This window comes from Amycolatopsis sp. NPDC047767 (assembly GCF_040704195.1).
In the GTDB taxonomy this organism is placed as follows: Bacteria; Actinomycetota; Actinomycetes; order Mycobacteriales; family Pseudonocardiaceae; genus Amycolatopsis.
In genome coordinates, this window is sequence record NZ_JBEYSJ010000014.1 from 55,205 (window position 1) to 110,615 (window position 55,411).

Genomic DNA, 55,411 nt, shown 5'->3' on the forward strand with positions numbered 1-55,411 from the left:
TGAAGCAGCTGACGAGCGAGCTCGTGGGCCGCTTCGCCTCCGCCGCGGTCACCGGTACCCGCAGCGTCTACGGCGAGGGCCCCCTCCTGCGCTACGGCGCCCGCCTCGCCGTCCCGGACCAGGTCGCGGCGGAGGTCGCGCTGCTCAAGGCCCTGGCCCTGCGCTACGTCATGAGCGACCGGCGCCGCCTCGCCATGCAGGACGGCCAGCGCGAGCTGATCGCGCAGCTGGTCGCCGCCCTCCTGCGCCGCGCCCCGGAATCCCTGGACCCCCTCTTCGTCCCCCCGTGGCACGCCGCCACCGACGACGCCGCACGCCTGCGCGTGGTGGTCGACCAGGTCGCCTCACTCACCGACGCGCAGGCCCACGAATGGCACCGCTGGCACGTGGGCCGGCACGCCTGACCTGGTGTTGTCGTGCTTGCTGCTGTTGGGGGTGGCGGTGGGTCGGGTCGCGTCGATGACGGATGCGCAGGTTCGCGAATGGCGCTGTTGGTACGTGGGGCGGCAGATCTGACCTGGTGTTGTCGTGCTGCTGCGCGCCCTGTGTGTGGCGGTGGGCGGGGTCGCGTCGATGACGGACGCGCGGGTTCACCAAGGGCACCGTGGGCACGTTGGCTGGCACGGTTGAGCTGTCGCCGGCTCGACCGCGCCCTTCTCGACCGCGCCCTTCTCGACCGCGCCCGTCTCGACGACGCCCTTCTCGGCCGCGCGGTCTTGACCACCGCGCTGCCCTCCGCTCCGCCTGCCCACAGCCCTCGCGGGCCGGCCAACCCCGCCCCAAATGTGGCGTTCGGTGCGCTCAACGCACCGAACGCCGCATTGGGTGCGCTCGGCGCAACCAACGCCACATTGGGGTGCTCGGGGCCGGCCGGAGAGATGGCGAGCCGAGGGGGTGAGCCGACCGGAGGGGTCAGGGGTGAGCGAGAGGGGACGGCAAGCCGGAGGGGACGGGCGAGCCTGAGCGGAGGGCCAGCCGGAGTGGCAGGGCGGGGCGAGGCAGGGGCGGGGCGAGGCTTCAGCTGATCGGTTCCGTGCCGCCGGAACCACCCGGTCGGGTACGGTCGCCGCATGGCCGTGGACAGCCACTTGGACTTCACGCTCGCCCTGGGACGCACCGCTGCGGCGGGTGGGGGTGACGCGTGTTTTTCGCCGTACTCCGCGGCCAGTGCGCTGGGCCTCGCGGCCCGGGCGGCGCGCGGGCGGACCGCCGAGGAGCTGCGCGGGCTCCTGGCCACCAGCGAAGCGGACCTCGACGCGCACGCCACAGCGCTGCGCGACGCCGCGGCGCTCGGCGATGAGGCCCGGCTGGCCGTCGCCAACACGCTCTGGGCGTCCGATGAGATCACGGTCGAGAGCGCCTTCCTCGACGAGCTCATCACCTGGCCCGGTGGCAAAGCCGAGACCGCGCCCTTCACCACGGACCCCGAAGCCGCGCGCGGACTGATCAACACCGACGTCGACCGGATCACCCACGGCCTGATCCCGGAGCTGCTGCCCTCGGGCACGATCAGCGCCGACACGCGCGCCAGCCTCGTCAACGCGCTCTACCTCAAGACCGCCTGGCGCCACCCGTTCCCCGACGGTGCCACCGCGCCCGCGGACTTCCACAGTCCCGGGGCCACCCGCCGGGTGCCGACGATGCACCTCGAGGAGACCGTCGGCCACCACCACGCCGATGGCTGGCAGGTCGTGAGCCTCCCCGCGCAGGGCGGCGTCGAAGCCGTCGTCCTGCTCCCGGACGGCGATCTCGCGCCCGCCGAGGCCACGCTCGACACCGCCAACCTCAAGCAGCTCCTCGACAGCCCGAAGCGCCGCAAGGTGCGCCTGTCGCTGCCCAAGATCAAGCTCGACGTCCGCACCGACCTCGACGGTGCCCTGCGTGCCCTGGGCGTGCGCGAGGTGTTCACGCAGGGCGCCGACCTCACCGGGCTCACCGCCACGCGTCCGCTGTGGGTCGACAGCGTGGTGCACCAGGCCGTGCTGCGCCTCGACGAGCAGGGTCTCGAAGGCGCGGCCGCCACGGCGATCCAGATGCGCACGCTGTCCCTGTCCACGGCCGAGCCGCTCGAAGTCGTGGTGGACCGGCCGTTCCTCCTGCTCGTCCGGCACGCCGGCACCGGCGCGGTGTACTTCTTCGCGCGGGTGGTGCGCCCGTAGTGAGCCTTTTCCAACCGGAAGCGAGGACCGAGCTGATCCCCGCCGTTCCCGGGCCGTCCGCGCCCGCCGCCACACCGAAGCTGCGCCCGTCGTGGGCCGACGCCGGCATCATGGCGGCCTTCCTCGCGTTCGCCTTCATCCTGTACGGCGGGCTCTGGAGCGACCTGGGCACGGGCTACCTGTGGAACAGCGCGTCGGACCAGAACCTGTGGGAGTGGTTCTTCGACGTCACCGCGAAGTCCGTGCTGCACCTGCAGAACCCGCTCAACTCGGACCTGCAGAACTACCCGCTCGGCGTGAACATGATGGCCAACACGGCCATGCTCGGCGTCGGCATCCCGCTCACGCCGATCACGCTCGCCTTCGGCCCCACGGTCACGTGGGCGATCGCGCTCACCGGCAGCCTCGCCGGCACCGCGGCCGCCTGGTACTGGGTGTTCTCGCGCCACCTCGTCCGGTACCGCGCGGCCGCGGCGATCGGCGGCGCGGTGGCCGGGTTCGCGCCGTCGATGATCTCGCACGGCAACGCGCACCCGAACTTCGTCGCGTGGTTCGTGCTGCCGTTCCTGGCGCTGAAGGTGATCCACCTGGCGCAGGGCCGCAAGCTCGTGCGCAACGGGATCTGGCTCGGCGTGCTCACGGCGTACCAGATCTTCCTCGGCGAAGAGCCGCTGCTGATCTTCGCGCTGGGCTTCGTGATCTTCGCCGTCGCGTACCTCGCGTCGCGCCCGCGGGAGATCAAGGCGATGGTGCGCCCGCTGCTGCTCGGCGGCGGGCTGGCCGTGGTGATCACCGCCGTGCTGGTGGCTTTCCCGCTGTGGTGGCAGTTCTTCGGCCCGCAGAGCTACTCCGGCCTGGAGCACGGCCCGGTCGGCAACGACCTCGCCGCGTTCACGCGGTTCGCCACGCAGTCTGTCGCCGGCCAGCCCGACGCCGCGGCCGACGTGTCGATCAACCGCACCGAGGAGAACGCGTTCTTCGGCTGGCCGCTCATCGCGCTCATGGTCGTGGTGACGATCTGGCTGTGGCGCGAGGTCGTGGCGCGCTCGCTCGCGATCTCGATGTTCCTCATGGCGTGGCTGTCGATGGGCGTCGAGCTCATGGCGGTGCACGTGGACATCGGTGTGGCGGGGCCGTGGAAGCTGCTGGCCGACCTGCCGCTGTTCGAGTCGCTGCTGGAGTCGCGCCTGGCGATGGCGTGCGTGCCCGCGATCGGCGCGCTGCTCGCGATCGCCACCGAGCGCGTGTTCGCCACGGCCGAGACACTGCCGGACCCGGAAGAGGGCCGGCGCCGGTTGCCCCTTCGCCTGCTCTGGGTGGGTGCGGTGATCGCCGTGCTCCTCCCGATCGCGCCGACGCAGCTGCTGGTCAAGGACCGCCCGCCGACGCCGGCGTTCTTCGCCGACGGCACCTGGCGCACCTACGTCGCCCCGGGTGGCACGGTGGTGCCCGTGCCGTTGCCTGGCTCGGGCGAGTCCGAGCCGCTGCACTGGCAGATGGACGCGGGCCTGGGCTACGCGATGCCCGAGGGCTACTTCGTGGGCCCGAGCGGGCCCGACGACAAACGCGGCCGCTACGGCTCCTACCAGATGCCGACGTCCACCCTGCTCGACCGCGTCCGCGACTCGGGCGAGGCCCAGCCCGTCACCGACGCCGACCGCGACCAGACCATCAAGGACCTGCGCTACTGGAACGCCAGCGTGCTCGTCCTCATCCCGCGCGAACACGCCGACGCGTACCGCGCCACCGTCGAGCTGCTGCTGCGCAAACCCGCGCAGTTCGTGGACGGCGTATGGCTCTGGGACGTGCGCGCGATCTCGGCCGGCCGCTGAGGCGCGTTTGTCCGTGCTGCGGGCGTCTGGTGTTCGAAGTGGTGGCGCCCGGCCTACTGGCGCCGCCGGTAGCTGTCACACCTCCGGCGCCCGTCTCGTTCCTCCGTCAGCACCGACGAAGAGGAGACGACCATGCCCCGCATTCCGGCGAAGCGCACCACCGAGGCCGGCCCGCTGCAGAAGCTGTTCTACCGGTTCGCCGGAAAGCGCTTCGGCGCCGTGCCCGAGCCGATGGCCGTGGTGGCGCACCATCCCGGGCTGCTGCGCGCGACCGTGGTCCACGAGCTGATGGCCGAGAAGGCGTCGAAGCGGCTGCCCGCCAACGTGCGCGAGCTGGCGGTGTACCGCGTCGCCACGCGGATCGGGTGTTCGTGGTGCGTGGATTTCGGCACGATGCTGCAGCGCCACGACGGCCTGGACATCGAGCGGCTGCGCCACATCGACGACTATGCGACCTCGCCCGCGTTCTCGCGTGCCGAGCGGCTGGCCGTGGCCTACGCCGACGCGATCTCGGGCGCGCAGGTGAGCGTGACCGACGAGCAGGTGGCCGAGCTCGAAGCCGAGTTCGGGCGCGCCGGCGTGCTGGAGCTGACCTACCAGATCGCGCTCGAGAACTCCCGCGCGCGCATGAACAGCGCGCTCGGCATCGTCGACCAGGGCTTCACCTCGGGCGACGCGTGCCGGGTGCCGCTGCCATGAGCGGCTGGAACGCGGCCCGCAGCTCGGCGGCGAACAGGTCGGGTTCCTCCCACGCGGCGAAGTGACCGCCGCGCTCCGCCTCGTGGAAGTAGTCAAGAGTGGGGTAGGCCTGTTCGGCCCAGCTGCGCGGTGTCCGCCAGATCTCGCCGGGGAACGTCGTGAAGCCGACCGGGACGCGGACCGGGGGTGGCGGCGGGTTCTGGGCGGCGGGCGCGTCCGGCCCGTACGCCTCCCAGTACGACCGGGCGGCCGATGCGCCGGTGCCGGTCAGCCAGTACGCGGTGATGTTGTCCAGGACGTGGTCGGGGGTCAGGTTGCCGGAGGGCTGCCCGTCGAGGAAGGCGCGGGCGATCTTGGCGTAGGCGTCGGTGTCGTGGTCGAGCATCCAGGCGGCCAGCGCCGCGGGGGAGTCCAGCAGCGCGTAACCGATCGTCTGCGGCCGGGTGGCCTGCTCGACGAAGTAGCCGTTGCCGCTGGTCTGGAACGTCTTGATCGCCGCCTGCGCCGCCCGTTCCTGCTCGGTGCCCGACGGCAGGGCCGCCGGGTCGTTCAGCGCGGGCACGAGCAGGTTGGTGTGGATGCCCACCAGCCCCTCGGGTGCCTGGCGGCCCATCACGTCGGTGACCCCGGCCCCGACGTCGCCGCCCTGCGCCACGAAGCGCGAGTAGCCGAGGCGGCGCATCAGCTCCGCCCAAGCGTGGGCGGTGCGGCCGAGGTCCCAGCCGACCTCGGCCGGCTCGGCGGAGAAGCCGTAGCCGGGCAGCGAGGGCAAGACGACGTGGAACGCGTCCTGGGCGAGCCCGCCGTACGTGGTCGGGTCGGTGAGCGGGCCGATCGAGTCGAGCAGCTCCATGACCGAGCCCGGCCAGCCGTGGGTCATGATCAGCGGCAGCGCGTCTTCGTGCCGCGACGGCACGTGCAGGAAATGGATCTCCACGCCGTCGATCTCAGTGGTGAACTGCGGGAGCGCGTTCAGCCGCGCCTCGACCCGCCCGGTGTCGTACCCGCTTGCCCAATACCGGCAGACCGCTTGCAGCACGGCCAGCTGGACGCCCTGCGAACGGTCGTCGACGAGTTCCGCGCTCGGCCAGCGGGTCGCGGCGAGGCGCCGCTCGAGATCGTCGAATGCCTCGGGCGGCACGGCCACCGAGAACGGGCGGACGGCACCGGTTCGCTCACCTGTCGCTGCCACGACGGACCTCCGGATCGTTGGGGGCGGACGACCCCGGACAGTGGCACGCGCTCGCGGGCCACGGGTCATCTGCCGGAGGTGATGCCGTCCGCGAGGGGGCCCAGAACCATGCATGCATCAGGGCCGAACCCAGCGAGGCGACGATGAACACGAGCGAAGGCCGCGCCGGCGGCGCGAGCGGGAAACCCGACCGGCAGGCGGCGTGGCTGGGCGGCGACCTCCGTGAGGGCTACGCGGAAGTCGGCGACGTACGGCTGCACTACGTCGAAGCCGGCGAAGGCCCGCTGATCGTGCTGCTGCACGGCTTCCCCGAGTTCTGGTACGGCTGGCGCAAGCAGATCGCACCGCTGGCGGCAGCGGGGTTCCGCGTTGTCGCGCCGGACCTGCGTGGCTACAACCTGTCCTCGCGGCCGAAGGAGGTCGACGCCTACGACACCGACCGGCTGACCGCCGATCTCGGCGGCCTCATTCGCGAACGCGGTGCCGAGCAGGCGCTGCTGGCCGGGCACGACTGGGGCGGAACCGTCGCCTGGGCAACCGCGATGAGCCACCCCGAGGTCGTGGACCGGGTGGCCGTCCTCAACGCGGCCCACCCGCGCAAGCTGTCGCAGGGACTGCACCACCCCGGCCAGCTGCGGAAGTCCTGGTACTTCTTCATGTTCGCCCTCCCGGACCTGCCCGAGACGATCGTGCACGCGAACAACTGGCACTTCTTCCGCCACTTCCTGCAGGACGCGAACCCGGCGTACACAGCGGAGGAGATCGACCGGTACGTGCAGGCGTGGTCCCAGCCGGGGGCGGCGACCGGAATGATCAACTACTACCGGTCCTCGGTGCGGACCCCGCCGAAGAAGGCGGAAGCGGCGATCCGCCCGATCAAGGCGCCCACCCTGGTCATCTGGGGCGACAAGGACCGCTACCTCGGCCAGGAGCTGGCCGAGCCCGAGGCCGAGGACGTCCCCGGCCTCGACCGCGTGGAACGGCTGCCCGACGCGTCGCACTGGGTGCACCACGACGAGGCCGAGCAGGTCACGCGACTGCTCGCCGACTTCTTCGCGCCCGCCCGCCGAACCTAGGCGGGGCGCGTGATGTGCGTGAGCTTGTCGGGGTTCACGATGTCGTAGATGGCCACGATGCGCCCGTCGCGCAGGCTCATGGACTGCACGTGCTCGTCGACGGACAGGAACCCGTCGCGGCCGGGCATCGGCGGCAGCCACAGGCCGAGGTCGCCGTTGACCAGGATCGGGGCACCGCGGCTGAACACGCCCGGCTCGTACTTCTCCATCAGGCCCAGGAAGAAGCGCATGAGCTTGTCGGCGCCGACCATGATCTGGCGCGTGGTGCGGCCCTTGCCGTCGGAATCGCCGATGAGCACGACGTCCGGGTGCAGCACCTCGGTCATGCCCCGGATGTCTCCGGCCAGCAGCGCGGTCACGAACCGCTCCAGCACCTGCTGCTGCTCCGTGAGCTCGGCGCGCGGCGGCGGGTCGGCGCTCTCGAGCGCGCGCCGCGCCCGGGAGCCGTGCTGGCGGGCGGCGTCGGGTGAGCAGCCGAGGATCTCGGCGATCTCCCCGAACGGCACTGAGAACGCGTCATGCAGCACGAACGCCACGCGCTGCTCGGGCGTGAGCTTGTCCAGCACCACGAGCGCGGCCATGCGGATGCCGTCGTCGCGCACCGCGGCCTCGAGCGGGTCCTCGCTCACCGGCGCGCCGAACGGCGTCACGATCGGCTCGGGCAGCCACTGGCCCACGTACTGCTCGCGCCGCGCCGGCGCCGACCGCAGCCGGTCCAGACAGATCCGGCCGACGACCGTGGTCAGCCAGGCCCGCAGGTCGCGGATGCCGGCGCGCCCGGCGTCGTCGAGCGCGGCCAGGCGCAGCCACGCTTCCTGCACGGCGTCCTCGGCGTCCGAGCGGGTGCTAGTGAGCCGGTAGGCCACCCCGATCAGGTGGCCGCGGTGGGTGGCGAACTCCCGGGCGAGGTCGTCGAGCGCCGTCGGTGTGGGCATGAGGCCGAGTGTGCCGCAAAGCCACCGGGGAGGGAGAACTATTGTGGATACCGTGGCAGGACGGATTCGGGAGAGCGACATCGCGGAGGTGCGTGAGCGCAACCGGATCGACGAGGTCGTGGGGGAGTACGTCGCGCTGCGGCGCGCCGGGGGCGGCAGCCTGAAGGGGCTGTGCCCGTTCCACAACGAGAAGACCCCGTCGTTCAACGTGCGCCCCACGCACGGCACGTTCCACTGCTTCGGCTGTGGCGAGGGCGGCGACGTCATCAAGTTCATCCAGAAGATCGACCTCGTCTCGTTCGTCGAGGCGGTCGAGCGGCTGGCGGACCGCGTCGGCATCCGGTTGAACTACGAGGGCGGCGGCGGGAGCGTGCAGCGCGACCGCGGCACGCGTTCCCGGCTGATCGAGGCGCACCGCGCGGCGAGCGAGTTCTACATCGAGCAGCTGGTGACCGACGAGGCCCGTGCCGCGCGCGACTTCCTCTCCGAGCGCGGGTTCGACGCGGCCGCGGCCAAGCAGTTCGGCTGCGGCTTCGCGCCGGGCGGCTGGGACAAGCTCACGAAGCATCTGCTCAACCGCGGGTTCGAGGTCAAGGAGCTGCTCGCGGCGGGCTTGTCCAAGGAGGGCCAGCGCGGCCCGATGGACCGCTTCCACCGGCGGCTGGTGTGGCCGATCCGCGACGTCGGCAACGACGTGGTGGGCTTCGGCGCGCGGCGGCTGTTCGACGACGACCGCATCGAGGCGAAGTACCTCAACACCTCCGAGACGCAGATCTACAAGAAGTCGCAGGTCATGTTCGGCCTCGACCAGGCCAAGCGCGAGATCGCGAAGCGCCACCAGGTCGTGGTGGTCGAGGGCTACACGGACGTGATGGCGATGCACGCGGCCGGCGTGCCGACGGCCGTCGCGTCGTCGGGCACGGCGTTCGGCGAGGACCACATGAAGGTGCTGCGCCGGCTGATGATGGACGACGACGCCTTCCGCGGCGAGATCATCTTCACCTTCGACGGCGACGCGGCGGGCCAGAAAGCCGCGCTGAAGGCGTTCGAGGGCGACCAGACCTTCGCCGGCCAGACCTACATCGCGGTGGCGCCCGACGGTATGGACCCGTGCGAGCTGCGCATCGCGAAGGGCGACGCGGCGGTGAAGGACCTCGTGGCGCGCCGGACGCCGCTGTTCGAGTTCGTGATCAAGAGCACGCTCAAGCAGTTCGACCTCGACGCGGTCGACGGCCAGGTCTCGGCGCTGCAGAAGACCGTGCCGATGGTCGCGGCCATCAAGGACCGCGCGAGCCGCGACGGGTACGCGTCGAAGCTCGCGTGGTGGGTCGGCTGGCAGGACGTGGCGCAGGTCGTGAACCGCGTGCGCGGCGCGGCCGGGGCCACGGCCAAGCGCGGCGGCCAGCCGCAGCTGCGGCAGCCCGCGTCCCGGCAGGCGCCCGCGCCCGAGCCGGAGAAGCAGGACCTGCCGCGGCCCGCCCCCGGCGACCCGCGGTTCATGGGCCAGCGCGAGGCGCTCAAGGCCGCGCTGCAGCAGCCCGCGATCGCCGGGCCGGAGTACGACTCGCTGCCGGAGGAGGCGTTCACGCACCCCGTGTACGTCGCCGTGCACCTGGCGTTGCTCAAGGCCGGCGGCGCCGCGTCGGGGCTCACCGGCTCGGCCCTGCTCGACGCCGCGCGGCAGCACTGTCCGGAAGGGACGGTGCGGCGCGTGCTGAGCGAGCTGGCCGTGGAACCGTTGCGCGCCTTGGGAGAAGTGGACTCGCGCTACATCTCCGGCGTGCTCGCGGGGGTGCAGGAAAGTCTCGTCGGCCGGCAGATCGGCGAGATCAAGTCGAAGCTGCAACGACTTTCGCCGGTCGAAGCGCCCGACGACTACCGTGCGTTGTTCGGCGACCTCGTGGCGCTGGAGCAGTACCGCAAGTCGCTGCGCGAGCAGGCCGCGTCCGGATGGGACTGACATGGGCTGGCTGAACCGGCTGATGGGCGGGGGACTCCCCGCGGACTTCCCGGGGGAGCTCGCTCCGGGCGAGAACGTGATCGCGGTCGCGGGCGTCGAGGGCGGTGGCGAGCTCGTGGTGACCAGCCTCGGCCTGTGGGTGCCGTCCGAGGGCGGCCCCCGGCGCGTCTACTGGCACCTCGTGGCCAAGGCCGCGTGGGGCGACGGTGTCTTCGAGCTCACGGAGTCCGAGGAGTCCGAGGAGACCGGGGAGGCCGGCGCCGTGATGGTGGTCGTCGACCGCCCGCCCGTGCGGTTCCGGCTGCCCGCGCCGGGCAAGGTGCCGCCGCAGGTGCGCCTGCGCGTCGACGGCTCCGTGCGCGCGCGCCACCGCCACGACTTCGGGGCCGGCGGCGGCGCGTGGTTCGTGCAGCGGAAGGTCCCCGGCCGCGACGGCACGGTGCTCCAGGTGCGCCCCGACCCGGGCACGGATCCGGCGCTGGTGGAGGCGATCGCGGGGGAAGTAGCCGCGAAGCTGGCCAACCCGGGGGAGTAAGCAGTACGCTCGTACTCAGTACGGGCGTACGGTTTAGCTCTCGGGAGGCTCGCATGTGGGATCCGGCCAAGTACCTCGACTACGCGGACCTGCGGGCCCGCCCCTTCTACGACCTGATCGGGCGAATCTCGTCCGACGCGCCGCGCCGCGTCGTCGACCTGGGCTGCGGCCCGGGCAACCTCACGCTCGACCTGGGCCGCCGCTGGCCCGGCGCCACGCTGGAGGCGCTCGACAGCTCGCCGGAGATGGTCGACGCCGCCCGCGCTCGCGGCGTGGACGCGCACGTCGCCGACGTCCGCGAGTGGGCGCCGCACCCGGACACCGACGTGGTCGTCTCCAACGCGGTGCTGCAGTGGGTGCCGGGCCACGACGAGCTGCTGCGCCGCTGGGTCTCGCAGCTGCCTTTGGGTGCCGTGCTGGCCGTGCAGGTGCCGGGCAACTTCGGCGCGCCGTCGCACCGCATCACGCGCGAGCTGGCGGCGTCCCCGGCGTGGGCCTCGCGCCTGGCCACCCTGGTCTTGCGCGAGGACGAGGCCGTGTCGTCGCCTCTGGAGTACGCCTCCCTGCTGGCCGACGCGGGCTGCCTCGTCGACGCCTGGGAGACCACCTACATGCAGCGCCTGGCCGGCGAGAACGCCGTGCTGGAGTGGATCACCGGCACCGCCCTGCGCCCCATCCGCGCCGCCCTCCCGGACGACGACTGGGCCGCCTTCCGCACGGAGCTGGCCCCGCTCCTCGACGAGGCCTACCCGCCCCGCGCGGACGGCACGACGTGGTTCGAGTTCCGCCGCATCTTCTTCGTGGCGCGCATCCCCTGACGTTTCCGGGCGCGCTCGCAGGCCCCCTCGGCGGCAGTGTGCGCGGGGCTCAGCGCCCCCGGCCGAACTTCTCCCCGACCTTGGCCCGCGCCACTCCCGCGGCGCCCTGGACCATCGGGTGGTCGATCACCTTGCGGTAGGTGCGCACGAGCTGCTCGTACCGTCCCCGGCCGGCCCTGGTCCCCAGCACGTATCCCAGACCCACGCCCAGCAGGAACTTCTTCATCAGTGGCCACGCCTCTCGTTCGTCGGACTCCCGACTCTCCATTGTCCAGCAATCCGGCGCCCCCTGGGCGTGATCCGCAAAGAGGGGCCCCTGTTCGGGTGGCGCGGGGGGTGCGCTAAACTTCTTTCCATCGCACCGGAGATCCGGTGCACAACCGAATACGATCCCCTGTAGCTCAACTGGCAGAGCATTCGGCTGTTAACCGGAGGGTTCTTGGTTCGAGTCCAAGCGGGGGAGCAAAGCCCAGGCCACAGGCCTGGGCTTTTTTGCTACCCGTTGGTAGGGGCGACTTGAGGGCGGTAGAAGCCCAGTTTGTGACCGCCGGCGGGGCTGCCGCTGTCGACCAAGTGGCCCATCGGCGGATGTTCGCGTAGCTGATCGGTGACGCTTCGCCGAGCGTGGCGAAGGTGGTCTCGGTCGGCAAGTTTCGGGTGGTGCCGGCGTCGGCCCGGCGGCAGCTGCCGTGACAGCCGACACACGACCAGAAGGGCACCGCCCGACCGAGTCCGGCCTGGGCGGCCACGGCCCGCTGTCGCCGTCCGACCGGTCCCGCTGGCTCCGTCCGGAGCCGCCGGGCCTGCGCGCTCGCCCGCGACCGGCCGCAGGACTCATTACGTGCCAGGTAATCGACCAGCGTCTCATCCTCGGCGACCATTGGGTCACAACACAATGGTGAGGAGCGGAAAATGTCTTTCTTCGAGGTTGGTGACGGGACCCGCCTGTCGTACGAGGATTACGGTTCGGGCGCGCCGATGGTGTTCGTTTCCAGTTGGGTGCTGAACGCCGAAATGTGGGAATATCAGGTTCCGTTCTTCGTCGAGCGGGGATTCCGGTGTGTCCTGCTGGACCGGCGGGGGCACGGCCGCTCGGACCGCCCCTCCTCCGGCTACGACGCGGACACCGGCGCCGACGATCTGGCCGCGTTGATCGAGCATCTGGACCTGCGCGGCATCACGCTCGTCGCCCACTCGGCCGGCGGTGGCGAGGCCGCACGCTATCTGTCCCGGCACGGCGAGGAGCGGGTCTCCCGTGTCGCGTTCCTGGCGGCGACGTTGCCGTACCTCGAATTGACCGAGGACAATCCCGAGGGAATTCCCGAGGCGGTCAACGAGGCGACGCTGGCACAGCTGCGCAAGGACCGGCCGAAGTGGTTCGCCGATCGAGCGCAGGGCTATTTCGCCACGCACTTGGGCAACGACGTTTCACCGGCACTGATCGAGCACGAGATCCGGCGCTGCCTGTCGGCATCGCCGTTCGCGACGGCCGCGATGTTCCACTCGAACTTCGGCACCGATTTCCGCCCTGATCTGCGTCAGATCACCATTCCGACGCTCGTTGTGCACGGAGTGGCCGACCAGTCCGCCCCCATCGACGTCACCGGCCGTCGCACCCGGAAGCTGGTGCCCCACGCCGTCTACCGGGAATATCCCACTGCCGGGCACGGCCTGTACGTCACCCACGCTGAGCAACTCAACGCCGATGTCTTGGAGTTCATCAAGAGCTGAGGTGGTTCCGGGTCGCGCGCGAGGGGCCGGAGATCGTACTTCCCCGGAACGGCCGATCGAGAGGAACGCCGTGTCCACAATGGATCGATTGCGGTGCCCGGCGGGGCTGTCGGTCCACGTTTCCGCCGCGAGCTGCGACAAACTGATCCTGCTGCACGGATTCCCTGGCGGATCGCGCGGCCGCCACTACCTCGCGAGCTGGCGGCGCCGAGGAGCCTCCGCCGGGTGCCGAGGTGTCGAGTCGGCGTCCGCGGGCTGGTAGGTGTCGCGGAAACCGAAGGCGTTGGGCGTGGGGCCCTGTGCGCGTAACAGTTCCAGGCGCTCGACGGCCTCCTCGACGGTGGGAGTGTGCCCGGCGGGGATCCACCACATGACCTGGAACGGCGCCTTCGGAGGCTCGAACCATTCCGCCCGGCGGCGCAGCACGTCCAGGTGGCCGCTGCGGTAGACGTAGTCCCACAGGGCGTCCCGGCTTTCCCAGACGGACATGTTCACCAGGACGTCATTGCCCAGGGACGTGCGGATCGCGGTGGCGTCGGTGCCGCTGTCGTCGACCAGGCGCCAGATGAAGCCGGGTGCGTTGTCGGCGACCTCGTTCAGCGTGTCGAGCATGGACGTGAAGCCGTCCATGCGGCTGTCGGCGAGGGGGAATTTCATCGTGCCCACGTTGAGCTGGGCGAGGTGGTGTCCCGTCATGCCCTCACCTCACCATCGTGGTGTTTCTATGTCAACTCGCGTTATTTTTAGAAAGCTCGACGACGACGCAGCACATGCCCGGTCGCGGGTCCATGCGGGCCTGCAGGCCGACGGCGTCCTCCAGCAGCCCTTCCAGTAGCGCCAGGTTCATCCCGCACACCAGCACCGGATGCCGCTCGGAAAGGGCGTGGAAGGGGCAGTTGGCCAGGCGCAAGGCGTCCCGGTCTTCGTCCAGGCGGGGCTCGTAGCCGCGAGCGGCCAGCAGGGCCTTCGCCGCGTCGAGACCGTCGACCGGCGCGGGCGCGGTGGCGCGGGCGGCCCGCCCCTCCCGTCGGGCGGCGGCCTGCAGTTCGGTGTCCAGGCGGGCGGTGTCGGCGACCTCGGCCAGCAGATCGGCGGGGGTGCGGTAATCGCGCGGGGGAACCGAGAACTGGCGCTCGGCGCCGGACCTGCGATAGAGCTTGGCCGGCCGCCCGGCGCCGGGGCCCGTCCGCCCGCTCAGCCTCCTGCTGTCGGTCTCCAGCAGCCCCGCGTCCACGAGCTTGTCCAGGTGGAACGCGGCCAGCGTGCGCTGGATCCCGGCGCTCTCCGCCGCCTCGTTCCGGCTCACCTCGTGGTCCTGGGCTGCCACGTAGTCGTACAACCGCCGCCGGACGGGGTCCTGCAGCAGGGCGATCGCTTCGATGTCCTCCACGCGGCCAGTCTAAGAACAACCGGGATACTTGTTAGAGACCGCCCGGGGCGATCCTTGGCGAAGCCCTCGCCGCGCTGATGCGGACGAAGGCCGACCGGTTCGTCGCAACGCTACGGTCGGAGCCGCTCGAGCTGAGGGTCATAGCAGACCAATCCGTGTTCCGCGGCGAGCTGCGCGGCCCAGGCGGAGACCTCCTCGCACCGGCTCCACACCATCGGGAAGTACATCAACGGTCCGACCGCCTCGCTGAGCATCGGCGCGGTCGACCAAGGGCTGTCTTCGCCGTCTTCCTCACTGATGTCCGGGTAGCGATCGAGCAGAGCCAAGGCGAAGGTACGGATGCGGTCCGAGGGTGGTTCCTGACTGTCGGACTCGATGTGGCGCTCGTACAGCGAATGGAACACGTCGCCGGCCGCTTGGTCGCCGGACGGACGGTCGCCCTCCCATACCGCCAAGTCGTAGCTCACGCGTGGATCATGCCAGCGATGCTGTCGCCGCCTCCAGGCGCGAGCCCATCGCCCGTGCGAAGGCCGGCGAGGCCTGAGCCGCAGCTCGTTGACGACTGCCTACTGGGCGGGCTGCGGTGTGTCCGTGTCGAGGCGGCCGTCGGGGCGTAGCAGCCAGCCGGCGCGTTTGCGCGTGCGCAGGGTTACGGAGCTGTCGATGAGGGCGCCGGGCGGTAGCAGGTCCTCGAGTACGCCCTGGAGCTGCATCAGGTCGGCGAGGCCCGCCGTCCAGGCGAAGACGACGAAGTTCGCGGGGCCGGTCATCGACATGCACATCCGCACGCGGGGTTCGGCCCGCATTCTGGCGACCACGGACAGCAGGAGCGGTTTCGGCACGCGGCACCACCAGATGACGCTCACCGGCCACCGGGTGTGCAGCTGGGACAGTTCGCACCGCATCGCCAGCGCACCCGCTTTGAGCAGCCGGCCCAGCTGCCGCCGCACGGTCGAGGCCGGGCGGCCGACCTGGTCGGCGATGTCGATCGCCGTCGCTCTGCCGTTTTTGCTCAGGGCTGACATCAGCGGGGCGTAGGTGGGCGCGGTGATGTCGACCGGCGCTCCACGCGGGCTGGGGGTGGCGGCCTTCGCGGCCTTCTCGATCGCGGCCTGTTCACGGGCGTCGACCGCGTCGAGCCGCCACTGCCTGCCTTCGATGTGCATCTCGGTGCCGAGGTGCGTCCTCGTCGACTGCACGCCCGGGATCCGGGACAGCTCGTCCAGGATCAACGAGGACAGCTTCTCGAATGTCGGTGCCGCGACGATCGTCATCAGGTCGCGGCCGCGGGCCGCGTACTCGATGGCGCGGACGTGGACCAGCCCCTCGAGTGTGCCGACCACGTCGTCGAGCCGGCCCGGCGCGCAGTCGAACTCGACGATCGCCAGCTGACGGTTGCGCGCGGCCACGCCGCCGAGCGGGTAGGCGTAAACCCACGCGACCTCGTTCTCGCGCAGCCGGATCCACCGGCTCGCGAGCGCCGGGGCCGACGTGCCCAGCACGGGCGCGAGGGAACTCCAGCTGGCTCGTGGCCACAGTTGCAGCGCATGGATGAGCGCGAGGTCGTCCTCGGACAATTGCTCTTGCATGACAGGGCTCCAGGAGCGCATGGTGCGCGGGAAGCACCCATGGTGGCCGAACGCTACCTGTTTCTGCGTACGAAGGTCACTCGCGTGATCGCACAAGGGCCTGAATCCGGCCGGCGCGCGCGTTCACCGAATCAAGATGTCCGGCGCCGCGTTTGCGCAGTTGGGCGGGTTTCGGTCGCATCAGAAGTCAGAGAGGACGCCGGTCGAAGTGATCGCAGAACGCCCGATCAGAGGTTGGAATGGGTGTTTCTGCGCTACAAGACGGAAGGAATGATCACTTTGTCGACTTGGCGCCCTCAGTCAGGCTGTCGTGGATACGCTCCGGACATGCCGGAACCGTTGTCACCTACCGATCTGTCCGCGCACTTCGCGGGACTCGATCTCTCGAAGCCCGTGGCTCGCTCGACCTCGTCGACGGATCCGTTCTTCACGTATGCGAGACCGGAAACGCACGGCGTTCACGTGAGCAAGGTCCAGGTCGAGATGCGGGACGGGGTGCTGCTGGCCGGGGAGCTCCACCGCCCCGCGAACCCGGACGGTTCCCCTGCGCCCGGGCGGTTTCCCGGCATCGTGTACGAGTTCAACGGGTACAACGCGGTGTCGTTCATGGCCGCCGGTGCCCGCGCGTTCGTGACCCGGGGGTACGTGGTCCTGGTGTGCAGCGTGCGCGGCAGCGGTGACTCGCCGGGGGAGATCGACCCGTTCGGCCCGCAGGAGCAGCGTGACAACGTAGACCTGATCGAGTGGCTCGGGACGCAGCCGTTCTCGACGGGCAAGGTCGGCCAGATGGGCGTGAGCTACGGCGGGCACACCGCCCTCCTCGCCGCCGTGCACCAGCCGGAACACCTCACCGCGGTGATCGCGGCCCAGGCGCTGAGCGACTGGTACGAGGACACGATCTACCTCGGCGGCGGCATCTACAACAACCGGATCCGCGGCTGGCAGTCCGACACCGCCCCGGCGACCCTCGAGACCTACCCCAGGCACCCGCTCTACGACGACTACTGGCGCGACCGCAGCGTGCGGGCGCGCTGGGACAGGCTCGACGTTCCGGTGCTCGACGTCGGCGGCTGGCTGGACCAGTACCGCAACGCCATGGTGAAGAACTTCCAGGCCCGCCCCGAAAACGTCTGGATGGTCGCGGGCCCGTGGAGCCACGGCACGCTCCCGGGCCAGTTCGAGGACATCGCGACCGCGGCGTACCTGGCGTGGTGGGACCACTGGCTCTCCGACGACGTCCCCGGCCTCCTGCCCGAAACCCGGGTGACCTCCTACGAGATGCCCGACGCGGGGTGGAGGCAGTACTCGACCTGGCCGCCGGCCCAGGCGCGGGAAGACCACCTGACTTTCGCGCCCGGCGGCAAGCTCGTGGCCGGTCCGGCGGAGAAAGCCACCGAAGTGTTCGACGTGGAGACCGGTGCGCTGCTCGCCGAGACGGAGTCCCTTCCGGCGGATCTGGTGCTGGCCGGTACGCCGTTCGTCGATCTGCGCGTCGCCTTCACCGCGGACGAAGGCTACGTCGCCGTGATCCTGGAAGACCTCGGCCCCGACGACGAGGTCTCCAGGGTCACCCACGGTTTCCTGCGCGCCAGCCACCGGGCCGGCAACGAGGTGCGGGTGCCGGTGGAGCCAGGAACTCCCTACGACCTGCGGGTGCCGCTGTGGGCGACGCACCACCGGTTCAAGGCAGGGCACCGGCTGCGGATCCGCGTCGCCAGCCGTGACGAAGGCGTGATCGACTCGGACTCGCCCGCCGGAACCGTGACCGTCCACTATGGTCCGTCCACTTTCACCTACCAGGCGATCGGATGACCCGGCCGATCCCCGCCGGCGAGACGGCCGTCGTCACCGGCGCGGGCCAGGGCACCGGTGCCGGAATCGCCCGGGCGTTGGCCCACGAAGGCGCTTCCGTGTCGGTGGTCGTCGACGGAGCCAGGGCGGCATCGCGGGCCTGACCCGGGTCGCCGCCTGCGAATGGGCCCGCTACGACATCACTGTCAACGCCGTGGCCCCTTCGTGCTCAGCGAGCGGGCCGGTCGGCGGTTGCGGCACCTTCTTCAGCTGACCGACTCCTACGAACCGGAAGGTTTTCCATGCAGGACAAAGTCGCGCTCATCACCGGGGCCGGCGGCGGGATCGGCGCGGCCTGCGCCGCGGAGTTCGCCCGGCGCGGGGCGGCCGTAGTGCTCGCCGGCATCAACGGCGAGGCCGCCGAAACCCGGGCGGGCGAAATCGTCCGCGGCGGCGGTCGTGCGGTCGGCATCGAAACCGACGTCGCCGACGAGAAAGCGGTGCAGGCGATGATCGCCGAAGCGATCGATCGGTTCGGCCGCCTCGACATCCTGCACAACAACGCGGCGGCGACCTTCGCGTCGCAGCAGGACGACGATCTGACCACAATGGACGCGGACCTGTGAGACCGGTCGCTGGCGGTCAACCTGCGGGGACCCATGCTGGGCTGCAAATACGCGATCCCCGTCATGATCGAGGCCGGCGGCGGGGTCATCGTCAACACCTCGTCGGGATCCGGCGTGATCGGTGAACCGACGCGATTCGCCTACGGAGCCTCGAAAGCGGGGCTCAACTCCCTCACCCGCTCGGTCGCCGCCCGCTACGGCAAGCAGAACATCCGGTGCGTGGCGGTCATGCCGGGAATCACGTTGGGCGAGCAGGGACTGGAAGCGCTGAGCGGTACTCACTGGCTCAGGATGATGACCCGCCACCACACCCCCCGGCTCGGGCACTTCGACGACATCGCCAAGTTCGTCGCCTTCGTCGCTTCCGACGACGCTCGCTTCATCAGCGGCAGCGTGCACGCCGTCGACGGCGGCGTCCTCAGCGTCGCGCCGTATGCCGCCGACATGCGCGAGTTCGGCACACAACCCTTCTGAGCACAGTCAACCCGAGGAGACCTGGGGCCATGACGAGGCAGAACTGCGCCGCCGTCGGCAACCGCGGGATCTTCGAGGAAATCACCAGTTCATGGCGAAGCGGGCCGGATCGAGGGTGACCGGTTCCGGGACGACCATTTCCAGCAACGACGAGGACAGGCTCTTGCCGTGCGCGTCGAGATCGGGTGCGCGGGTGACCCCGGTCAGCGCGTCGCGCAGCACGAACTTCAGTGCGAAGAGCTGCGGCACCTCGTATCGCTCCACCTCGCCGAGGTCGAGGTCCGCGAAGTGCTCGCGGACGCGCTCACCGGTCACGTACCGGCGCAGATGCGCGTAATGGTGCGGCCGGTAGGCGACGAGTGTGATGTCCGAGGTCGTCCCCTTGTCGCCGGCGCGAGCGTGGGCCAGCAGGTGCAACAGCATTCATGCCTCCACAATGGACACTTCGGTACGGACGGCGTGCCTGGGCAAGAGTGCCGACGCGATCGCCACGACCGGTTCGGCTCGCCGGGTCGCGCCGCCTCCGCCGGCCGGGCCGTTGAGCCACAAGGCGCTCACCTCGCGGCCGAGGTACTTGGCCGCGTCGAGTGAGCTGGTCCGGCCGGCGACGCGAACGCGCACCTCGCGCGGATCGGCGACGTCCACCCGCGGCCCGCGCAGCACGGCGTCGACCCCGATCAACTCGTACGGCAGGTCCGCGCCGGAAAGACCGGCGGTCGTGAGCCGCTCCCGGACGATGTCGAGAGCCAGCCGGCCGCGGGCGACCGCGTTCGGTCCGGCGTAGGAGATTTGGCCTTCACCGAGGAAACCGTCGAAGTAGCCGACCGAGACCTTCAACCGGTCCGGGCGCGCACGACCCGTGGCGCCGGTGACCTGGACCCGGTCCGTGCCCAGCTCACACAGGCGGACACCGGAGAAATCCGCGACGGCGTCGGGACAGACGTAGGCGGCCGGATCGTGCACCTCGTACAGGAGTTGCTCGGTGCAGGTGCGCACGTCGACGAGGCCACCCGAGCCGGCGACCTTGGTGACGACGAAGGTGCCGTCGGCCTCGGCGACCGCGAGGGGGAAGCCCAGCCGCGCGAGGGCCGGGACGTCCTTGAATCCGGGGTCGGCGAAATAGCCGCCCGTGACCTGAGCCGCGCACTCGAGCAGGTGGCCGAGGCAGAGCCCCTTGCCGATCCGGTCCCAGTCGTCCAGGGCCCAGCCGAACTCGTGGACCAGCGGCGCGAGGTACAGGGACGGATCCGCCGTACGGCCGGTGACGACCACGTCGGCGCCTTCGGCGAGCGCGCGGACGATGCCCTCGCAGCCCAGGTAGGCGTTGGCGGAGACCACATTTCCCAGGGAGGAGACCGACCCGGGCCGGTCCAGCAGCGGAAGGTCCTCGGCGGTGACGAGGGAAAGGACGTCGTCACCGGTCACCGCGCCGACCCGCAGGCCCGCGAGGCCCTCGCGCCGCGCGATCTCGACCACGACGCGAGCGGCCTCGAGCGGATTGGCCGCACCCATGTTCGTGATGATCTTGGTGCCGATGGCCGCACAGGTCGCCAGCACCGCCCGCATCCGGTCGGGGAGCCATTCGTGGTAACCGGCCAGCGGGTCGCGTGACCGCTCCAGCTGGGCCAGGGCGATCGTGCGCTCCGCGAGGCATTCGAAGACCAGGTAGTCGAGTTCACCCCGCTCGGCGAGCTCGACCGCCGGCTCGATCCGGTCGTCGGCGAAGCCGGCACCCGAGCCGATCCTGACCGTTCGCCTGGACGCCATCCTGCACACCTCCTGTGCGGTTCGCTAGCGGGGGATGATCGGCAGCACGACGCGGCTCGGACAGGCCGCCGTCCGGTGGACCGTCTGGCGGGCCGTGCGCAGGTCTTCGTTCGTGTCGGTTCCGAGCGGGTTTCCCGTGTTGGGGTTGGGTTCCCATTCGGGGTAGCTGCTGGAAGAGACGTAGACGCCGACGCGGTGGCCCGGCGCGAGCACGATGCTCGTCGCGGCGAGGTCGAGGGTGAAGTGGTAGACCGCGCCGGGTTCCAGCGGCGTCGCCGGGAGCTGGTGCCTCGCCCGGACCGCACCCTCGCAGAGGTTGAGGGCGCGACCGTCGGGGTGCACGTCGAGGAGGACCGCGGTGAAATCGGTGTCCGGGGCGTCGGTGGAGGCCCACAGGTCCATGGTGACCGGGCCGGTGAGCTCGAGTTCCTCCCTGAGCTCGGCCGACAGGTAGGTCAGCACGTCGCCGCGGGCGAGGTTGGGCCGTTGGTCGGCCGGGCCCGCGACTTCGCCGCCACTGCCGAGCAGGCGTCCTCCGATGGTGGGGACGGGATCGCGCGGGTCGTAGGTGAAGGCGTCCGCGCCGGTGTCCGCGGTGGGGCGCCGCGGGTCGAGCACGGCGCCGTCGTGGAGGTAGAACGGGGTGAACTCGGTTCGGGCCAGGGGCCATTCGGCTTCGTCCCGCCACTCGTTGCGCCCCATCACGAACAGTCGGATCGGCGCCGTGTCGTCGGGTGCGCCGTCGAAGTGCCGGCGGAACCACCGGGCGCGGACAGCCGTGATGTCGATGGCGGCTTCGGGACCGAAGTCGACCTCACCGACGAGGTGCACCGTCGAGTGCCAGTGGTCCCAGGGGCCGATGATCAGCCGCTGCGCAGCACGCGCCGCGGCGGTGGGCGCCTGCCGGCGCATGCCGGTGTAGTGGCGGAGCGTCGCGCCGAGGTGGATGTCGTACCAGCTGCCGATGTGGAGCGCGGGCAGGTCGATCCCGCTGTAGTGCGTGGTGGGATTGTGCCGGAGCCACGTGGAGTCGTCGCGGGATTCGTGGTCGAACGCTTCCTCGAGCCACCCGGCCCGGCCGTGCCACAGCGGGTTGTCGCGGAACGGCCGGGTGCGGAAGATCTCGTCCAGCGCGGTGGCGGCCGCCGCTCGGGCCTGCCGCCGCTGTTCGGGATCGCCGGTGGCGACGGCACTGTGCAGGCCGAGGGTGACGCTGCGCAGATGCGCCAGCCGCGCGTCGTCGATTCCCCATTCCTCGGCCATTTTCGGAGATGACGTGCGCCGTCCAGCCGACTCGCAACGCGAGCCGGAAGGTGCCGCCCGCGTCGAAGGTGCCTTCCCAGTAGTCCGCGGCGCAGGCTTCAGGGGCGATCACCTCGAGGTGCGGCGGACGCGTCTGGGCGGCCAGCCATTGGGTCGACCCGCCGTAGGACTGGCCGAACATGCCGACCCGCCCGTCGGACCACGGGCGGCCGGCGGCCCATTCCACGGTGTCGTAACCGTCTTCGACGTCGGAATGGACATAGGACCACGTGCCACCGGAGCCGAAGCGGCCGCGGCAATGCTGGACGAGCACCGCGAAACCCGCCGCGGCCAGCCGGTGCGGGTTCAGTGCCGCCGTCACCATCGAGGGGCTGTAGGGCGTCCGGGAAATCAGCACCGGATGGCGATCGGGTCCCGCCGGGCGCCACAGGTCGGCGCGGAGCAGTACGCCATCGCGCATGGGTATCCGGATGTCGTGTTCGGTGATCACCAGCGGCGTCGGCGGTGCGGTGGCGGTCATGGGCCGGCTGCTCCTTCGGGTCTGACGTCGGTGTCCGTGGTGGCCGAGGGCGTCGGCCGAGGCTGCTCCTCGACGTCGTCGAGCGTGCGGACGAGCGTAGATCCGGAGTGCGTGGCCATCGGCCGATTCCGCCGAAGCGCTCATCGAGGGCCGAGCTCGCTTCGCAAACGACCAAGACCGGGTGCCAACGGGGATGAACGATCACCGGCCGTTCGCAGCGGCCGCCGAGCGGTCGTGAACGCGGTCCGGCGGCCACCTCGGCGAGCGTTTCCGAAGAACGATCAGCGAACCGGCTCCCTCGACCTACCTTCTGTGGACGCCGCGGCACGCGTGGGTCCCGTTCGCAGGACGACGCAGCAGCCGCGGCGCTCTCCCTCCACGCGGACCACGATCGGAGCTCCCGTGAACGAAATGACGACGGCAGCGTCGCCGTCGACGACCGCTTCCCCGCACCGCGGCTCAGTCCGGCGCGCGGTGGGAATGCTGGTGGTCGTCGAGATGGTGAGCGGCCTCATCCAGGGCATGACCCCGTCACTGATCCCGCAGATCGGCAAGCAGTTCGGCATCGTGGCGGCGGACCTCAACTGGATCGCGTCGATCCAGCTGCTCGCCGCGTCGATCTCGGTGCCGATCGTGAGCCGCCTCGGTGATCTCTACGGACATCGCCGGCTGATGAGGTTGTCCTTGGCCTCGGCCCTGATCGGGGCGGCACTGTTCGCCTACGGTCCCTCGTTCCCGGTGATGCTGCTGGGGCAGGTGTTCCTCGGCCCGGTCGCCGCCCTGCTGCCGCTGCAGCTCGGGATCGTGCGCAGCCGGTTGGACAGCACCAGGGCGCGCAGCGCCATCGGCTTCCTCGCCGCCGCGGCCATGATCGGCGGCACCGCCGGGTTCGAAGTGGGCGGGATCGTGCAGGCGACCACGAACGACGTGCGCGCCACGCTCACCGTTCCGGTTCTGCTCGCCGTTCTCGGCCTCGTGATCGTGTTCTTCTTCGTGCCGGAGAGCGCCGTCCGGGCCCGCGGCAACGTGGACTGGGCCGGTGCGCTGGCCATCAGCGTCGGACTGGGCTCACTGCTGTGGGTTCTCGGCGGAGCGAGTGGCCGTCCGCTCGCGATGACCGTCGGGCTGCTCGCCGGATCCCTTGCGGTGCTGGCCCTGTGGGTGGTGATCGAGCTGAGGAGCGATCATCCGCTCGTCGACGTGCGCGCGCTCGTGCGGCCGCAGCTTCTCCGCTGGTACCTCGCGGCGATCACCCTCGGCCTCGCGCTGATCGGCTCGCAGACGGTCGGCTTGACGTTCCTCTCCGCGGATCCCGCGAAGGTCGGATACGGGCTGAAACTCCCGCCCATCGTCCTCGCCCAGGTACTGGTGGTCGCCGGTTTGGCCGGGGGAGCGGGCGCGTTGCTGATGTCCCGGTTGAGCCGCGCCATCGGGGGCACCCGCACCGCGGTCGCGGGCATCGTCGTCGACGTGGTCGTGCAGATCGTCTTCATCGTGCAGCACGAGTCCACTGTGCTGTTCGTGGTGCTGACTCCGCTCTCGACGCTGGGCACGTCGCTGGCGTTCGCCGCGCTCCCGGCGATGATCGCCGAGCACAGCCCCGCCGACGAGATCGCGGTGGCCACGGGGATGTACAACACGACGCGAGCCATCGGCGGCAGCCTGGGCGGGGCGGTGTTCACCTTCGTCCTGTCCAGCATCACCTTGCCCGGCACGAGAATCGCCGGCGAAGGGGCCTACGTTCTCGCCTGGACGATCTGCGCGGCAGCGGGCGTCCTCACGATCGGTTTCCTCGCTCTCGTCGGCCGCAGGAGCCGCCGGGAACAGCGCGACTCGTTCGTCGGAGTGGTCACCAGCGGCGCGTCGCAGCTGAGCAGAGCGGTCGCGGCCGCCGCTCGTGAAGGTTCGACGTCGCCGTAGAAGGCTTCCCGGATGGCCGACTGGGCCTCGGGATCCGGGCTGCGGTGGTCGATCCGCAGCGCGCCGATGGCCGCCGGGTCGCCGACCAGCAACTGCATGAACCGGTTGTCCCGGCCCTCGGGCAGCGCCGGGTAGCCGAGGCACGGCGTGTTCGAGGCCGGCATGTACGCGGCCAGGTACACCATGTGCGCGACGAGCCCGGGCTGCCGTTCGGCTGCCCGGGTCAGCACCGCACCCCCCATGCTGTGCGCGACCACGCAGACCGGCTTTCCCTTGCCGACGCTGTCCAGCTGCGTCACCAGAAGGTCGGCGGCGGCGTCCAGCCCGACCCCCGAGACCGGCGACGGCTCCGTGGCGTAGGCGACGGGGTCGAACGGACGCCGGGCGGCCGACGCCGGAGACGCCGCGTGCAGGCCGTGCGCCGCCATGTCGACGGCGACCGCGGTGCGGCCCCGCCCGGCCAGCTCGGCGATCACGTCCGTCCAGGCCCACGCTCCGTGGTAGAAGCCGTGCAGCAGAACGACCGGCTCGTTCGACATGAATCCTCGCTCTCGACGCGGGGGCGCGGGTGTTCCGCCGCAAGGTAACGGATTCGGGACCGTCGCGGGCACTGTCATCCGACTGTCGCCGCCTTCGCGGTGGGCGGACGTGCTGCCCTGCCCGGTTTAAGCCAAGTGACTGTGCACAGGCCCGCGGCTCGTCTTGACCGCAGCCGGGGGATGCGGAAGGGCACCCGGGAGAGCTGGAACGGCCGCGCGCCTCGAAGCCCGACCGGCCGGCGCGACACCGACAGCTGTTGAACGACTGTCCGAGGCGGCGTGCCGGCGTCGATTCCCGGTGGCCATCCGACAGAAGCGGACGAGTGGAGCGGCACCGGATCCTGAGAACCGCCGCGGGCGCGTGCTCGGCCCGCATCGAGGCGGCTTTCGAGGAGCGCCGGCCGGGCCTGCTCCGGTGAGGACGGTGTCCGGTTCAAGTCCTGTTCAAGTCCTGCTCAAAGGAAAGATTCGCATGACTGATCTCTCTGCCCACGAGGCCGACACGATCGTGCTCGTTCACGGCCTCTGGGTGAACCCGCGCAGCTGGGAGGGGTGGAAACACCATTACGAGGCTCGGGGATACCGGGTGTTCACCCCGGCCTGGCCGGGGCTCGACCGCGAGGTGGAGGAGCTCCGGCGTGATCCCGCGGGCATCGCGGGCGTCGGCCTTCGCGAGGTGGTCGACCACTACCAGAGCGTCATCCGCTCGCTGGCCCGGCCGCCGATCATCATGGGCCACTCGTTCGGCGGCACCATCGTGCAGCTGCTGCTCGACCGCGGGCTGGGCCGCGTCGGCGTCGCCATCGACTCGGCAGCCGTCAAGGGCGTCCTTCCGCTGCCGCTGTCGACGCTGAAGTCGACCTGGCCGGTCCTGGGAAACCCGGCCAACAAGAACAAAGCGGTTTCGCTGACGCCCGAGCAGTTCCACTACGCCGTCACCAACACGCTCACCGAGAGCCAGTCCGCCGCCCGCTACGAGCGGTACGCCGTGCCCGGCTCGGCCCGTGTGCTCTTCCAGGGGGCGTTCGCCAACTTCAACCCCCGCGCCGTGACCCGGGTCGATTTCCGCAAGCGCCAGGCCCCGCTGCTGTTCATCGCCGGGGAGGCCGACCACCTCGTTCCGCCCAAGGTCAACAAGGCCAACTGGCGTCTGTCGCGCAAGTCCGCGGCCGTCACCGAGTACCAGGAATTCCCCGGGCGCTCGCACTTCATCATCGGCCAGGACGGCTGGCAGGAAGTCGCCGACTACGCGCTGAACTGGGCCGAGGAGCACGCCCCCGCCCGCGTGTGACCCACCACGAACCCCCGCGGACAGACCTGTCCGCGGACCGCAGTGACAACCTTTTCGAACAAGGAGAAACCGTGCGTAAACGTCGTGTTTTCCGCTCCGCCGTCCTCGGCGTGACCGGGATCGCCCTCGCCGCCGGCGTAACCACGCTGGCGTCGGCCGCACCATCCCCGCAGACCGCGCCTGCCGCGCTTTCGCACCCGGCGACCGCGGCTCCGAAGCCGACGATCGTCCTCGTCGACGGAGCCTGGTCGAACTCCCAGAGCTGGGGCGACGTGACCAGGTCCCTGCAGGCGGACGGCTACCCGGTCGTCGCCCCGCCGACGGCCCTGCGCAGCCTCTCCGGCGATTCCGCCTTGCTGGCTTCCTACCTCAAGACCATCCAGGGCCCGGTCGTCCTGGTCGGGCAGTCCTACGGTGGAGCCGTCATCACCAGTGCCGCCACGGGCAACCCCAACGTCAAGGCCCTGGTCTACATCTCGGCCTTCGAGCCGGACACGAATGAAAACGTCACGACCCTGACCGGGCAATTCCCGGGCAGCCACATCAGCACCGATCCGACCGCGGTCCCTCCCACCGCACTCAGCCCCGTCCCCGTTCCCTACCCCAACCCCAACGGCGATCCCGAGATCGAGCTGTACGCCAAGGCGGCCCAGTACCGGGACCTGTTCTTCAGCAACCGCGTCTCCGCGGCCACCGCCGCGGAACTCGCCGCCACGCAGAACCCCGTCGCCTCGACGGCCCTGGGCGAGAACCTCGCCGGCGAGCCGGGCTGGAGGACGATCCCCTCGTGGACCCTCGTCTCCACCGCCGACCACTTGATCCCCCCGGCCGCCGAGCGCTTCATGGCCACTCGCGCCCACTCCCACATCGTCGAGGCCAACACTCCCCACGCGGCACAAGTGACCAACCCGGGGATCGTCGTCAACCTCATCGAACGGGCCGTCGCGGGCACCCGGTGACGTGAACCGGACGACACCGCCGGCCAATTCGGCGGTGTCGTCCGGTGTCGTCCGGTATCGGCCGATCTATTCCGGCGTTCGTTCGGCGGAATCAGAACCGGCCCCGCCGCGCCACGCCCGTGGCGAACTGCCGTAGGCACGGGAAAAGGCGCGGCTGAAGGCGGCTTCGGAGGTGTAGCCCACGCGGGCCGCGATCCGGCCGACCGGGTCGGCCGTGCCGCGCAGCAGGTGCGCCGCTTGGCCCAGCCGGCACCGCAACACGTACGAACCGGGCGTTTCCCCGACCGACTCGGCGAACCGCGTCGCGAACGCCGAACGCGACAGCGACGTGAGCCGCGCCAGCTCGTCGACGGGCCAGTCACGGCCGGGGTTTCGGTGGATTGCCGTGAGGACCGGTGCGAGCACCGGGTCCAACGCCGCCGTCAGCCAGCCGGCGTGGCGCACATCGCCGGACGCGGCCCAGGTCCGCAGCGACCAGATGAAGAGCAGATCGAGCGCTCGCGACACCATCACGCGGGCACCGGGTGCCGAGCGAATCACCTCGGACACGAGCAACTCCCGGATGGGCAGCAGCCACCCCGCCGATCGCTCGTCGCCGCGGATCACGATCGCCGCGGGCAGAACATCGAGCAGCGGCGCGGCGACGACCGTCTCGACGAGGAACTCCCCGGTCACCCAGCTCGCGTCCGGCGACGCTCGGACGACGTGGGCGTCACCCCGCGCGAGCAGCACCAGGTCCCCGGTGCCCAGTTCCGCCGCGTTTTCGCCCGCGACCTCGACGCTGATCCCGCCCTCCTCGACGATGTGCAGCACCCTGGCCCCGGCCGGGTGGCGCTCACGCGGGCTCGACCGGCGTCGCACATCGCCACCCTGCAGGTGAATCGCCTGCAACACGTCCGAGAGCGCATCGTGCTCGCCGTAAGCCGGCGGCTCTGGAGAATCGGCAAAGTCTTCCGGATCTTGAGTCATGTTTTTACTTCGACCTCCTTCTAGGCTGCGACGCTGAACGCGCGAGTGGTTCCGCACGACCGGATCCCGGCGCTCCCGGCCAAGGAGGCAACCGCCATGATGTCTGCCGAGTGGACCATATGACATCGGATCATCTGATCGCATCTGATCCACGCTTGGACGATCCGGATGCGGATGATACGTTCGCGCGGTGTCTCCGAAGAGCGAGCGCCGCGACCCGTTGCCGCCACCCGACGCCGCCTCGGCGATCGGTGACCTGACCTGGCTGGCCCACCGCGCGGCGGCGGCGCTCGGCGACGCGTTCAACGAGGTCTCGCGGGATGCGGGGCTGGCCGATCTGCGCGACTGGCTCGTTCTCGAACTGATCAGCACCGGTCCGGTGCGGACGCAGCTGGAGATCGCGACGGAGCTCGGTGTCGACAAGACCACGCTGGTGTCGATCCTCGACCGGATGGAGCGCGACGGGCTCGTCGTCCGCGAACTCTCCGCTCGGGATCGGCGGGTGCGCATTCCGAGGGCAACCTCGAAAGGCGTCGAGGTGAAAGACCAGGTCGCCATCGCTCGCGACACGGCGATCATGCGTCGCCTGTCCTCGATCCCCACCCGTGACCACGCCAAGTTTCACGCGATGCTCTGGAGCATCGTCCAAAATTACTGAGCACCCGAACGCGGAACCACTGCTTCAGCGCCACGTCTGCACAACGGCTGACGTCGGCACTCCGCGCGGCCGGAGTGAAGGATCGCCTACGTTGACAGCCAGAAGTGAGCACCGGCGAATCGCTTGTGGACAGTCCGGCCCGCGAGGTCGCGCACCAGGCCGGGAATTCCGGACGGCCCGCGTGGGCGGGGGAGCGTGATCCGGTGGGCGACAACGGACTTTTCGAACACGGTGGTGTCGATTCCCTGGTGGGACGCGGCGTGGCGCTCGAGAGGATCCGCGGGTTCCTCGCCGCCACGGATCGCGGTGGGGCGCTGCTGTTGTCGGGCGCGGCGGGGGTGGGCAAGACCGTTCTGCTCGATGCCGTGGCCGAAGCCGCGGTCGCGAGTGGCTCGCGGGTCCTGCGGGCCGCCGGCGTCGAGTTCGAGGCAGACGTCAGCTATTCCGGGCTGAACCAGGTGCTTTTCCCCCTCTACGAGGCGTTCGGCGAGCTCGACCCGCCGCACGCCGATGCGCTGCAAGTCGCCCTGGGCTTCGGGAGCGGAGCACCGCCGGAACGGCTCGTCGTGTCGAACGCGAGCCTCATGCTCCTGCGTCACGTGGCCAAAGCCGGCCCGCTGCTCCTGATCGTCGACGACCTGCCGTGGCTCGATCGGGCCAGCGCCGCCGTGCTGGGCTTCGTCGCCCGCCGGCTCAACGGCACCCGCGTCACCTTCCTCGGCGCCATGCGCTCGGGAAGCGAGACCTTCTTCAACCACGGCGGCCTGCCCGAGTACGAGGTGCCGCCGTTGGACGGAGAATCCTCGCAGCTCCTGCTCAACACCCGGTTCCCGACCCTGGCGGCTCGCGTGCGTCAGCGCCTGCTGTCGGTGGCCGAAGGGAACCCGCTGGCTCTGCTCGAGCTGCCCACGGTGCTGAGCGGGGAGCAGCGCGTGGCGCTGGAGAGCCTTCCCGCGATCCTCCCGCTCAGCCAGCGGCTCCAGGCGCTGTTCCTGTCCCGGGTGTCCGCCCTCTCCCTCGCCGCGCGGCGGCTGCTGCTGCTCGCGACGCTGGAGGGAACCGGCAACCTCGCGGTCCTGCAGGCGTCGGCACGCCAGGCCGGCTACGAGTCCGACCTCGAAGACCTCGCTTCGGCCGAGCAGGACCGGCTGGTGGCTTTCGACGAAGGCACGCGCCGGCTCGTGTTCCGGCACCCCTTGATCCGGTCGGCGGTGGTGGATGCCTGCACGAGTGCCGAGCGCCGGGCGGCCCATCGAGCGTTGGCCCAGGTGCTGGTGAGCCAGCCCGAGCGGCGCGCCTGGCACCTCGGCGAGGCTTCCGTCGAGCCGGACGAGCAGGTGGCCGGCCTGCTGGAACAGGCGGCCAGAAGCATCGCGGCCCGCGGAGACGCCGTCGGAGCGGTCGCGGCGCTGGTCAGGGCTGCCGATCTGAGCCCGCACAGCTCGAACCGCGCTCGCCGCCTCGCCGAGGCCGCCTACATCGGCGCCGATGCGACCGGGCAACTCCGCAACGCCTCGGAACTGCTCGAAGGTGCCCGCCTGGCCGACCCGGAGCTGATCGGCTCCCTCCACTTCGCGGCCGCCGCGGTCTTCTTGATCATCAACGGCGACGGGGACATCGACACCGCCCACCGGCTGCTGACCGGTGCCATCGAAGCCGGTGTGCACCGCTACGACGCCAAGGACGGCGCACTCATCGAGGCGCTCCACCTGCTGGTGCTCCTCTGTTTCTTCAGCGGCCGCGCGGAGCTGTGGGTGCCTCTGTACGCGACGCTGCGACGCCTGCGACCGGAGCCGCCCGCCCTGCTGTCCGTGGCCGCCAAGACCTTCTCCGACCCGGTCCGTTCCGGTGCGGGGGCGCTGGCTCAGCTGGACTCCGTTCTCAGTGACCTGCAGAAGGAAACCGACCCCGGCCGGATCGTCCGCGCCGGCACCGGCTCGCTCTACCTCGATCGCCTGGCCGATGTCCGCGAGCCGTCGTGGCGAGTCGTCTTCCAAGGGCGAGACGGTGGTCCGCCGCGCCGGCACGTCGGCGCGCTGATGCACCTGTGCCTGGACGACTACCTCACCGGCCGGTGGGACGAATGCCTGGACCTGGCCGACGAGGGAACCCAGTTGTGCCAGGACTCCGGGTACCACTTCTTCACCTGGTACTTCTGGTACTGCCGAGCCGTCGTCTCCGCGGCCCGCGGCGACGACGAAGCGGTCGACCGGCTGACCGACCAGATCATCCGCTGGGCCACGCCCCGGGGAGTGGGGGCGGCACTGCACTACGCCCGGCACGTCCGCACCGTCGCCGAATCCGGCCGCGGTGACTTCGAAAACGCTTACCAGAACGCGACGGCGATCAGCCCGGCCGGCACGTTCGCCTCCCACGTGCCGCATGCGTTGTGGGTGGCCTTGGACGTCGTCGAAGCCGCGGTGCGGACCGACCGGCCGAGCGCCGCCGCCGCTCACGTACGCGCCATGCGGGAGGCCGGCATCTCCGCGCTGTCCCCGCGGCTCAGCCTGCTCGCCGCCGGTTCGGCGGCGTTGTGCGCCATCGACGACGACGAGGCGGTGCGCTTGTTCGAGGAGGCGCTGGAGATCCCGGGCGTCGACCGGTGGCCTTTCGACCTGGCCCGCGTCCACCTGGCGTACGGGGAGCGACTGCGCCGCGCGCGGGCGAACGCCGACTCCCGGGAGCCGCTGCGCCTGGCCCACGACGCCTTCACGCTGCTCGGCGCCGGCCCCTGGGCGGATCGTGCCGCGAAGGAACTGCGGGCCACCGGATGGGGCGCACCGAGAACCACCGCGAGCGGAGACGTGCTCACGCCCCAGGAACGGGAAATCGCGGATCTCGCGGCGTCCGGCTTGAGCAACAAGCAGATCGCCGAGCGCCTGTACCTGTCGCACCGGACCATCGGCGCGCACCTCTACCAGATCTTTCCCAAGCTCGGGATCACTTCCCGAGCGGCACTTCGCGACGCCCTCGCGGCCCTGGAGGAATGACGCCGCTACGGTGCGCAACGCCGAGTAGCCGGATCGCTCGTCCACCGGGCTTACCACATGGCGCCCTCGCCGGATCCGGCGTCGGGCCGACCGGGAACGATCCTCAGTGGACGGGTGCCCTTGGGGCTGCCGACGACGGCCGCGATGGCCTGCGCCGCGAGGGCGACCCCCGCGCCCGTGAGCGCCCGCGCGGCCAGCTTCGAGTCCACCTGGTGGACCAGGCCGGGGTATCGGCCTTCGTACGCCTGAACGGTCTCGGTGTCGTCCGGGTGGACGGTGCGAACGTGCGGGCCGTTCTCGGGGACCAGGAAACCCGGGACGACGATCGTGGTCTCGACCCCGAACTCGGTCAGTTCCCGGGCGTAACTGCCCGCGAGGTGGTCGATCATCGTGACGACTTCGGAGTGCAGCGCGAGGTAGGGCGCGTCCTCGGTGTCGTGGTTCGCGGGCACCACCCAGACCAGGAGGCCGTCCTGCCGCTCCCGCATCCGCGGCAGCACGGAACGGTTGACGCGCTGGGTGGACAGCACATGCGCGTCGTAGATCTGCGCCAGCTGGTAAGGGGTGAAGGACTCGAGCGGTCCCCGGGGCACCGGGCCGACGGCGTGGACCACCGCGTCGATCCTCCCGGCTTCGGTCAGGATGTCACCGACCGCGGTCGAGACCGAGCGCTGGTCGGCCACGTCCAGCGAAATGGGGCGCACGCCGGTCCCGTGCTCGCTCGGCTCGGCAAGGCGGGCGGCCGGGCCGATCCCCGCGTATGCGGTGTGGCCTGAACCGGCCAGCGCACGGGCGGTGGCGGCTCCGAGGTCACCGGAAGCCCCGGTAACAAGGACGATCTTCGACATGCTGCTCCTCGTCACCCTTCGGCAGATCACGGACGCGGCGCGGCGACCGAGAACGGTCGGCACCGGCCGGCTCACCCTCGCCGGCCCACACCCGGCTGTCCCCTCAGTGTCGGCACGACGGAATCCCTTCGCATAGGTCGAATGACTGCCGGCGAGACTGCGGCTCGGTGATCCGGCCCTGAGCACGTGAAATGCGCGGGCGGTGCCGTCGTCCCGCCTGCGCCGACCCGCGCGCAAAGCGGTGGCACGGAGGAATGACTGCCTGGCGCGGAATGCCGCACGGCCCGGCGGTGGTCTTCCGACGGAAGCGGCTGCCTTCCGATCCCGGCGAGGCTGTCGAACAGCGCCTGGAGGCGAATTCCTCTCGAAGAGCGCGGGGCCACCGCGCGGGAAAGGCAAGACATGGCAGCGAGTTTTGTGCAAGCACCGGCCCAGACGGTGGACGTCGGCGGAACGCCGTTCGCGTACCGCGAGCTGGGCCCGGCCGCCGGCGTGCCGCTGGTGTTGCTGAACCACATCACCGCGGTGCTCGACGACTGGGACCCCGCCGTGGTCGACGGCTTCGCGGCCGAGCGACGCGTCATCGTGGTGGACCTGCGGGGTGTCGGCGCCTCCGGTGGCACCACCCCCGACAGCATCGAGGCGATGGCCGCCGACACGGTGGCCTTCCTGGCGGCGCTCGGGCTGGACACGGCCGATCTGCTGGGCTTCTCCCTGGGTGGCATGGTGGCCCAGGCGGTCGCCCAGCAGCGACCCGATCTGGTCCGGCGGATCGTCCTGGCCGGCACCTCGCCCGCCGGTGCCGAAGGGCCGGCCGGCTGGGGCCCCGGGCTGCAGAGCGCTTTCGGGAGGTCGGCGGCTGAAGGCAAGCACCCCAAGCACTTTCTCTTCTTCACGCCGACGGCCCGCAGCCAGGCGGCCGCGGACGCCTTCATCGCCCGCCTGGACGAGCGTACCGAGGACCGCGACACGCCCGTGACGGACGAGACGATCGGCGCCCAGCTGACCGCGGCCGCGAAATGGGAGCAGGGCACCTCACCGGCCGGTCTGGCCACTGTGGACAAGCCCGTCCTGGTCGTCAACGGCGACAACGACATCCTGGTGCCGACGATCAGCTCGTTCCACCTCGCGCGGCTGCTGCCCGACGCCAAGTTGAGCATCTACCCTGACGCGGGTCACGGCGGGATCTTCCAGTACCACGAGCTGTTCGTGCGGCAGGTCCTGGACTTCCTCGGCGACTGACCGGCCGCCACGGTGCCGTCGGCGATCGGCACCGTGGCCGCCATCCTCGCTCGTCCCACCGGTCCCCCCGGCCCCCGTCAAGCAAACCCATGACCATCGAAGGACGGCAACGCCATGCCCGCCAGCGATTCCCCTTCCATCCAGACCTTCGCGCACGAGGTGCTCCGCCTGAGCATCCCCGTTCCGACGACCTTTTCGGAATTCCGAGACGCCTACGAACGCGCGGTGCCCGTGCTCGACGCTGCTCGAATCGAGCAGTTCAAGAGGGAACGGGCCAGTTGGGACGTCGTCCGGGAGGCTGCCGAGGAAAACGCCCCGCACAGCTTCATCCGGTACTGGGGCACCGATGTCGCCTCTCTCATGGAGCTGGCAGCCGAATCGCGTCCGTGCGCGGAATACCTGATGGGCAATCACGTCTACGCCCAGCGCATGTTCCGGCACGACCCGTCGGTGATGCTCTACGCGCCGTTGCGCACCGCGATCTACGTGGACGGCGACGACCGCACCTGGTTCACGATCGACCAGCCCAGCACCCGATTCGACAGCTTCCACGATCCGCGCATCGCGCAGGTCGGGCGAGAGCTCGACGCCGAGCTGGCCGACCTCCTCGACCACCTCGGCCTGCCGGTGCCGGCCGAATTGATCCCCGAGGCCCACCACGACTGACGATCGGCGCGCGGCAGCCACCGCGTCCGATCAGCGGTGGCTGCCTCGGGGTGCGGGGGTGGCGGAGAACTGGCCCTGCCAGCTGGCCTGCGCGCCGGAGTCGCCGATGCGGTAGATGTCGTAGGCGGCGCCGGCGGCGACGAGGATCGCCGCGGCCGCGATGGCCGCGGTCACGGGTGTCGAGCGGGGTGCGAGGAGGGTCCGGCGAGGAGCCGGCAGCCGCAGCACGCGCCGGGGGAGGCCGTCGGCGGGGAAGGTGCTTTCGCGGTGGCGCCACCAGATCACGAGGGCGAGCGCGGCGACGGCGACGGCCGCCCAGACGGCGGTGTCGCCGAGTTCGGTGTGGGCGCGCACGAGTGGCGTGGCGGCCACCCGTCGCTCGAGCCATTCGCCGGCGTCCGTGGTGATCGGGACGAGGACCAGCACGAGGACGGCGAGCACGGCGTTGGGCCCGGCCAGCTTGCGCCGCGCCGCGGGCCACAGCGCGCAGAGGACGAGGAGCAGCGCGGCGAGGGGGAGCAGCACGACGATGGCGTGCACGAGCAGGATGTGGGCGGGCAGGCCGTTGAGCGTGGTCATCGGTTCCTTCGGGCGGGTTCAGGGACAGCGGACGACGAAGCAGGCTTCGTAGTCCGGAGCTCGGGCGCGCACCCAGCGTTCGACGTTGCCGCCGCGCGCGATCGCGGCGGTGGCGTACACGTCGGCCCACAGCAGGCTCGGGCCGGTGACCGTCGCGGACATCAGGGCTCGCGCCGGGGCACCGGTGCGGGGATCGACGATGTGGTGTCCGCGGGCCGCCGTGCCGGACGTGGCCACGCCGCCCGCGCGCACGGTTCGCACGGCCAGCAGGCGGCCGCGGTCGCGGGGGTCTTCGACGCCGACCCGCCACGCCGCCGAATCCGGGCCGCGCACGGCCACCACGACGTCGCCGCCCGCGTTCAGGCAGTAGTCGTGGTCCGGCAGCCGGTCGAGCAGGGCGGCGGCGGTCTGGGCGGCCCAGCCCTTGACGAGTCCGGACGGGTCGTATCCACCGGGGAGGTCGGCGTCGAACCACCCGTCGGTGCGCTCGCGGGCTTCGGCGCACAGCCGGGCGACTTCGCGGACCCACGGATGCCGGCCGCCGGGCGGGAGCTCGCCGCGGCGGACGCGGTTCACCTCGCTCCCGGGCCGGTGCAGGCTGAACAGCCGGTCGATCGCGCGCAGGTGTGAGAACACTTCCGCGACAACGGCTTCCGCCGCGGCATCGGTGCGGACACCCGGGCCTCGCAGGTGCAGGCTGATCGGCATCCCCATGATCACGCGCGTCCACGCGCGCCGGTCCGGCCCGGTCACCGGTGGGCCGCGTCGATCGCGGACTGCAAGGACTGGACGTAGCCCTGCGAGGTGTAGGTCGCGCCGCTGACGGTGTCGATCTGCGCGCTCTGCGCCTGCAGCACCTCCTGGTTGAGGATCGGCACCGCGGCGGAGTTGATGCGCACGTCGCGGCCGGACTCCTGGGGCACCTGCAGCACGCGCGCGGCCGTGATCTTCCCGCCTGCCACGGTGATCTCGACCTGGACCGGGCCGTACGGCGTGTCGGCGGCCTCGCCGGTGAACGTGCCGGCACCCGAGCCGGTTGCGGACGGAGCCGACGGCGCCGAGGTCGACGGCGACCGGACGACCCCGGGTACCTGTGCGGTGACCGACGTCTGGTTCGTGCTCGTGCGGTAGCTGAACAGCAGGACGACGATCGACACGGTGGCCGCGATCGCGATGGCGATTCTTCGCATGTCGGAGCTCCTACCAGGCGAACTGTTCGAAGTGGATCCGCTGCCGCGGGACCCCGCACCGCGAGGCGCACCCGATCGCGGCGCCGGCCCACGCCGCGGGGCCGCAGACGTACACGTCGTGCTCGGCGATGTCGGGCACGAGGTGGCGCAGCACCGTGTGGTCCGGCACGGGCGCGTAGCCCGCGGGCAGCCACGAGACGCGGTCGAGGGCGCGATGGCCTGGCAGGTAATGGATCCGCACGCCGCGCGTTCTCGCGAGGTGCTCGAGCTCGTGGCGGAACAGGGCCTGCGCGGGAGCGGCGAACCGGTAGAACAGGACGGCGTCGCCGGGGGCGTAGGGCAGTTCTTCCAGCAACGCCCGCAACGGCGTGATGCCGATCCCGGACGCGAGCATGGTGATCTTGCGGCCGGTCCGGACCGCGCCGGTGAGGGTGCCGTAGGGGCCTTCGAACCACACCGGCGTCCCGGCCGGGAGGGTCGCGAGCCGCGCGCTGCCGGGGCCGAGGTCGCGAGCGGTGATCCGGAGGCGGCGGCCGTCCGGAGCGGCGGACAGGGAGAACGGCTTGCCGCGCGTCCAGCCGGTGCCGTGCCGGAACCGCCACACGAAGAACTGCCCGGCCACCACGGGCAACGCCTCGAGCCGGCGGCCGCGCAGGTGGACGGAGACGACCCCGTCCCCTTCCCGCACCACGCGATCGACCACGAGCCGGTGGCGCAGGCTGCGCGTGAGCGGCAGCGCCACCCGGAACACCAGCATCGCGGCGGCCGCCGCGGCGTACGCGGTCCACCAGAACGCGGTCGCCGCGGCCGAGCCGGTGAAGTCCGTGCCCGTCCACAGCTGGTGCGGCAGGGCGAGGCCGGCACCGAGGTAGGCGTAGAGGTGCAGCAGGTGCCACGACTCGTAGCGCAACCTGCGCCGTGCGGCCCGCACCGAGGTGACGACGACCAGCACGAGCGCGGCCGTGCCGGCGGTCGCCAGCAGCATGCCCGGATACGTCGTCACGAGGTCCCACACTTCGGCGATCAAGCCGGTGCGGTCGGTCGCGGCGTAGCCGAGCGAGATCAGGACGATGTGCAGGCACAGCAGCACGAACGACGTGAACCCGGTCAGCCGGTGCCGGCGCGCGAGCGCGTCCTGGCCGTAGATGCGCTCGACCCACGGGATCCGCGCCATGAGCAGGACCTGCAGCAGCAGGAGCGCGGCCGACACCAGGCCGGTCAGCCGGCCCGCGGAGGTGAGCCCGGACGCGGCCGAGTCCAGCTGCTGCACGCCACCGTCCGAAACCCACAGCGCCGTGACGAACAGGACCGTCGCCCACGCCACCAGCCCGGCGGCGTCCCGCCACCAGCGGGGTGCCGGACGGGCGAGGCGCCGGGCGGGAGCCTCGCCGGGCCGGATCGACAGGGGAACGGTGGACATCGGGTGCTCCTGGTGGTGTTCGCGGTGTGCCACCACCCTTGCGGAGCCCGGTTAGTCCCCGGCGTGATCCGGGTGAGAAGACGGTAAGAGTCGATCACCGCCGACGGTGAACCCCACGACGGCCCCGCCACCGGGGCGCGGGCGGGCGAGGACCTCGCCCTGGTGGGCCAGGGCCGTCTCTCGCACGATCGCCAGGCCGAGCCCGGAACCCGGCAACGCCCGGGCGGCGTCCGCCCGGTGGAAGCGGTCGAACACGTGCGGCAGGTCCCGCTCGGGGATCCCCGGGCCGCGGTCGAGGACCTCGATCCGTCCTTCTCGGACGGTCAGCTCGATCGGCCGGGTTCCGCCGGCGTCGAACTTGACCGCGTTCTCCAGCAGGTTCGTCACCGCGCGTTCCAGCCGCCGCGTCTGACCCGACGCGACGGTGCCGTCGGCGTCGACCAGGATCGTCCGGCCGGACCGGCGCCGCACGCGTTCGGCGGCGCGTTCGGCGACCCCGGCCAGCTCGACCGGTCCGGCGTCTTCGCTGTCGTAGCGGCGGGTCGCGAGGTCGACGATCTCGGTGATGAGGTGCGTCAGCTCGCGGGTTTCGCCGTCGACGTCGTCGAGCAGCCGGGCGCGGGAATCGGGGGACAGCTCGTCGAAGCGCCGCATCACCTGCGCGTTGGTCCGCAGGCTCGTCAACGGTGTCCGCAGCTCGTGCGCGGCGTCCTGAACGAGCCGCTCCTGGTCGGCGCGGGCGTCGGCGAGCCGGCCGAGCATGCGGTCGAAGGACGTCGCCAGGCGGCCGACCTCGTCACGTCCGCCCGCGGGGACTCCGGCCTGCCCGAGGCCGCCGTCGCTCACCTGCTCGGTGACGGCCGTGAGCCGCACGAGCCGGCGGGTGATCTGGCGGGCCAGCAGCCAGCCGACCAGCGCGGCGGCGACCAGGACGGCGGCGCTGACCAGCGTGATCCGCGTGGCGAGGGCGGCCAGGACGTGCCGGGACTCGTCGACGTCGACGCCGAGCTGGACCGCCCCGCGGTCCCGGCCGAGCGCCAGGGTGATCACGCGGTAGTCGTCCGGGCCGACGGTCAGATCACGATAGGAGTCCTGGCCCGGCCTGCCGTTCGCCGCCAGCGCCCGGTCGGTGTCGTCGACGGGGAAGGAGACCGCCGGGCGGCCGCCGATCCGCCGCACTTCGCCGTCCGGTGCGATGGCCTGCGCGACCATGGGCTGCGCCTCGTCGTGGTCGTTGTCGTGCGGGCCGGCGGTGAACGGGCTGGGCGCGAGCACCTGCGTCGCGCCGGCCTGGATCTCGGCCGACGTCGTGAGCAGCGAGCGATCGAGCTCGGCACTGATCCGCTGCGACGCCGTCTGGTAGCTGAACACGCCGACGAGCACGCTCGCGGCCGCGCCGACCCCCGCGAACGCGATGGCCAGCTTGCTGCGCAGGTTCACGACGCCCGCACCGAGTAGCCGACACCGCGCACGGTCCGGATGAGCTCGGTTGCCCCCGCCTTGTCGAGCTTGCGGCGCAGGTATCCGATGTAGACGGCCAGGTTCTTCGAGTCCGAACCGAACTCGTAGCCCCAGATGCGCTGGTAGATCGTGGCGCGGTCGAGCACGATGCCGGCGTTGCGGACCAGCAGTTCGAGCAGGTCGAACTCGGTCTTCGACAGGTCGACCTCGACGTCCTGCCACCGCACCCGCCGTGCGGCCGGGTCCACGGTCAGCGCGCCGAGCCGCAGCACCCGCGGAGCGGCGGCGTCGGGTGAGGTCCGCCGCAGCAGCGCCCGCAGACGGGCGAGCAGCTCGTCGAGATCGAACGGTTTGACCAGGTAGTCGTCCGCACCCGCGTCGAGCCCGGCGACGCGGTCCGGCGGCTCGACGCGCGCGGTGAGCATCAGGATCGGCGTCGGGTCCCCGTCGGCGCGCAGCACACGGCACACCCCGAGCCCGTCGACGCCGGGCATCATCACGTCGAGGATCAGCACGTCGAAGCGGTCCCGCCGTGCTGCGGCGAGTGCGGCGACCCCGTCGGTCACCTCCGTGACCTCGTAGCTCTCCAGCTCCAGCGCGCGGAGCAGCGACTCTCGGATGGCGCGGTCGTCGTCGGCGAGCAGGACGCGGGGCGGCATGCCGCCATCATGCACCGGCGTTTCGCGGGATGCCGGGCGCGAAAGGCAAGCGGGCGGCAAATTCCAGTCCGTTGTGGACACCCGAAAAGCGGCGCCGCTTCGGTGACGTTGGTCCTTCACCGCGGTGGCTTGTGGCCGGCGCGCCGGGCCCGCTGCCGGCGGTTGGCTGAGTGGGTCCGGCCAGTCGACACGCACAGGAGAAGCCTTGACCAGCGAAGCCGATTCGGCACCCGGCCCGCGGGGTGGTGCCTGGACGAGCGCCGAAGTGGAGGTGCTGGGCCGCGCGGTCCTGCGGGCGCCGTCAGTGCACAACACCCAGCCCTGGACGGTCGAGCCGATCGCGGGAGCGGTCGTGCTGCGCGAGCGGACGGATGTCGCGTTGCCGCGGCACGATCCCGATCGGCGCGACCTGGTGATGTCGTGCGGGGCGGCGCTGGCGAACCTCGAGCTGGCGGTGCGGGTGCTCGGCCGGCGGGCGGACGTCACGATCCTGCCCGACCCGGCCCACCCGGAAGTGGTGGCGCGCATCGATGCGACGGTCCCGGAGCCACCGTCGGACACGGACCTGAAGCGGTTCTCCGCGATCGCGACCCGGCGCAGCCAGCGGACGCGGTTCACGGGAATCCCCGTGGCGCGGCGGTTGGTCGCGGAGGTGGCGCGAGCCGCGGTGACGACCGGGGCCCAGGCGGTGCCGCTGCCCGACGCCGGTGAACTGGCGGCGTTGTTCGGCCACGCGGCGCGCGTGATCCGTGACGACGGGGCGTACCAGCGGGAGATCGCCCTGTGGACGATTCGCGACGAAGCGAGCCACCGCCACGGCGCGGGGCTGGGGCGCACCGCGGTTCCGGGGGGCGAGTTCCCGTGGGCGGGGCTGGTCCGGCGCACCACCGAGGTGCCGGAGCTGCCCGTCTTGCGCTCCCGGCTGGCGGGTGAGACCTTCCTGCTCTTCCTGACCACCGACGACGGCCGGGCCGATCACGTCCACGCGGGCCGCGCGCTGGAGCAGTGCTGGCTCGAGGCGATCACGCGCGGGCTGTCGGTGGCGGTGCTGACCCAGCCCCTGCACGTGCCGGAGGTGCGCTCGGCGCTGTGCGAGGACCGCGGTTTGCCCGGTTTCCCCCAGGCGTTGATGCGGCTGGGTCGCACGGCCCGCATCGCACCGCGGAGCCTCCGCCGGGGCCTCGGGGAAGTCCTGATCGGGCAGCGGGGGAACGGGTCGTGACCGATCACGTGGTCGTGGGCGTCGACGGCAGCGAGGCGGCCGCGGTGGCTGCTCGCTGGGCCGCCCGCGAAGCCGCGTGGTGGCGGACGTCGCTGACTGTGCTGACCGTGAGCGGGGTGGAGGGTCCGTCCGTCGGCGGGCCCGAGTGGCGCGCGGCCAAGGAGGCACTCGCGCTGGAGGTGGCGCGGACGACGCGCGACGAGCTGGCGGCCGCCGAGCCGGGCGTGCCGATCACCACCGAGACGAGCGACGCCGGCGTCGAGGCCGCCCTGCGGCAGGCGTCCCGGCACGCGCTGCTGCTGGTGGTGGGGCCGCCCACCGGCACGCTGTCCGGTCTGCTGGCGGGTTCACCGGACGCCGACCTCATCGCCCGCGCCGGCTGTCCGGTGGCGATCGTCCGCGGCAGTGGCTCCACGCGGGTGACCGGGCCGGTGGTCGTCGGCGTGGACGGCAGCCCGACGAGCGATGCCGCGATCGGATGGGCGTTCGAGGAGGCGTCGCGGCGACGCGTCCCGCTCGTGGCCCTGCACGCGTGGCAGGACAGCTACAGCGGCCGGCCGTTCGGGGAGAACCGCGCGACTCCGTTGATCGACGTCGGAGAAGCGGAGAAGCGCGCGCTCGCCCGGCGCCTGGCCGGTCGGCGCGAACAGTTCCCGGACGTCGGCGTCGAGCTCGTCGTCGAGCGGGACCGGCCGCGCGACCGGCTGATCGACCACGGCAAGGCGGCGTCCGTCGTGGTCGTGGGCAGCCGCGGGCGAGGCGGCTTCACGGGCATGGTGCTCGGTTCCACGACCCACGCGTTGCTGCACCACGCCGACTGTCCCGTGCTGGTGGTCAGCCGGGAACGGAACGGACGGACCTGACACTGGAGGAGCGATGAACACGAGCACGACACCTGTGGCCGCGGTGATGACGCCGAGCCCCGTGTGCGCGCGGCTGGACACGCCGGTCAAGGAGATCGCGGAAACCCTGGTCCGCCGGAGGATCAGCGCGGTGGCCGTGGTCGACCGCTACGGCGCGATCGCCGGTGTGGTGTCCGAACGGGACCTGCTGCCGCTGCTGCGCTCGGATCGCCCTCGCGGCTGGTGGCGCCGCAACGCGCTGCCGCTGCGCACGGCGCGGGACGTGATGACGAGCCCGGCGTTGACCGTGGCCGCCGGCGCACCGATCGCCGACGTCGCCGCGCGGCTGGCCGAATCGGGGCTGCGGCGGCTTTTCGTCGTCGCGGCCGGGCGGCCGGTGGGTGTCGTGGCGCGGCGCGACCTCGTCGGGTTGATGTCGCGCCCCGACTCCGAGATCGGCCGCGACGTGACGGAGGTGCTGAGGAAGTCCCTGAAGATCGGGCCGGATCGCGCGCGGGTGATGGTCCACGCCGGGGTGGTGACGGTGGCGGGCCGGGTCGAGCGGTGCAGCGACATCGCGGCCGTGACCAGTAGCGTCGAAGCGGTGCCCGGGGTGGTCGAGGTGTGCAACGGCCTCGACTTCGTGTGGGACGACGTGACCCGATGAGCGGCAAGCATCCCGCGGCGCGGCTGTCGCGCGCGGTTTACGAGAAGGAGCTCGCCCGGCTGCAGATCGAGCTGGTGAAGATGCAGGAATGGGTGCGCGCGGAAGGGGCGCGCGTGGTCGTGGTGTTCGAGGGCCGGGACGCGGCGGGGAAGGGCAGCACGATCAAGCGGCTGACCGAGCACCTCAACCCCCGGGTGGTGCGGGTCGAGGCGTTGCCGAAGCCGACCGAGCGGCAGCGCACGCAGTGGTATTTCCAGCGCTACGTGGAACGGTTGCCCGCCGCCGGTGAGATCGTGCTGTTCGACCGCAGCTGGTACAACCGTGCCGGCGTGGAGCGGGTCCTCGGGTTCTGCACCCCCGACGAGTACCACCGGTTCCTGCAGCAGTGCCCGATTTTCGAGCGCCTGCTCGTGGGCGACGGCATCCTGCTGCACAAGTACTGGTTCTCGGTGAGCCGCGACGAGCAGGAACGCCGGTTCCGGGCGCGGATCGACGACCCGCTCCGGCGCTGGAAGCTGTCCACGACGGATCTGGAATCGGTGTCGCGGTGGGAGGACTACTCCCGGGCGAAGGACGACATGTTCGTGCACACCGACATCCCCGAGGCACCGTGGAACGTGGTCGACAGCGACCAGAAACGCAACGGGCGGATCAACATGATCGCGCACCTGCTCGCGGGCATCCCTTACCGCGAGATCCCGCGCGAAGCCGTGGCCATCCCGCCGCGGCCGCGCGAAAGCGGGTACGAGCGGACGGACCGGCGGTTGCAGCGCGAGGTCCCCGACTACGCGGCGACGCTGACGAAGCACTCGGCGCTTTCGTCCCACCCGGAAGGGACTTCCTCCCCTGACCGCGCTCATCGTGGCTGAGCGACGGTGGAGCGAGTCATCGGCCGAGGTGGCGGGAACGGAGGCACGTCGTGAGGGGAACGACAGTCCGCGCCGCGGTGGTGGTCGGGGTCGACGAATCCGAGGCGGCGCTGGCCGCCGCCCGGTGGGCGGCGGAAGAGGCGGTGCGCCGGGAGTGCGTGCTCCGGCTGTTCCACGCCGGCCTGGTCGACCCGGCCGGCCGTGAACGGCCGGGCGAAGAACCGTTGCCGCTGGAGCGCGCCCGCCGCTGGATCGAACGAGCCGTGCAGGTCGCCCAGGAGGCCGCGCCGGGCGTGCGCATCGAGTACGTGGTCCGGCTCGGAACCGCCGCCGACTTGCTCGTCGGGCTGTCGGACGAGGCGGCGCTGATCGTGCTGGGTTCGCACGGACTCGGCGGGCTGCGGGGTGCCGCGATCGGGTCGGTGGCGTTGCGGGTCGCCGCGAGCGCGCGCTGTCCCGCGGTGATCGTGCGGGGCCGGGCGAAGCCGGGCGGGCCGGTGGTCGCGGGTGTCGTCGGCGACGGTGACGATCGCACGCTGCGGTTCGCGGCCGAGGCCGCCCGCGGCCGCCAGGTGCCGCTGATCCTGGTGCACGCGTGGCACGAGGGACTGCTCGACGATCCGGACCTGGTCGAAGCGGCCGCGGAGGGTGAAGAACGAGCGCTCCGGCGCCGGGCCGACGACCTCGCCCGGACCGGCCCCGGCGGCACGATCCTCGCCCGGGCCGTCCACGAGCGCTCGGCCGCGCGGGCGTTGCTGGGTTTCGAGGACGCCCAGTTGCTCGTGATCGGCAGCCGTGGCCGGGGCGCGGTGACCGGCGGTCTGTTCGGCTCGACGGGGAACCGGTTGCTCGCCCACGCGATCTGCCCGGTCGCCGTCGTTCGTTGACACATCAGGAGGACAGCCGTGCGCGCACGGGACATCATGACCCGGCCGGTGGTCGGGGTCGGGCCGGCGACGCCGGTGCGGGAGGCGATCGTGCTGCTCATGGAGCACCGCATCGCCGCGCTGCCCGTGGTCGACGAAGAAAACCGCGTCGTCGGTTCGTTCACGGAGGCCGACGCGCTCAGCGGGGTGCTGACCGGAGAACCGGTCGCGCCGGGCCGGCTCGTGGAATCCGTGATGACCAACGCAGTCGACGTCGTCGAGCTCGACACCGATGTCAGCGACATCGCCGCCCGCATGCTCGTCGACCGGCTGCGCAGCATCCCGGTCGTGGACGACGGTGGTCTGGCGGGGATGGTCAGCCGGTGCGATCTGCTGCGCGCGCTCGTGCGGCACGACGACGCCATCACCGCGCAGGTCCGCGGCTTGTTCAAGGACTACACGGGCCACCGCGACCGGTGGTCCGTCTCCGTCACCGAAGGTCTGGTGACTGTCCACGGCACGTTCGCCGACGAGGCCGAACGCCGGCTCGTCACCGCTCTCGCGAAAACGGTCGAGGGCGTCACGGCGGTGGAACTGGCCGGCGCGAGCTGACTCGCGAGGCCGCGGTCCGGGCCGCCGAACCTGATCTCGAGGAGGAGTGATGCACGCACGACGCGGCGACTGGCTCGTGGTGAGGGGAGCCCGGGTCGAAGCGGAGACGACCGCGCGTGGCGAAACGGACCTTGCGCGGTTCGAGCGGCCGCGGCAGCCGGACGGAGGTGCGCGCGGTGTCCCGGCCTGACGACCGGGTGGTGCTGGCCGGCGTGGACGGTTCGGCTTCGGCCCGGCATGCCGCGGTCTGGGCCGCCGAGGTGGCTGCGCGGCGGGGCGCGGTGCTGAGGCTCGTGCAGGCGTACGTGGTCCCGTCGCCGGGAGTCTCGGGAATGGCTGTGACCGCCGTCCGCGAAGGGTTCCGGTCGCGCGCCGAGTCGGGGGTGGCCGAGGCCGAGGGTGCTGTGCTGGCCGAGTGGCCGTCGCTGCGGATCGAGCGGGCGGTCGTGGAGGGCGGCCGGGTGGGCGTCCTGCTGCGAGAGTGCGCGAACGCGGAAGTGGCGGTGCTGGGCTCGCGCAGGCTGGGCGGGTTCACCGGGCTGCTGATCGGCTCGACCGCGGTCTCCCTCGCCGCCCACGCACCGTGCCCGGTCGTCGTGGTGCGCGGGCGCCGGCCGGACGACCCGCCGCCGAGCGCCGGCCCGGTGCTCGCCGGGCTCGACGGGTCTCCCGAAAGCAACGACGCCCTGGGTTACGCGTGCGAAGAAGCGGCGGCCCGCGGCACCACGCTCGTGGCGGTGCACACCTGGAACGAGATCACGCCGGAGGGACGGTTGCGGGCGGCGGCCACGCGTCCGGAGGACGTCGCCGCGGCCGAGCGACGGCGGGTTGCCGATCAGCTCGCGCCCTGGCGTGAAAAGTTCCCCGACCTCCCGATCGACGTCGTGGTGGTCCGGGGACGGCCGGTGCGGACCCTGCTGGAGCTCGGTGCGGACGCGCGGCTCGTCGTGGTGGGCAGCCGGGGCCGCGGCGGGTTCACCGGGATGATGCTGGGCTCCACCAGCCGAGCGCTGCTCGTGCACTCCGCGTGCCCGGTCGCGGTCGTCCGCCCGGGCGGCCAATCGTCGTGAACCTCCGCGGCCGGCGGCGGCCGGGTCACTCGCCGTGTCCTCGGGCCGCTGGGTTCGCGGTGATCGGGAGCCGCGCACCCGCGCGGCGGAAGCGTCCCTTGTGGACAGTCGTGCCGGCAACCGGCACGGCGCCCGGGCGACCGCGCCGGCGCGCAGCCGGTGACGTTGGTCCTTCGCGGTGGTGACTCCGGACCGGCGTGGCCGGCCCCGCCCGGTGGCTACTTTCGGTGTGACGAATGAAGAGGTGAACTCCATGCGCGCACGAGACCTGATGTCCGCGCCGGTGGTGACGGTGTCCCCGGCGGCGCCGGCCAAGGAAGCGGCCGAGGTGCTTTCCGAACATCGGTTCACCGCACTGCCGGTGGTCGACGACGACGAACGCCTCGTCGGCATCGTCACCGAAGCCGACCTGATCCGTGGGCGCCTCCCGGCCGACGCGCGGTCGGCCCATCTGCACCCGGAAACCCCGTCGGTGGCGGAGACTTCGGTCGAGCAGGTGATGACCACGCCGGTCACCGCGATGTCGTCGGGGACCGACATCGCCGAACTCTGCCAGGCCCTCGTCGACGCCAGGATCCGTGCGATGCCGATCGTCGACGGCAGCCGCCTGGTCGGGATCGTCACCCGGGGCGACGTGGTCCGCGTGCTCGCCCGGGCGGACAGCGCGATTTCCGCCGACGTGCGCCACCGGCTCGAGATCTACGGCGGCACCGACCGCTGGAAGGTCGAAGTCCACGACGGAATCGTGCGGATCGTCGACCGCTACGACGACCGGACCGACCGCCACGTCGCGACGCTGCTCGCCCTGGCCGTGCCGGGTGTCGTCGGAGCCGAGACGGTCGCGTCGGGAGAGGACCCGTGGTCATGACCACGCACAACAGCACCACCGTGGTGGTCGGCGTCGACGGTTCGGCCGGCGCGGACGAGGCGGTCCGCTGGGCCGCGCGGCTCGCGTCCGGGCGGGGGCTCGCGCTGGAACTCGTGAACTGCTTGCAGGGCGCCGCGCTCTACTACGGTGGCGGCCTGGCCGGGAGTGACGAGCTGTTCGAGCAGTTCCGGCAGGAAGGTGAGCGGCTGGTCTCGGCGGCTCGCGAGCTGGCCCTGTCCGTCGACGCGGCCCTCGCCGTGCGAACCGGCGTGCTCTTCGACGATTCCGCCCCCGCGTTGCTCGACCGGTCGAGGCGGGTTCGGCTGATCGTGGTCGGCCGCAGCGGCACCGGTGGCTTCGCCGGGATGCTCGTCGGCTCCACGGCCGCCACGGTGGCCGCGCACGCCGAGTGCCCGGTCGCGGTGGTCCGCGGGCGGCACGGCGACGGCCCGGTTCCGCTGGAGGGCCCGGTCGTGGCCGGCGTCGACTGCACCCCGAACAGCGAGGCCGCCGTCGCGGCGGCCTTCGAGGAAGCGGCGTTCCGCGGTGTGCCGCTCGTGGCCGTGCACGCGTGGAACGACGTCACGTACGACTCCGCGGACAGCACGGCCCGCCTGATGCCCCAGCCGGAATCGCTCGAGCCGACGGAGGAGCGGCTGCTGGCCCAGCGGCTGGCCGGCTGGCAGGAGAAGTTCCCCGACGTGGAGGTCCGCCGGGCGCTGGTCCGGGACCGGCCGCGGCACGCGCTGCTCGACGAGTCCGACCGGGCACAGCTGGTGGTGGTCGGCAGCCACGGCCGCGGCGGCTTCACGGGAATGCTGCTGGGCTCGACCGCCCAGGCACTGATCCACCACTCGTCCTGCCCCGTGCTCGTGGTCCGGCCGGAGCCGCGACGGTAACGGCTCTCCGCGGGCCGGTACGGGTGCACGTCAGCGGAAAACCCGTGGTCAACTCCCCGGCGGCCGTGCCGCCGGTGGCTTGACGGGTTCGCCCGGCTGCGGCGAAACTGAGGCGCTTCGCGGGTTTCGTCTGAAGTGCGCGCTGCCGACGTGCGGGAGTTGCGGTGAGCGAGGACGACGTAGCCGAGCCTGGCCGGTTGACGTTTCCCGACCAGCCGCGGCTGGAGCTGGACCAGCTGCTGGGCCAGCTGGTGGATCGCGCCCAAGAGGTGATCGGCACCCAGGGCCGGTTGCGGGGCCTGCTGCGAGCGACCCAGACGATCACGAGCGACCTCGCGCTTCCCACGCTCCTGCGGCGGATCGTCGACGCCGCGCGCGAGCTGATCGGCGCGCGGTACGCCGCACTCGGGGTGATCGGTGCCGACGGCCGGCTGCTGGAGTTCGTGCACGTCGGCATGGACGCGGGCACCGTCGCCGAGGTGGGGCACCTGCCCGAGGGCAAAGGCCTGCTCGGGGCCCTGATCGAGGACCCGCGGCCGATCCGGTTGACCCGGTTGCAGGAGGACCCCCGCTCCATCGGGTTCCCGGCGGCCCACCCGCAGATGGAGAGCTTCCTGGGCGTGCCGATCCGCGTGCGTGGCGCGGTGTTCGGCAACCTCTACCTCGCCGACCGACAACGCGGCCGGTTCACCGCCGAAGACGAGCAGCTCGCGCTGGCGCTCGCGGCCGCCGCGGGCAGCGCGATCGAAAACGCCCGCCTCTACGAGACCGCGCGCAGCCGGCAGGCCTGGCTGCGCGCCTCCGCCGAGATCGCCCGCGAGCTCCTGTCGTCGGATTCGGGAAGCCCCCTGGACCTGATCGCGAACCACACCCGGGAGCTCGCCGCCGCGGATCTCGTCACGATCATCCGGCCGACGGGGGAAACCGGTGCGCTGCGGGTCGACCGCGCGGTCGGCCTCGAAGCGGACCGCCTGGTCGGAGCGCACGTACCCGCGGAGACGACGCTGGCGGGAACGGTGATGGCGAGCGGGACGCCGATGACGGGTTCCTGGCCGGAACAGCGGGCTCGGCTGGCGGCCCGGCCGCTCGTCGAGCTGGACCTCGATGCGGTGCTCGTGGTGCCGCTGACCGCGGGTGGCCGGGTGACCGGCGTGCTGACCGCCGCCCGGCGGGCGGGGCGGCCGCTGTTCACCGAAGACGACCTCGCGATGGCGGCGGCGTTCGCCGACCAGGCCGCCGTGGCGATCGAGCTGGCGCGGGCCCGCGTCGAGCAGCAGCGCAACGCCCTGCACGACGAGCGCGACCGGATCGCCGCCGAGCTGCACGGCAATCTCGTCCAGCGGTTGTACGCGACCGGGCTGTCCTTGCAGAGCACGGTCGGCCTGGCGAAATCGAGGATCGTCGCCGCGCGGCTGCGGGACACGATCGCCGAGCTCGACGACATCATCGGCTACGTGCAGGCGACCGTGTTCCGGCTCGACGACGTCGCTCCGGGCCCGGAGGAACCGTTGCGTGACCACGTGCTGCGCGTTCTCGCCGAGGCGACTCCGGCACTCGGCTTCACCCCGGCCACGGAGTTCTCCGGCAAGTTCGACGCCTGTCCGCCCGAGGCCGTGATCCCCTTCCTCAAGGAGGCGCTGCGAGTGGTGGCCAGGGCCGGCGCGACGTCGGCCGATGTCACGCTCAGCGCGGAGCCTGACCGCTTGCTGGCCGTCGTGCGGTGCGCGGGCGCCGAGGACCTGGATCTGGCCGCCGGCCCCGAGCTGGACGCACTCGGCGGCCGGGCACGCGAACGCGGGGGCACGCTGGTCGTGGACCACGATCGGGGGCGGTCCCGGCTGTCCTGGTCCGTGCCCGCGTGAAAGGGACTTCCTGCCGGTGGCCGGGGACTTCCGTCATCGCCGCCGCGGCGCGCGCGGTCGTACGCTTCTCGTGGCCGCACGGGGCACCGCTGTGCCGGAGTGGGAGACAGTCGAATGCTGCGGGTTTTCCTGGTCGACGACCACGAGGTGGTCCGGCGCGGCGTCGCCGAGATGCTGGAGGACGACGAGGAGCTCACCGTCGTGGGTCAGGCCGGCAGTGTTTCGCAGGCGCTGGCCCGCATCCCGGCGCTGCGGCCGGACGTCGCGGTGCTGGACGTGCGCCTTCCCGACGGCAACGGCGTCGAGCTGGCGCGCGAGCTGCTGTCGAAGCTGCCCGGGCTGAAGTGCCTGATGCTCACGTCCTACACCGACGAACAGGCGATGCTCGACGCCGTGCTGGCCGGGGCGAGCGGTTACGTCATCAAGGACATCAAAGGGGTCGACCTGGTGTCGGCGGTGCGCGAGGTCGGTGCCGGCAAATCGCTGCTCGACGCGCACGCGGCCGCGGCGCTGATGACGAAGATCCGCGACACCGCGCAAAAGAAGGGGCCACTGGCCCAGCTGTCCGAACAGGAACGCACGTTGCTGGAGCTGATCGGCGAGGGACTGACGAACCGGCAGATCGCCGAGCGCATGTTCCTGGCGGAGAAGACGGTGAAAAACTACGTTTCGCGGCTCCTGACGAAGCTGGGCCTGGCGCGGCGCACCCAGGCCGCGGTGCTCGCGACGGAACTGCGTGGCCGGCGCGACTGAGCGCTCACGCGGTGAGCGACGAGCGTTCCCTGAGCACTTCGGCGAGAGCCCGCCGCGGGGTCCACGCGACCGGGGCGCCGTAGCCGATGCGCAGCACGATCTGCGGCCACAGCCCGTCGCCCAGCAGCTGCCGCAACCGGATCCGCGTCGCGGGGACCTGGACCGGCTGGGAGATGAACGAGGCGTCGAGGCCGTGGGCGGTCGCGGTCAGCAGCACCCGCTGCATCGCCTGCCCGGCCCGCAGCCGGTCGGCCTGCGAGTCGCCGAAGGACCCGATCACCACGACGAGCGGCGGCGCCGGAGCGGAAACCCGTTCGGCCGGGTCGCCGAAGTCGCGCAGCACCCAGCTGTCGTCGGCGGCCGGGGTTCCGCCGGCGGAGGAGGGCACGCCGTCCCGGGCCGTCCGGGCCCGTCCGGTCCAGCGCCGCCACTCGGCGCGGAACGCCGGGTCGCGCTCCTGGACGAGGTGGCTTTCGCTGACGAGTTCGCGCAGGCAGGCGAGCTGGTCGTCGTCGAGCCGGGGCAGCCACGCCTGCTCGGCCTCCGCGGCGCGGCGGAGCAGGCCGACGACCTCCGCCGGGACGGGGCCGCCGCTGAACGGTGTGCGGTTCGTGTGCCGCCGCGGGACGGCCTTGGCCAGCCTGACGAGCCGGTGGTCGAGCGCGACCGGGTTGCGCGGCCGCACGACCGCGAGCAGATCGGAGTCGTCGCGGCGGGGGAGCAGCACGGTGTCGGGGTGCACCCCGAGCGCGTGGATCGTGATCCGCAGGTTGAACAGCGCCGCGCCGCAGGAGAGCATGAGCTCGCGCCGGTCGGCGTCGGCGACCGGCAGCACCCGGTCGGCGTCCGCGTAGAGCTCGATGCCCGCGGCGCCGCTCGTGAAGAGCCAGGGCTGGGTGTTGTGAGTGGACGGAGCCAGCGTCGCGGCCCGCAGCGCCGAGACCACTTGGTCGGCGTCGAGCCGTCCGGCCGGCTCCACTCGGAGAGTCATCGGTCTCCCTTTGCCACGCGAAGCGGCAGACTGTTGGTGGAGAGTCGTCATGGCCAGCGTGGGCGCCCCGTCCTCCCGGACACAGGGGACAAAGTCACCAATCGCCCCGCGGTGGCGAGCCGGCGCGGAAGAGGGTGACGGGATGCCGGGCACGGAGGAAGGAGGAGGCGGCCGTCGGCTGTCGGGCACCTTGTCCCAGCTGCACCTGCGGGAGACCTTGCGCGACCTCCAGGAGCGCATCGAGGTGCTGATCGGCACCCGCGACAAGATGGACGGCCTGCTCGACGCCGTGCTGTCCGTCGCGTCCGGCCTCGAGCTCGACACCACGCTGCAGCGAATCGTGCGGGCGGCGGTCGAGCTGGGCGAGGCGCGGTACGGAGCGCTCGGCGTGCTCGGTGAAGACGACGGTCCGCTGGCCGAGTTCGTGTACCGGGGGATCGACGCGGAAACACACGCGCGGATCGGTGACCTACCGGAGGGTCACGGCCTGCTGGGCGTGGTCATCGACGACGCGAAACCGTTGCGGCTGGACGAGATCTCGGCCCATCCGGCGTCGGTGGGCTTCCCGGCGAACCACCCGCCGATGCACTCGTTCCTCGGTGTTCCGGTGCGCGTGCGCGACGAGGTCTTCGGCAACCTCTACCTGACCGAGAAACGCGGCGCGGCCGGATTCACCGACGACGACGAGGTCATCGTGCAGGCACTCGCCGCCGCGGCCGGGATCGCGATCGAGAACGCCCACCTCTACGAGCAGACGCGCCTGCGCCAGCAATGGCTGGGCGCGACCGGGGAGATCACCACCGAGCTGCTCGGCGGCACCGACCCGGTCGACGCGCTGGACCTCATCGCCGGGCGCGCACTCGAGCTGACCGGCTCGGACGCGACGATGCTCGTGCTGCCCGGGGCCGGCCGGCTGGATTCGGACGAGGACCCGGACACCGAGCCCGACGATCTCACGGTCACGGTGTGTGCGGGCGTGCGCGCGGACGAGCTCACCGGGCAGCGCATCGAAATCGCCGGCACCGTGCCCGGCTCGGTGTACCGCGACCGCACGCCCCGCCGCGTCGCCGAGCTCGCCCTCGACGGCCACCGGCGGTACGGCCCCGCACTGGTGGTCCCCCTGCGCGCCGGTGAGCGCACCTCCGGGGTGCTGATCGCGATGCGGGAGCCGGGCGCGCCGGCGTTCGGGACGGTGCAGCTGCCCGTCGTGGCGTCGTTCGCGGACCAGGCGGCGCTGGCGCTGCAGCTGGCCGCGCAGCAGCGCGCGGCCCGCGAGCTCGACGTGCTGTCCGATCGCGACCGCATCGCCCGGGACTTGCACGACCACGTCATCCAGCGGCTGTTCGCGGTCGGTCTCGCGATGAAGGGCACCCAGCGCCGGGCCCAGGACCCGGACCTGCGGCGCCGGCTGCAGGAAAGCGTCGACCAGATGCACGAGATCGTGCACGAGATCCGGACCGCGATCTTCGACCTGCACGGCGGGAGCGCCGGGGAGACCCGGCTGCGGCACCGGTTGCACGACGCGATCGCCGAGCTCACCGACGACGCTCCGCTGCACCCGACGATCAGCATGGCCGGCACGCTGGACACGGTTCCCCCGCTGCTGGCCGACCACGTCGAGGCGGTCGTGCGCGAGGCCGTGAGCAACGCCGTGCGCCACTCCGGCGCGGCGACGCTGACCGTGTCGGTGTCGGTGCGCGACGGCGAGATCAAGATCTCGGTGGCCGACGACGGAGCGGGCCTGCCGGCCGACATCGCGGCGAGCGGGCTCGCCAACCTGCGCGACCGCGCGGAGTCGGCCGGCGGCACGTTCACGCTCGACTCGCGTCCCGGCGGCGGCGTGCGGCTTCAGTGGACCGCGCCGTTGCGGTGATCCCGGCGCGTCTCGGCTGATCCCGGCGTGTCTCGGCGGTCAGGCGGACGTGGCCGCGGCCAGGCGGCGCGCGGCCCCGGGCGGGACGACCACGACCGGGCAGCGCGAATAGCGCACGCAGTCGCGCGAAACGCTGCCGAGCAGCAGTTCCCGTGTACGGCCGGCGCCGTGTGCGCCGACCACGAGCAGATCGGCTTCGGTGGACGCGGTGATCAGCTCCGTGGCCGGATCGCCCCGCGGGGTCGAGATCGTGACGTCCGCGGCGCCCGGGAACTGGGCGCGGATGCGCGCGATGTCGTCGTGCGGGGCGTACGCACCGGCGGCCCGGCGGCCGCGCGGCTGCGGCGCGAAAGACGAGCCCGGCAACAGGGTTTCCGCCGGCCGCACCAGCACGGCCCGCACGGAGTCACCGGGCTGGGCGGCGACGCCGAGCACCCAGCGCAGCGCCGCGTCGCTCTGCGGAGAGCCGTCGAAGCCGACGAGGATGAGGCGGCCGGAGGCCGGGTTCGCGGAACTCATCGCACACGCCTTTCCTCGGGTCACCGGTCGAGCGTGGTCTAGGGGGTCGGGCGGGGCTAGGGCACGAGGTCACCGGTACGGGCGAGGACGTCTGCCGTGGGCGCGGTGACTTTGGGCCCCATCGGCGGGATCGCGGGACGGCGAGCATGGGGTTCGCCGGAGTGACCGTCTCCGGGTACAGGAGTGGAACATGAGGACCTCGGCGCAGGCGACGGCGCTCGCTCCTTCCGAGATCGCGGTGCTCGCCCGGGCGATGAGCCGGGCCCCGTCCGTGCACAACACGCAACCGTGGCGCATGCGGGTCCGGCACAGCGACGTAGACCTGATCGAGCGCGCTTCCGTGGCGCTGCCGAGCCACGACCCGGAGGGCCGCGACCGCATGGTTTCCTGTGGCGCGGCGCTCGCGCACCTGCAGACGGCGGCTCGGGTGCTGTGCCGGGCGACCACCACGACCTACCCCGCCGGCGGTGCGGTCGTGGCCACGGTCCACGCCGAGCCGGGCTTCAGCCCCGACCACGCCGAGCTCGCGCGCTTCCACGCCATCGGGCGCCGGCGCAGCCACCGCCGCTGGTTCTCGGCCGAGCCGGTGTCCGAAGTGGACCAGAAGGCGGTGTCCGCGGCGGGCGGCGAGACGTGCGTGTGCGCCGTGGTGCCCCGGCATCTCGGCGAACTGGGTGCGATGCTGGGTTTCGCCACCCGGGCCTTCCGTGCCGACCCGGCCTACCAGCGAGAGCTGCGCGCGTGGACCGCGAGCACGTTCGGTTCCCACGCGTCGGGCGCCGAGGACGGAGTGCCCGAGGCGGCGCTCGGTTCCGAGTCGCTGCCCGCCGCGGGGCTGGTGCGCCGCGAAACGCCGGTGCCGGACGACGCCCGGCTCACCGCGCGGCTCGAAGCGGAGCACCTCCTGGTCTTCTGCACCGAGGGGGACAGCCGGCGCGAACACCTCGCCGCCGGCGCCGGGTGCGCCCGGACGTGGCTGGAAGCGACCGCGCGCGGACTCGCCGGGTCGGTCCTCACCCAGCCGCTGCACCTGTGCGGCTTCCGCGAGGTGCTCGCCGAGCGGCTGGCCCTGCCGGGACTGCCGCAGGTGATCTTCCGCTACGGGCACTCGCTGGCCCCTGCGCCGCCTTCGCCCCGCCGCCCCCTCGCCGACCTGCTCCCGGATTGACCCGGGCCGGCTCGCCCAGGAGACCACGATGACCACAGTGCTTTCCCCCGTCGTCGAACAGGCCCTGTCGGCCGCGGTCCGCGCGCCGTCACCGCACAACACCCAGCCGTGGCGGTTCGTGGTCGAGGGGCCCCGCATCGAAGTGTGGCTCGACCACGACCGCGTCCTGCCCGTCGCCGACCCGGATTCCCGCGAGGCCCGGCTCTCGTGCGGGGCGGCGGTGTACAACCTGGTGATCATGTTGCGGGCCAACGGATTCGACGCCGCGGTGCGGATCATCCCCGAACCCGACCGCCCGGACCTGCTCGCCGTCGTGCGGGTCGTCGGCGGCACGTGCCCGGCCTTGCCCGACCGGCGGCTCGTCGAGGCCGTCTGGCGCCGGCACACCAACCGCCGCCCGATGTCCGCGCACCCGGTGTCGCCGGTCGCCCGCGCGCGGCTCAAGTCCGCCGCGCTCGGTGAGGGTGGGGTGCTGGAGTTCCTCGACGCGTCGGGCCGGTACCCGAAGGTGACCGCGCTCGTCCGCCGGGCCGAGTCCGAACAATCGCTCGACGCCGAGTTCCGCGCCGAGACCGCCCGGTG

The 55,411-nt window shown here is 71.8% G+C and carries 52 protein-coding genes, 1 tRNA gene and 3 pseudogenes (2 of these 56 cut by a window edge); 34 read left to right on the top strand and 22 right to left on the bottom strand.

The window, feature by feature from the left end; genetic code table 11:
* From AB0878_RS24705 to AB0878_RS24720, 4 genes are all read left to right on the top strand, one after another.
* Window positions 1–404 carry the final stretch of a deoxyguanosinetriphosphate triphosphohydrolase gene (locus AB0878_RS24705; RefSeq protein ID WP_366582605.1) on the top strand. 874 nt of this gene lie to the left of the window's left edge, so only the last 404 of its 1,278 coding nucleotides appear in the window; its start codon lies beyond the left edge, outside the window; its stop codon occupies window positions 402–404.
* 666 nt (window positions 405–1,070) lie between these two features.
* Window positions 1,071–2,159 (top strand): serpin family protein, encoded by a 1,089-nt coding sequence (locus tag AB0878_RS24710; RefSeq protein WP_366582606.1) that lies wholly within the window; start codon window positions 1,071–1,073, stop codon window positions 2,157–2,159.
* A 110-nt stretch (window positions 2,160–2,269) separates the two neighbouring features.
* Window positions 2,270–3,991, top strand: coding sequence for a glycosyl transferase (locus AB0878_RS24715; protein WP_366582794.1), 1,722 nt, complete (start codon window positions 2,270–2,272; stop codon window positions 3,989–3,991).
* 132 nt (window positions 3,992–4,123) lie between these two features.
* Window positions 4,124–4,690, top strand: a complete 567-nt coding sequence (locus AB0878_RS24720) for a carboxymuconolactone decarboxylase family protein (protein ID WP_366582607.1) — start codon at window positions 4,124–4,126, stop codon at window positions 4,688–4,690.
* On the opposite strand, the gene AB0878_RS24725 is transcribed toward AB0878_RS24720, so the two are convergent.
* On the bottom strand, window positions 4,653–5,882 hold the full coding sequence (locus AB0878_RS24725; protein ID WP_366582608.1) for an epoxide hydrolase family protein: 1,230 nt from the start codon (window positions 5,880–5,882) through the stop codon (window positions 4,653–4,655). The two genes, AB0878_RS24720 and AB0878_RS24725, sit on opposite strands and share 38 nt — an antisense overlap.
* Window positions 5,883–6,025: 143 nt before the next feature.
* Between AB0878_RS24725 and AB0878_RS24730 the strand changes: the two genes are divergently transcribed.
* Window positions 6,026–6,958 carry an alpha/beta hydrolase gene (locus tag AB0878_RS24730; protein WP_366582609.1) on the top strand — a complete coding sequence of 311 codons (933 nt, stop codon included), beginning with the start codon at window positions 6,026–6,028 and terminating at the stop codon, window positions 6,956–6,958.
* Here the strand turns inward: AB0878_RS24730 and AB0878_RS24735 are convergent.
* The gene (locus AB0878_RS24735; RefSeq protein ID WP_366582610.1) at window positions 6,955–7,893 is read right to left on the bottom strand and encodes a sigma-70 family RNA polymerase sigma factor; all 939 of its coding nucleotides are present in this window, start codon (window positions 7,891–7,893) and stop codon (window positions 6,955–6,957) included. The two genes, AB0878_RS24730 and AB0878_RS24735, sit on opposite strands and share 4 nt — an antisense overlap.
* Before the next feature lie 43 nt (window positions 7,894–7,936).
* Here AB0878_RS24735 and dnaG point away from each other — a divergent pair, with 43 nt between their 5' ends.
* The 3 genes from dnaG to AB0878_RS24750 are packed head-to-tail and all read left to right on the top strand — an operon-like array spanning window position 7,937 to window position 11,206.
* Entirely contained in the window at window positions 7,937–9,853 is a 1,917-nt protein-coding gene (gene dnaG, locus AB0878_RS24740; RefSeq protein WP_366582611.1) for a DNA primase, read from the top strand.
* A 1-nt stretch (window position 9,854) separates the two neighbouring features.
* Window positions 9,855–10,388 carry a hypothetical protein gene (locus AB0878_RS24745; RefSeq protein ID WP_366582612.1) on the top strand — a complete coding sequence of 178 codons (534 nt, stop codon included), beginning with the start codon at window positions 9,855–9,857 and terminating at the stop codon, window positions 10,386–10,388.
* A 53-nt stretch (window positions 10,389–10,441) separates the two neighbouring features.
* A complete protein-coding gene (locus tag AB0878_RS24750) occupies window positions 10,442–11,206 on the top strand; it encodes a trans-aconitate 2-methyltransferase (protein ID WP_366582613.1) in 765 nt (254 codons plus the stop codon).
* Window positions 11,207–11,255: 49 nt separating this feature from the next.
* On the opposite strand, the gene AB0878_RS24755 is transcribed toward AB0878_RS24750, so the two are convergent.
* The gene (locus AB0878_RS24755; RefSeq protein WP_366582614.1) at window positions 11,256–11,432 is read right to left on the bottom strand and encodes a hypothetical protein; all 177 of its coding nucleotides are present in this window, start codon (window positions 11,430–11,432) and stop codon (window positions 11,256–11,258) included.
* A 164-nt stretch (window positions 11,433–11,596) separates the two neighbouring features.
* Here AB0878_RS24755 and AB0878_RS24760 point away from each other — a divergent pair.
* A tRNA-Asn gene (locus AB0878_RS24760) sits at window positions 11,597–11,669 on the top strand.
* Window positions 11,670–12,118: 449 nt separating this feature from the next.
* A complete protein-coding gene (locus AB0878_RS24765; protein ID WP_366582615.1) occupies window positions 12,119–12,937 on the top strand; it encodes an alpha/beta hydrolase in 819 nt (272 codons plus the stop codon).
* A 186-nt stretch (window positions 12,938–13,123) separates the two neighbouring features.
* Here the strand turns inward: AB0878_RS24765 and AB0878_RS24770 are convergent, their stop codons facing one another.
* The 4 genes from AB0878_RS24770 to AB0878_RS24785 all read right to left on the bottom strand — a co-directional run bounded on the left by AB0878_RS24770 (window position 13,124) and on the right by AB0878_RS24785 (window position 15,916).
* The gene (locus tag AB0878_RS24770) at window positions 13,124–13,633 is read right to left on the bottom strand and encodes a DUF3291 domain-containing protein (RefSeq protein ID WP_366582616.1); all 510 of its coding nucleotides are present in this window, start codon (window positions 13,631–13,633) and stop codon (window positions 13,124–13,126) included.
* 31 nt (window positions 13,634–13,664) lie between these two features.
* A complete protein-coding gene (locus tag AB0878_RS24775; protein WP_366582617.1) occupies window positions 13,665–14,327 on the bottom strand; it encodes a helix-turn-helix domain-containing protein in 663 nt (220 codons plus the stop codon).
* 110 nt (window positions 14,328–14,437) lie between these two features.
* Window positions 14,438–14,794, bottom strand: a complete 357-nt coding sequence (locus tag AB0878_RS24780; protein ID WP_366582618.1) for a hypothetical protein — start codon at window positions 14,792–14,794, stop codon at window positions 14,438–14,440.
* Window positions 14,795–14,893: 99 nt separating this feature from the next.
* On the bottom strand, window positions 14,894–15,916 hold the full coding sequence (locus AB0878_RS24785; RefSeq protein WP_366582619.1) for an Lrp/AsnC family transcriptional regulator: 1,023 nt from the start codon (window positions 15,914–15,916) through the stop codon (window positions 14,894–14,896).
* Between the two features lie 327 nt (window positions 15,917–16,243).
* Between AB0878_RS24785 and AB0878_RS24790 the strand changes: the two genes are divergently transcribed.
* The 3 genes and pseudogenes from AB0878_RS24790 to AB0878_RS24800 all read left to right on the top strand — a co-directional run bounded on the left by AB0878_RS24790 (window position 16,244) and on the right by AB0878_RS24800 (window position 18,807).
* Entirely contained in the window at window positions 16,244–17,728 is a 1,485-nt protein-coding gene (locus AB0878_RS24790; RefSeq protein ID WP_366582620.1) for a CocE/NonD family hydrolase, read from the top strand.
* Window positions 17,725–17,871, top strand: a complete 147-nt coding sequence (locus AB0878_RS24795; RefSeq protein ID WP_366582621.1) for a hypothetical protein — start codon at window positions 17,725–17,727, stop codon at window positions 17,869–17,871. The genes AB0878_RS24790 and AB0878_RS24795 overlap by 4 nt, the downstream gene beginning before the upstream one ends.
* A gap of 138 nt (window positions 17,872–18,009) precedes the next feature.
* Window positions 18,010–18,807, top strand: a pseudogene (locus AB0878_RS24800) (SDR family oxidoreductase).
* A gap of 81 nt (window positions 18,808–18,888) precedes the next feature.
* Here the strand turns inward: AB0878_RS24800 and AB0878_RS24805 are convergent.
* The 4 genes and pseudogenes from AB0878_RS24805 to AB0878_RS24820 all read right to left on the bottom strand — a co-directional run.
* Entirely contained in the window at window positions 18,889–19,230 is a 342-nt protein-coding gene (locus tag AB0878_RS24805) for a hypothetical protein (protein WP_366582622.1), read from the bottom strand.
* The gene (locus AB0878_RS24810; protein WP_366582623.1) at window positions 19,231–20,574 is read right to left on the bottom strand and encodes an acyclic terpene utilization AtuA family protein; all 1,344 of its coding nucleotides are present in this window, start codon (window positions 20,572–20,574) and stop codon (window positions 19,231–19,233) included. It lies immediately after the preceding gene.
* A gap of 24 nt (window positions 20,575–20,598) precedes the next feature.
* Entirely contained in the window at window positions 20,599–21,837 is a 1,239-nt protein-coding gene (locus AB0878_RS24815; protein ID WP_366582624.1) for a CocE/NonD family hydrolase, read from the bottom strand.
* 7 nt (window positions 21,838–21,844) lie between these two features.
* A pseudogene (locus AB0878_RS24820) lies at window positions 21,845–22,501 on the bottom strand (CocE/NonD family hydrolase); the annotation flags it as partial.
* Window positions 22,502–22,855: 354 nt separating this feature from the next.
* On the opposite strand from AB0878_RS24820, the pseudogene AB0878_RS24825 reads away from it, so the two are divergent.
* Window positions 22,856–24,013 (top strand): annotated as a pseudogene (locus tag AB0878_RS24825) (MFS transporter); the annotation flags it as partial.
* Between the two features lie 80 nt (window positions 24,014–24,093).
* Here AB0878_RS24825 and AB0878_RS24830 read toward each other — a convergent pair.
* The gene (locus AB0878_RS24830) at window positions 24,094–24,816 is read right to left on the bottom strand and encodes an alpha/beta fold hydrolase (protein ID WP_366582625.1); all 723 of its coding nucleotides are present in this window, start codon (window positions 24,814–24,816) and stop codon (window positions 24,094–24,096) included.
* Between the two features lie 472 nt (window positions 24,817–25,288).
* Between AB0878_RS24830 and AB0878_RS24835 the strand changes: the two genes are divergently transcribed.
* On the top strand, window positions 25,289–26,107 hold the full coding sequence (locus tag AB0878_RS24835; protein WP_366582626.1) for an alpha/beta hydrolase: 819 nt from the start codon (window positions 25,289–25,291) through the stop codon (window positions 26,105–26,107).
* A gap of 71 nt (window positions 26,108–26,178) precedes the next feature.
* Window positions 26,179–27,066: an alpha/beta hydrolase gene (locus AB0878_RS24840; RefSeq protein ID WP_366582627.1), complete on the top strand. Its 888-nt coding sequence runs from the start codon at window positions 26,179–26,181 to the stop codon at window positions 27,064–27,066.
* 66 nt (window positions 27,067–27,132) lie between these two features.
* On the opposite strand, the gene AB0878_RS24845 is transcribed toward AB0878_RS24840, so the two are convergent.
* The gene (locus tag AB0878_RS24845) at window positions 27,133–28,179 is read right to left on the bottom strand and encodes an AraC family transcriptional regulator (RefSeq protein WP_366582795.1); all 1,047 of its coding nucleotides are present in this window, start codon (window positions 28,177–28,179) and stop codon (window positions 27,133–27,135) included.
* 46 nt (window positions 28,180–28,225) lie between these two features.
* On the opposite strand from AB0878_RS24845, the gene AB0878_RS24850 reads away from it, so the two are divergent.
* Window positions 28,226–28,693: a MarR family transcriptional regulator gene (locus AB0878_RS24850; protein WP_366582628.1), complete on the top strand. Its 468-nt coding sequence runs from the start codon at window positions 28,226–28,228 to the stop codon at window positions 28,691–28,693.
* Window positions 28,694–28,797: 104 nt separating this feature from the next.
* Window positions 28,798–31,683, top strand: a complete 2,886-nt coding sequence (locus AB0878_RS24855; RefSeq protein WP_366582629.1) for an AAA family ATPase — start codon at window positions 28,798–28,800, stop codon at window positions 31,681–31,683.
* Window positions 31,684–31,733: 50 nt separating this feature from the next.
* Here AB0878_RS24855 and AB0878_RS24860 read toward each other — a convergent pair whose 3' ends face one another.
* Window positions 31,734–32,531, bottom strand: a complete 798-nt coding sequence (locus AB0878_RS24860; RefSeq protein ID WP_366582630.1) for an SDR family NAD(P)-dependent oxidoreductase — start codon at window positions 32,529–32,531, stop codon at window positions 31,734–31,736.
* A gap of 402 nt (window positions 32,532–32,933) precedes the next feature.
* Here AB0878_RS24860 and AB0878_RS24865 point away from each other — a divergent pair, with 402 nt between their 5' ends.
* Window positions 32,934–33,773 carry an alpha/beta hydrolase gene (locus AB0878_RS24865; RefSeq protein WP_366582631.1) on the top strand — a complete coding sequence of 280 codons (840 nt, stop codon included), beginning with the start codon at window positions 32,934–32,936 and terminating at the stop codon, window positions 33,771–33,773.
* A 114-nt stretch (window positions 33,774–33,887) separates the two neighbouring features.
* A complete protein-coding gene (locus AB0878_RS24870) occupies window positions 33,888–34,439 on the top strand; it encodes a DUF302 domain-containing protein (RefSeq protein ID WP_366582632.1) in 552 nt (183 codons plus the stop codon).
* Window positions 34,440–34,469: 30 nt separating this feature from the next.
* Here AB0878_RS24870 and AB0878_RS24875 read toward each other — a convergent pair whose 3' ends face one another.
* From AB0878_RS24875 to AB0878_RS24900, 6 genes are read right to left on the bottom strand one after another with little or no spacing between them, the layout of a single operon-like run.
* Complete coding sequence (locus AB0878_RS24875) at window positions 34,470–35,018, bottom strand: hypothetical protein (RefSeq protein WP_366582633.1); 549 nt, start codon at window positions 35,016–35,018, stop codon at window positions 34,470–34,472.
* 18 nt (window positions 35,019–35,036) lie between these two features.
* A complete protein-coding gene (locus tag AB0878_RS24880; protein ID WP_366582634.1) occupies window positions 35,037–35,771 on the bottom strand; it encodes an FAD:protein FMN transferase in 735 nt (244 codons plus the stop codon).
* Window positions 35,768–36,208 carry an FMN-binding protein gene (locus tag AB0878_RS24885; protein WP_366582635.1) on the bottom strand — a complete coding sequence of 147 codons (441 nt, stop codon included), beginning with the start codon at window positions 36,206–36,208 and terminating at the stop codon, window positions 35,768–35,770. The genes AB0878_RS24880 and AB0878_RS24885 overlap by 4 nt, the downstream gene beginning before the upstream one ends.
* A gap of 10 nt (window positions 36,209–36,218) precedes the next feature.
* On the bottom strand, window positions 36,219–37,628 hold the full coding sequence (locus tag AB0878_RS24890; RefSeq protein ID WP_366582636.1) for a ferredoxin reductase family protein: 1,410 nt from the start codon (window positions 37,626–37,628) through the stop codon (window positions 36,219–36,221).
* Between the two features lie 51 nt (window positions 37,629–37,679).
* Window positions 37,680–39,068 (bottom strand): HAMP domain-containing sensor histidine kinase, encoded by a 1,389-nt coding sequence (locus AB0878_RS24895; protein ID WP_366582637.1) that lies wholly within the window; start codon window positions 39,066–39,068, stop codon window positions 37,680–37,682.
* Window positions 39,065–39,748 (bottom strand): response regulator transcription factor, encoded by a 684-nt coding sequence (locus tag AB0878_RS24900; protein WP_366582638.1) that lies wholly within the window; start codon window positions 39,746–39,748, stop codon window positions 39,065–39,067. Before AB0878_RS24900 ends, AB0878_RS24895 begins: the two co-directional genes overlap by 4 nt.
* Window positions 39,749–39,953: 205 nt before the next feature.
* On the opposite strand from AB0878_RS24900, the gene AB0878_RS24905 reads away from it, so the two are divergent.
* From AB0878_RS24905 to AB0878_RS24955, 11 genes are all read left to right on the top strand, one after another.
* The gene (locus AB0878_RS24905; protein WP_366582639.1) at window positions 39,954–40,970 is read left to right on the top strand and encodes a nitroreductase; all 1,017 of its coding nucleotides are present in this window, start codon (window positions 39,954–39,956) and stop codon (window positions 40,968–40,970) included.
* Window positions 40,967–41,833 (top strand): universal stress protein, encoded by an 867-nt coding sequence (locus AB0878_RS24910; RefSeq protein WP_366582640.1) that lies wholly within the window; start codon window positions 40,967–40,969, stop codon window positions 41,831–41,833. Before AB0878_RS24905 ends, AB0878_RS24910 begins: the two co-directional genes overlap by 4 nt.
* 13 nt (window positions 41,834–41,846) lie before the next feature.
* Window positions 41,847–42,479: a CBS domain-containing protein gene (locus AB0878_RS24915; protein WP_366582641.1), complete on the top strand. Its 633-nt coding sequence runs from the start codon at window positions 41,847–41,849 to the stop codon at window positions 42,477–42,479.
* On the top strand, window positions 42,476–43,348 hold the full coding sequence (gene ppk2 / locus AB0878_RS24920) for a polyphosphate kinase 2 (RefSeq protein ID WP_366582642.1): 873 nt from the start codon (window positions 42,476–42,478) through the stop codon (window positions 43,346–43,348). Before AB0878_RS24915 ends, ppk2 begins: the two co-directional genes overlap by 4 nt.
* A gap of 50 nt (window positions 43,349–43,398) precedes the next feature.
* Window positions 43,399–44,235: a universal stress protein gene (locus tag AB0878_RS24925; protein WP_366582643.1), complete on the top strand. Its 837-nt coding sequence runs from the start codon at window positions 43,399–43,401 to the stop codon at window positions 44,233–44,235.
* 18 nt (window positions 44,236–44,253) lie between these two features.
* Window positions 44,254–44,826: a CBS domain-containing protein gene (locus AB0878_RS24930; RefSeq protein WP_366582644.1), complete on the top strand. Its 573-nt coding sequence runs from the start codon at window positions 44,254–44,256 to the stop codon at window positions 44,824–44,826.
* Window positions 44,827–45,002: 176 nt separating this feature from the next.
* Window positions 45,003–45,896, top strand: coding sequence for a universal stress protein (locus AB0878_RS24935; protein ID WP_366582645.1), 894 nt, complete (start codon window positions 45,003–45,005; stop codon window positions 45,894–45,896).
* A 253-nt stretch (window positions 45,897–46,149) separates the two neighbouring features.
* Window positions 46,150–46,764, top strand: a complete 615-nt coding sequence (locus AB0878_RS24940) for a CBS domain-containing protein (RefSeq protein WP_366582646.1) — start codon at window positions 46,150–46,152, stop codon at window positions 46,762–46,764.
* Window positions 46,761–47,663 carry a universal stress protein gene (locus AB0878_RS24945; protein ID WP_366582647.1) on the top strand — a complete coding sequence of 301 codons (903 nt, stop codon included), beginning with the start codon at window positions 46,761–46,763 and terminating at the stop codon, window positions 47,661–47,663. The genes AB0878_RS24940 and AB0878_RS24945 overlap by 4 nt, the downstream gene beginning before the upstream one ends.
* A 197-nt stretch (window positions 47,664–47,860) precedes the next feature.
* Window positions 47,861–49,525 (top strand): GAF domain-containing protein, encoded by a 1,665-nt coding sequence (locus AB0878_RS24950; RefSeq protein ID WP_366582648.1) that lies wholly within the window; start codon window positions 47,861–47,863, stop codon window positions 49,523–49,525.
* Window positions 49,526–49,639: 114 nt separating this feature from the next.
* Window positions 49,640–50,278 (top strand): response regulator transcription factor, encoded by a 639-nt coding sequence (locus AB0878_RS24955; RefSeq protein WP_366582649.1) that lies wholly within the window; start codon window positions 49,640–49,642, stop codon window positions 50,276–50,278.
* A gap of 4 nt (window positions 50,279–50,282) precedes the next feature.
* Here the strand turns inward: AB0878_RS24955 and AB0878_RS24960 are convergent, their stop codons facing one another.
* Window positions 50,283–51,269, bottom strand: coding sequence for a hypothetical protein (locus AB0878_RS24960; protein WP_366582650.1), 987 nt, complete (start codon window positions 51,267–51,269; stop codon window positions 50,283–50,285).
* A 142-nt stretch (window positions 51,270–51,411) separates the two neighbouring features.
* Between AB0878_RS24960 and AB0878_RS24965 the strand changes: the two genes are divergently transcribed.
* Entirely contained in the window at window positions 51,412–53,142 is a 1,731-nt protein-coding gene (locus tag AB0878_RS24965; protein ID WP_366582651.1) for a GAF domain-containing sensor histidine kinase, read from the top strand.
* 39 nt (window positions 53,143–53,181) lie between these two features.
* Here AB0878_RS24965 and AB0878_RS24970 read toward each other — a convergent pair whose 3' ends face one another.
* Window positions 53,182–53,661 carry a universal stress protein gene (locus AB0878_RS24970; RefSeq protein ID WP_366582652.1) on the bottom strand — a complete coding sequence of 160 codons (480 nt, stop codon included), beginning with the start codon at window positions 53,659–53,661 and terminating at the stop codon, window positions 53,182–53,184.
* Window positions 53,662–53,851: 190 nt separating this feature from the next.
* Between AB0878_RS24970 and AB0878_RS24975 the strand changes: the two genes are divergently transcribed.
* Window positions 53,852–54,829: a nitroreductase gene (locus AB0878_RS24975; protein WP_366582653.1), complete on the top strand. Its 978-nt coding sequence runs from the start codon at window positions 53,852–53,854 to the stop codon at window positions 54,827–54,829.
* Window positions 54,830–54,857: 28 nt separating this feature from the next.
* On the top strand, window positions 54,858–55,411 hold the 5' portion of the coding sequence (locus AB0878_RS24980; protein WP_366582654.1) for a hypothetical protein. The gene runs 430 nt beyond the window's last position; 554 of the gene's 984 nt are visible here — the first part of the coding sequence; the start codon lies at window positions 54,858–54,860; the stop codon falls past the right edge of the window.

Coding starts and splice junctions, on each gene's coding strand:
- AB0878_RS24710 (WP_366582606.1), top strand. CDS start 1,071: ATGGCCGTGGACAGCCACTTGGACTTCACGCTCGCCCTGGGACGCACC.
- AB0878_RS24715 (WP_366582794.1), top strand. CDS start 2,270: ATGGCGGCCTTCCTCGCGTTCGCCTTCATCCTGTACGGCGGGCTCTGG.
- AB0878_RS24720 (WP_366582607.1), top strand. CDS start 4,124: ATGCCCCGCATTCCGGCGAAGCGCACCACCGAGGCCGGCCCGCTGCAG.
- AB0878_RS24730 (WP_366582609.1), top strand. CDS start 6,026: ATGAACACGAGCGAAGGCCGCGCCGGCGGCGCGAGCGGGAAACCCGAC.
- AB0878_RS24735 (WP_366582610.1), bottom strand. CDS start 7,893: ATGCCCACACCGACGGCGCTCGACGACCTCGCCCGGGAGTTCGCCACC.
- AB0878_RS24745 (WP_366582612.1), top strand. CDS start 9,855: ATGGGCTGGCTGAACCGGCTGATGGGCGGGGGACTCCCCGCGGACTTC.
- AB0878_RS24750 (WP_366582613.1), top strand. CDS start 10,442: ATGTGGGATCCGGCCAAGTACCTCGACTACGCGGACCTGCGGGCCCGC.
- AB0878_RS24755 (WP_366582614.1), bottom strand. CDS start 11,432: ATGAAGAAGTTCCTGCTGGGCGTGGGTCTGGGATACGTGCTGGGGACC.
- AB0878_RS24765 (WP_366582615.1), top strand. CDS start 12,119: ATGTCTTTCTTCGAGGTTGGTGACGGGACCCGCCTGTCGTACGAGGAT.
- AB0878_RS24770 (WP_366582616.1), bottom strand. CDS start 13,633: ATGACGGGACACCACCTCGCCCAGCTCAACGTGGGCACGATGAAATTC.
- AB0878_RS24785 (WP_366582619.1), bottom strand. CDS start 15,916: ATGCAAGAGCAATTGTCCGAGGACGACCTCGCGCTCATCCATGCGCTG.
- AB0878_RS24790 (WP_366582620.1), top strand. CDS start 16,244: ATGCCGGAACCGTTGTCACCTACCGATCTGTCCGCGCACTTCGCGGGA.
- AB0878_RS24795 (WP_366582621.1), top strand. CDS start 17,725: ATGACCCGGCCGATCCCCGCCGGCGAGACGGCCGTCGTCACCGGCGCG.
- AB0878_RS24805 (WP_366582622.1), bottom strand. CDS start 19,230: ATGCTGTTGCACCTGCTGGCCCACGCTCGCGCCGGCGACAAGGGGACG.
- AB0878_RS24810 (WP_366582623.1), bottom strand. CDS start 20,574: ATGGCGTCCAGGCGAACGGTCAGGATCGGCTCGGGTGCCGGCTTCGCC.
- AB0878_RS24815 (WP_366582624.1), bottom strand. CDS start 21,837: ATGGCCGAGGAATGGGGAATCGACGACGCGCGGCTGGCGCATCTGCGC.
- AB0878_RS24830 (WP_366582625.1), bottom strand. CDS start 24,816: ATGTCGAACGAGCCGGTCGTTCTGCTGCACGGCTTCTACCACGGAGCG.
- AB0878_RS24835 (WP_366582626.1), top strand. CDS start 25,289: ATGACTGATCTCTCTGCCCACGAGGCCGACACGATCGTGCTCGTTCAC.
- AB0878_RS24845 (WP_366582795.1), bottom strand. CDS start 28,179: ATGCGATCAGATGATCCGATGTCATATGGTCCACTCGGCAGACATCAT.
- AB0878_RS24860 (WP_366582630.1), bottom strand. CDS start 32,531: ATGTCGAAGATCGTCCTTGTTACCGGGGCTTCCGGTGACCTCGGAGCC.
- AB0878_RS24865 (WP_366582631.1), top strand. CDS start 32,934: ATGGCAGCGAGTTTTGTGCAAGCACCGGCCCAGACGGTGGACGTCGGC.
- AB0878_RS24870 (WP_366582632.1), top strand. CDS start 33,888: ATGCCCGCCAGCGATTCCCCTTCCATCCAGACCTTCGCGCACGAGGTG.
- AB0878_RS24875 (WP_366582633.1), bottom strand. CDS start 35,018: ATGACCACGCTCAACGGCCTGCCCGCCCACATCCTGCTCGTGCACGCC.
- AB0878_RS24885 (WP_366582635.1), bottom strand. CDS start 36,208: ATGCGAAGAATCGCCATCGCGATCGCGGCCACCGTGTCGATCGTCGTC.
- AB0878_RS24890 (WP_366582636.1), bottom strand. CDS start 37,628: ATGTCCACCGTTCCCCTGTCGATCCGGCCCGGCGAGGCTCCCGCCCGG.
- AB0878_RS24900 (WP_366582638.1), bottom strand. CDS start 39,748: ATGCCGCCCCGCGTCCTGCTCGCCGACGACGACCGCGCCATCCGAGAG.
- AB0878_RS24915 (WP_366582641.1), top strand. CDS start 41,847: ATGAACACGAGCACGACACCTGTGGCCGCGGTGATGACGCCGAGCCCC.
- ppk2 (WP_366582642.1), top strand. CDS start 42,476: ATGAGCGGCAAGCATCCCGCGGCGCGGCTGTCGCGCGCGGTTTACGAG.
- AB0878_RS24940 (WP_366582646.1), top strand. CDS start 46,150: ATGCGCGCACGAGACCTGATGTCCGCGCCGGTGGTGACGGTGTCCCCG.
- AB0878_RS24945 (WP_366582647.1), top strand. CDS start 46,761: ATGACCACGCACAACAGCACCACCGTGGTGGTCGGCGTCGACGGTTCG.
- AB0878_RS24955 (WP_366582649.1), top strand. CDS start 49,640: ATGCTGCGGGTTTTCCTGGTCGACGACCACGAGGTGGTCCGGCGCGGC.
- AB0878_RS24960 (WP_366582650.1), bottom strand. CDS start 51,269: ATGACTCTCCGAGTGGAGCCGGCCGGACGGCTCGACGCCGACCAAGTG.
- AB0878_RS24965 (WP_366582651.1), top strand. CDS start 51,412: ATGCCGGGCACGGAGGAAGGAGGAGGCGGCCGTCGGCTGTCGGGCACC.
- AB0878_RS24970 (WP_366582652.1), bottom strand. CDS start 53,661: ATGAGTTCCGCGAACCCGGCCTCCGGCCGCCTCATCCTCGTCGGCTTC.
- AB0878_RS24975 (WP_366582653.1), top strand. CDS start 53,852: ATGAGGACCTCGGCGCAGGCGACGGCGCTCGCTCCTTCCGAGATCGCG.